This window comes from Thermus amyloliquefaciens (assembly GCF_000744885.1).
Taxonomy (GTDB): Bacteria; Deinococcota; Deinococci; order Deinococcales; family Thermaceae; genus Thermus; species Thermus amyloliquefaciens.
This window is the reverse complement of record NZ_JQMV01000003.1, coordinates 1,101,374-1,155,438: the sequence shown is the minus strand read 5'-3', so window position 1 is coordinate 1,155,438 and position 54,065 is coordinate 1,101,374. Positions and strand designations below refer to the sequence as shown.

Here is a 54,065-nt window from a genome sequence, read left to right as displayed (position 1 = left end):
CGTAGTGGCAAAGCCAGGTGAAGCGCTTGGTGTAGCTGTAGACGGTGAGGAAGAAGACCGCCACCGGAAGGAGGCGGGCGGTGAGGGGGTTGAGGGATAGCCCAGCGAGGGTCAAAAGGAGGAGGCCCACCAGGGCCAAAAAAAGGGTTTCCCAGGGCTTGACCAGCCCTTGGGGCAGGTGCCGGTTCTGGGTGCGGGGGTTTAGGGCGTCGATCCGCCAGTCTATGAGGCGGTTCAAGGCCATGGCCATGGTCCGGGCCCCCACCATGGCCAGGGTGACCAGGAAAAAGGTGGCCCATCCGGGCCAACCCCCCGCCGCCAGGAGCATCCCCCCGTAGGCGAAGGGGAGGGCGAAGAGGGTGTGTTCAAAGCGGATCAGGTCCAGGTAAAGCCGAAGCCGCCTCATCCTCGCCGCACCTCGAGGATCCGGTTCTGTTCGTCCACCAGGACCACGGTGGGCCGGAGGTTCCTGGCCTCCTCTTCCTCAAAGACCCCGTAGGCCACCAGGATCACCAGGTCCCCCGGGTGCACCAGGTGGGCCGCGGCCCCGTTGATCCCCACCACCCCCGAGCCCCTCTCCCCGGGAAGGGCGTAGGTGGTGAGCCGGGCGCCGTTGGTGATGTCGTAGATGTCCACTTGCTCGTAGGGCAGGATGCCGGCGGCATCCAGGAGGTCCTGGTCCACGGTCACCGAACCCACGTAGTGCAGGTCGGCCTGGGTTACCCTGGCCCTGTGGATCTTGGCGTGAAACATCACCCTTCTCACAAAAGCCAAGTCTATCCCTCCCCGGCCTCCTGGGGAAGCGACCCCTCCACGAAGAGGGTCTTGGCGTGGGTGTAGAGCACCTGGCCTGGGGCGGCCTTGCGCGGTCGCCAGACGTGTTTCTTGCGGGTGTAGTCCACGGGGACCTGGCTTTCCCCCCGGGCCTTGGAGTGGTAGGCGGCAAGCCTGGCGGCAAAGAGGAGGTCCTCCAGGGGCGGGCTCTTTCCCTCCGCCTTTAGGATCACGTGGCTTCCCGGCACCCCTTGGGCGTGGAACCAGAGGTCCTCGGAATGGGCGGTGCGGGTGAGGAGGTCGTTTTCCTTGGCGTTTCTGCCCACCAGGACCAGGAACCCGGAAGGGGAGGTGTAGCGGAGGCCCAGCCTGGGCCCCTTTTCCCCCTCGGGGCGCCGGGAGAGGGTGAGGAGCTCCCCAAGCTCAGCCCTCTCCACTCTCTGGATCTCCTCCTCCAGGGCTTGGAGCTGGTCCTGGAGTTTGGGGATCAGGGTGAGTGCCCGTTCTGCCAGCCCCTCGAGGCGGCGCGCCCTTTCGTATAACCTCTGGGCGTTCTCCTGGGGCGAGAGGGCGGGGTCCAAGGGGATTTCCACCGGCCTTCCCTCAAAATCCTCCAGCACTGCCTTTTCCGCTCCCCTGGGTACCTCCTTAAGCCGGGCCAGGAGGAGGTCGGCCTGCCTGCGCAGGCCTTCCGCTTCCCCTAGCCTTTCTATGGCCCGTTCCTGGTCCATAAGCCTGGCGCGGAGGGTCTTCTCCTCCCGTCTAAGGGCCTCCAGGAGGGGTTTTCTTAGGGCTTCTTTTTCCTCCTCCAGCCACTTGGCCCGAAGTTCCTGGGAGAGGGTCGTGCCCACGGAGGGGTTGGCCACCAGGTCCCGAACCGCTTCGTAAAGCCTCTTTAGGGCCTCCTCCCCCAGGGGGGTTTCCGGGGTCAGGCCGGCCCTTTTCGCCAACTCCCGCATGAGTTCCAGGCCTATCCCGTCCACATGGCGCACCACCTCCTTCAGGGGTTTCCCCAGGAGGATGCGGAGGTCTTCTGGGCTAAGGGTGCGGGGGTCCAGCTTCTCGTAAGGGGGTGGGGGCACGTAGGGAAGGCCTGGCCTCAGCTCCCGGTAGCGGTTCACCTCCCGGCCGATGGGCCGATCCACCCCCAGGATGAGGCCCTTTTCGTTCAGGAGGAGGAGGTTGGCGTTGCGTCCCGTGGCCTCGAGGACCAGGGTGGAGGGCGGGGTGTCCACAAACCCCTTCTCCCCGCCGAAGTGGAAAAACACCACCCGGTCCAGCTTGAGTTGCTCCGCCGCCAGCAAGGGGCCTTTGAGCCGGGCCTGGAGCTGGCGTTGGAAAGGGGTTTTGGCCTCCCCCAAGAGGGTCCCCTCCTCCAGGGCCAGGCTGGGGGAGGGGGGGCGGTAGCGGAGCACCAGGTTGGCGATGCGGCCCGTCTTTCCCTTCAGGAGCAGGGCCAGGCTTCCCTCCTCGGGGAAGGCCAGCCCCAGGTTGGCGGCGGGGAGCTCCCCCTTGAGCTCCCGCAAGAAGGCATGTATCAGGAGACCTTCCATTTTCTGAAGGCTACCAGAAAGGCGGTGTGCCCCACCTGCTGGAAGCGGGGATGGGCCACGGGAAGCCGTACCTCCCACTCCCTCCAGGCCACCTCCAGGACCCGTTCCAGCCTGAGGGGCAGGCCCTCGGCCCTTTGCACCAGCTCTAAAACCTGGGTGATGTTGGGAAGGTAGGCCACCAGGAAGCGGTCCGGCAAAAGGGCTTCCGTGGCCTTGGCCAGCACCTTCCAGGGTTCCATGAGGTCCAGGGCTACCCCGTGGAAGCTCTCCCTTTCCAGGGGGGCCTCCTCCAGGCTCCCCAGGTGGAAGCGCACGTTCTCCACCTGCCAGAAGGCCCGCACGTTGGCCTCCGCCTGGGCCAGGTGCTGGGGGCGCTTCTCGTAGCTTTCCACGAGCCCCATGGGCCCCACCGCCCGGGCCAGGAAGAGGGTGAGCCCCCCGGAGCCCGTGCCCGCCTCGAGGACCCGCATCCCCGGGGCCAGGTCCAGAAGGGTCACCATGGCGCTGGCGTCCTTGGGGTAGGTGGGGGTGGCGCTTCGCCGCATGTGAAGGAGGTACTCCTCCAGGGTGGGCCGGTGGACGGAGAGGGCCTCCCCCAGGTGGGTGTAGACCCTTCCCCCGGGGCCGGCCTGCAGGATGGCCTCGTGGGGCACGGTGCCCCGGTGGTGGTGGAAGACCCCCCCTTCCTTGAGGCGGATCAGGAAGGCGCGGCCTTTGGCGTCCTTAAGAAGGAAGAGCTCACCTTCCATCCCGACCACTTTAGCGGGCCAGGGCCAGATAGTCCAGGAGCCTCCCCAGGTCAAAGGGGTCCGGAACCCGGTAGGGGCCCACGAAGGCGGAGGGGGTTCCCCTTAGCCCCAGGCGGAGGGCCAAGGCCCGCTCCGCCTCCACCCGGGCGGCCACCTGGGGGTCCTTGAGGCAGGCGGCGAAGGCCTGCGGGTCCAGGGAAAGGGTGCGGGCCAGGCCCAGGTAGTCCCCAAGCCGGCCCTGCATCAAGAGGTCGTGGTAGGGCCAGAAGGCGCCTTGCGCCCCGGCGCACTCCGCGGCGATGGCGGCAGGGAGGGCCTGGGGGTGGATCTCCTTTAGGGGGAAGTGGCGGTAGCTGATCCGAAGCTCCCCCTTGAGGGCCCGGGGTTTCAGCTGGGGGAGCACCTCGCGGGCCAGGCGCTGGCAGAAGGGGCACTGGAAGTCCGAGAAGATGCGGAGCACAGGGCCCCTTTCCCCCAGCACCCAGCGGTCCTCGCCCAGGGCCGTTTCCTGGATTTCCCTGGGGCCTATCCGGGCCCGCAGGGGTTCCGTGAGCGCAAGGTCCAGGAGAAAGGCCTCTCCCAGGCTCAGGCTGACCCGTTGCCCTTTGAGGTTCCCGGCGTTCTTGGCCATCCACTCCTGAAGAGGGGCGGCGAAGGCCATGCCCGTGGCCCTCTCCGCCAACCGGCCCAGGAAGGCGGCGTCCAGGGGCCCGGTGTAGCCCACCGCCAGGAGGCGGCCATTTTTCTCCTCCACCTGGAGCTGGCTTCCCGGAGGGGGTAGGATGCCCTGGAGAAAGCCCCCCGCCGGCTTGCCGATCTGGGCCAAGCCCGCCCCCATGAGGAGGAGAAGGGCCCAGCTCCTCATACCTTGAAAAACCCCTCCACCGGGAGGACAAAGACCACCGCCCCCCCCACCTGCACCTCCACCGGCTGCGCCAGGAAGGGGTCAGGGGCCTCGGAGAGGGGGAAGCCCCTGGTGACCAGGCGGGTGCGGGTGCGGCATTTTTCCCGGATGAGCTCGAGGACCTCGGGGACCCTATCGTCCTCCACCCCGATCAGCAAGGTGGTGTTGCCCTCCCGCAAGAAGCCGCCGGTGGAGGCCAGCTTGGTGGACTGAAGGCCCCGCTCCAGAAGGGCCTTGGTGAGGCCTGGGGCGTCCGTATCCTGCACGATGGCCACGATGAGCTTCATTGGCCCTCATTGTACACTGGGGGGCTTGCAGGTGCCCCAAAAAAGCTTTGGCCATGCTTATTCCCTGCCTCTTCGTCACGGGCGAAGTCCGCATCTGGCGGCAAGCCCCACCTAGGCTTGCTGCAGGAGGCCGTGCCACTCCTGTAGGCTTCTGGCCTCGGGTGCCCTTTCCCGGGCCTTCAGGATGGCCTTTAGGCTCCACCAGGCACCCTCCAGGGTGGTGATGAAGGGAAGCCCCTTCTCCACGGCCCGCCTCAGCTCGGGATGGGGGGTGGGGCAGATGAGGAGGTCGTAGGCTTCCTGGGAGAGGGTGAAGCCGGCCTCCAGGTAGGCTTGGCGCACCTCCGCCAGCCTGGCCCGTTCCCCTTCGGGAAGCCCTTCCTCCAGGAAGCGGACCCTCCCGGAGAGGGGAAGCCTTTGGCCCGCCCCCAGTTGCGCCTTGTAGTAGGCCAGGTAAGGGTCCTGGTCCAGGCCCATGCTCTCCCCGGTGGAGCGCATCTCGGGGCCCAGGACCGGGATCACCCCCGGGAATTTGAGCCAGGGGATGACCACCTCCTTCACCGCATAGTAGGGAGGGACGGGGTCCAGGTCCCGCACCCCCAGTTCCCGCAGGCTTTTGCCCACGGCGATGAGGGCGGCCAGCTTGGCCAGGGGGATGCCGATGGCCTTGGAGACGAAGGGCACGGTGCGGCTGGCCCGGGGGTTGGCCTCGAGGATATACACCTCCTCCCCCAGGACCGCATACTGCACGTTGAGAAGCCCCTTTACCCCCAGGGCCAGGGCCAGCTTCCGGGTGTAGGCCCGCACCCTCTCCAAGGCGGTGGGGGAGAGGTGCACGGGGGGCAGCACCGTGGCGGAGTCCCCGGAGTGCACCCCGGCCCGCTCCACGTGCTCCATGATCCCGGCGATCAGCACCTCTTCCCCGTCGGAAAGGGCGTCCACATCCAGCTCCAGGGCCCCTTCCAGGTACCGGTCCAGGAGGATGGAGGGTTTGTCCTGCAAGGGCTCGTAGACCTCCTCCAGGTACCGCTTCAGTTCCCCCCGGCTCTTTAGCACCCGCATGGCCCGGCCCCCCAGCACGTAGCTGGGCCGGGCCAGGAGGGGGAAGCCCACCTCCTCGGCAAGCCTCAAGGCCTCCTCGGGGGTGGCCGCCACCCGGCCCTCGGGCTGAGGGATGCCCAGGTTCTGGCAAAGCCGGTTGAACTCTTGGCGGTCCTCCGCCTTGTGGATGGCGGCGAAGGGGGTGCCGAGAAGCCGTACCCCAGCCTCTTCCAGGCCCTTGGCCAGCTTCAGGGGGGTCTGGCCGCCCAGGGTGGCGATGACCCCGAGGGGCTTCTCGTGCTCCACCAGGTTCAGGACGTCCTCCAGGGTCAGGGGCTCAAAGTAGAGGCGGTCGGCGGTGTCGTAGTCGGTGGAAACCGTCTCGGGGTTGGAGTTCACCATGATGGTCTCGTACCCCGCCTCCTTGAGGGCCCAAACCGCATGCACCGTGGCGTAGTCAAACTCCACCCCCTGGCCGATCCTTATGGGCCCCGAGCCCAGGATCACCACCTTGGGCTTCTGGGTGGGCCAGACCTCGTCCTCCAGCTCGTAGGTGGAGTAGTGGTAAGGGGTGTAGGCCTCAAACTCCGCGGCGCAGGTGTCCACGGTCTTGTAGACGGGGGTTACCCCCAGGGCCTTCCGCTCCTGGCGGATTTCCTGCTCCCCCTTGCCCAGGAGCTCGCCCATGCGGGCGTCGGGGAGGCCCAGGCCCTTGTAGAAGCGCCACTCCTCCCGGTCCGCGGGAGGGTTGGCCTGGAGCCAGGCCTCGGCCTGCACGATTTCCTGGATCTGGTGGAGAAACCAGGGGTCAATGCGGGTGGCCTGGTGGAGGTCCTCTATGGGCATGCCCCGCCGCAGGAGTTCCATGACCGCATAGATGCGGTCGGGGTTCGGGTAGAGCTTTTTCTCCAGATCCCCCGTGCGCACCTGGGCCAGGGCCCTCACGTCCCGCTCCAGGCCCCTTAGGGCCTTCATGAGGGCCTCCTTGAAGGTGCGGCCGATGGCCATCACCTCCCCCACGGACCGCATCTGGGTGCCCAGCTCGTCCTTGAGTTCCCCCAGGGTGTTGGGGAGGTCCCTGAACTTCTCAAAGGCAAAGCGGGGGATCTTCACCACCACGTAGTCAATGGTGGGTTCAAAGGAGGCCGGGGTCTTGCGGGTGATGTCGTTGGGGAGCTCGTCCAAGCGGTAGCCCACCGCCAGAAGGGCCGCGATCTTGGCGATGGGGAAGCCCGTGGCCTTGGAGGCCAAGGCGCTGGAGCGGGAGACCCGGGGGTTCATCTCGATGACCACCTGGCGGCCCGTCTTGGGGTCCACGGCGAACTGGATGTTGGAGCCCCCGGTGTCCACCCCGATCTCCCGGATCACCGCCCTGGCGGCGTCCCGCATCCTTTGGTATTCCACATCGGAAAGGGTTTGGGCTGGCGCCACGGTGATGGAGTCCCCGGTGTGGACCCCCATGGGGTCCACGTTTTCGATGCTGGTGATGATGACCACGGTGTCCGCATGGTCCCGCATCACCTCCAGCTCAAACTCCTTCCAGCCCAAAACCGATTCCTCCACCAAGGCGGTGTGCACCGGGGAGAGGAGGAGCCCCCGGCCCAGGACCTCCTTGAGCTCCGCCTCGTTGCGGGCGATGCCGCCCCCGGTGCCTCCCAGGGTGAAGGAGGGGCGGACCACCACGGGGTAGCCCACCTCCCGGGCGAAGTGGAGGCCCTCCTCCACGCTGGACACCATCTCCCCTCGAGGCACCTCGAGGCCGATCTTCCGCATGGCCTTTTGGAACTCTTCCCGGTCCTCGCCCTTCCTTATGGCCTCCGCCTTGGCCCCGATGAGCTCCACCCCATAGCGGGCCAGGATGCCCTCCTCGTGGAGGGCCATGGAGAGGTTTAAGGCGGTTTGGCCTCCTAAGGTGGGCAGGAGGGCGTCGGGGCGCTCCTTGGCGATCACCCTTTCCAGGTACTCCAGGGTCAGGGGTTCCAGGTAGGTGCGCTCGGCCAGCTCGGGGTCGGTCATGATGGTGGCGGGGTTGGAGTTGACCAGGATGGCCTCGTACCCCGCCCCCCTTAGGGCCTTCACCGCCTGGGTGCCCGAGTAGTCAAACTCCGCGGCCTGGCCAATGGTGATGGGCCCGGAACCGATGATGAGGATTTTCTTCAGGTCTCTTCTCGGCGGCATCGCGTACCCAATGGGCGAGGATAACATATTTGCCCCGGGTTGTGGGAGGAGCCCCCCGCTTCTTATGCAGAACTCCCGGGATGTTTTGCATAACTTTGCGCAAGGCCCTCGAGGCCCCGCCTGATCCTGGTACAATCAGGGGTATGCGGAGGGTCAAACCCCAGGACCTGCCCGCCCTCTTGGACCAGGGGGTGAAGGTGGTGGACGTCCGCCCCGCGGATAAGCGTCGCACCCCCCTGCCCTTTGCGGCGGAGTGGGTGCCCTTGGAGAAGATCCAGTCGGGGGAGCACCGCCTGCCCAGGGTTCCCCTCCTCCTGGTGTGCGAGAAGGGGCTTATCAGCCAGGTGGCGGCCTTGTACCTGGAGGCGGAAGGGTATGAGGCCATGAGCCTCGAGGGGGGGCTTCAGGCCTTGACGGAGGGTACCTAGCTCCTTAGAATGGCGGATGCTGAGCGTGGTGAGCGTAGCTCAGCTGGTCAGAGCACCGGACTGTGGATCCGGGGGTCGTGGGTTCAAGTCCCATCGCTCACCCCAACACCACCACCCCGCAAGGGGTGGTATTTTAAGGGGGGGCCTCGCCCTCCTTGCGCGAGGATGGCGGAACCGGTAGACGCGCCGGACTTAGGATCCGGTGGGGTAACCCGTGCGGGTTCAAGTCCCGCTCCTCGCACCACCTGGGCGGGGCCCCCTTGTTAGTGAGGTGAGGCGTGGCGGAGATCCTGGAGCGTTCCGGTTACTTGGTGAAGGTCCGCGTGGAGGTGCCCGCGGAGGAGGTTAGGCGGCGCTACGAGGACCTGCTCAGGGACGTGGCCAAGCGGGTGAGGATCCCGGGTTTCCGCCCGGGCAAGGCGCCCCTGAAGGTGGTGGAGGCCCGCTTGGGCCGCGAGGAGCTTTTGGAGGACCTCAAGGAGCGGTTGGTGGAGACCACCTACCCTGAGGCCGTGCGGGAGCTGGGCCTTCTGCCGGTGGCCGCCCGGGTGGTGGAGCAGGAGCTCACCGAGGGGGAGGGCTTCCGCTACGTGGCCGAGGTGGAGAACTACCCGGAGGTGAAGCTCCCCGACTGGCGGGGCTTTGAACTCCAGGTGGCCGCCCCCGAGGTCACGGAGGAGATGGTGGATAAGGCCCTGGAGGAGCTCCGCCACCGCTACGCCGAACTCGTTCCCGTGGATCGGGAGGCCCAGGAAAAGGACCACGTTTTCGTGCGCACCGAGGAGGGGGCGGAGTTCCCCATTGACCTCTCCAAGGCCCTGCCCCATGTGCGGGAGGCCCTTTTGGGCAGGCGGGCCGGAGAGGTGGTCATGGTCCCGGTATTGAACGAGAAGGGGGAGAAGGTGCGGGAGGTGCGCACGGAGGTCCTGGAGGTGAAGACCCTCGAGCTCCCCGAGCTGGATGAGGAGTTCGCCAAGACCCTGGAGGCGGAAAGCCTGGAGGAGCTGAGGGCAAAGGTGCGCGAAAGCCTCAAGCGCCAGGCGGAGCGGGAGTACCAGGAGGCGCGGGAGCGGGCCTTCTTGGAGAAGTTGGCCGAGGGGCTGGAGGCGGAGATCCCCCCTTCCATGCTGGAGGCGGAGGAACGCCACCTCCTCGAGCACCTGGCGGAGGACCTGGCCGCCCAGGGGATCCCCCTCGAGGCCTACCTCAAGGCCCTGGAGGAGAAAGGGGAGTTGGCCAAGTTCTGGGAGGACCTGAGGCAGGAGGTCCTCAAGCGGGTGAGGCGCTCCTTGGCCAAGGAGCGTTTGGCGGAGGAGCTCAAGCCCGAGGTCACCGAGGAGGAATGGGAGGCTTACCTCCAGGCGGTGGCCCGGTCCTACGGGGTCTCCCTGCAGGAGCTGAGGCGGGAGTTTGGGGAAAGGGGTTTAGCCCGCCTGAGGGCGGCTTACCTTCAGGACAAGGCCGTCAAGGAGGCCTTGTCTAAGCTCTTGTAGGTGCGCCATGGTGGCCCAGGGGGGTTTTCCCCCTGGGCCTGCCGCTACAATGAGGACTGGTATGGTCATACCCTACGTCATAGAGCAGACCGCCCGCGGCGAGCGGGTCTACGACATCTACTCCCGGCTACTCAAGGATCGCATCATCTTCCTGGGAACCCCCATAGACTCCCAGGTGGCCAATACCATCGTGGCCCAGCTGCTTTTCCTGGATGCCCAGAACCCCAATCAGGAGATCCGCCTCTACATCAACTCCCCCGGGGGCGAGGTGGATGCCGGGCTGGCCATCTACGACACCATGCAGTTCGTAAGGGCCCCGGTCTCCACCATCGTCATCGGCATGGCGGCCAGCATGGCCGCGGTGATCCTGGCCGCCGGGGAGAAGGGCCGGCGTTACGCCCTGCCCCACTCCAAGGTCATGATCCATCAGCCCTGGGGCGGGGTGCGGGGTACGGCCAGCGACATCGCCATCCAGGCCCAGGAGATCTTGAAGGCCAAGAAGCTTTTGAACGAGATCCTGGCCAAGCACACCGGCCAGCCCCTGGAGAAGGTGGAGAAGGACACCGACCGGGACTACTACCTTTCCGCCCAGGAGGCCTTGGAGTACGGCCTGATCGACCAGGTGGTGACCCGTGAGGAAGCCTAGACCTCACTGCAGCTTTTGCGGTCTGCGCCCTCCGGAAACGGGGCGGCTTTTGGAAAGCCCCATCGCCGAGGTCTACATCTGCGAGGACTGCGTGGAGCGGGCCCAGGAACTCCTGCGCCAGGAGAAGCGGGGGCCCAAGGGGCCCACGCGCCTTCCCAGGCCCCAGGAGATCAAGGCCCATCTGGACCAGTACGTGGTGGGGCAGGAGGCGGCCAAGAGGGCCTTGAGCGTGGCCGTCTACAACCACTACAAGCGCCTCCTCCACCCGGAGGCGGAGATCGGCAAGGCCAACATCCTCCTCATCGGGCCCACGGGCACGGGCAAGACCCTACTGGCGGAAACCCTGGCCCGCTTCTTGGACGTGCCCTTCGCCATCGCCGACGCCACCACCCTGACCGAGGCGGGCTACGTGGGCGAGGACGTGGAGAACGTCATCCTCCGCCTCCTGCAGAACGCGGACTTTGACGTGGAGCGGGCGGAGATGGGCATCGTCTACATTGACGAGATCGACAAGATCGCCCGGAAGTCGGAAAACCCCTCCTTGACCCGGGATGTTTCCGGGGAAGGTGTGCAGCAGGCCCTTCTGAAGATCATTGAGGGGACCATCGCCAACGTGCCTCCCCAGGGGGGGCGCAAGCACCCGCACCAGGAGTTCATCCCGGTGAACACCAAGAACATCCTCTTCATCCTGGGCGGGGCCTTTGAGGGCCTGGAGAACATCGTCAAGGCCCGCACCGAGCGCACCACCATCGGCTTCACCCGCACCCAGAGCAAGGAGGAGCCCCTGGAGGTCATCCCCGAGGACCTGGTGAAGTTCGGCATGATCCCCGAGTTTGTGGGCCGGGCCCCCCTCATCGTCCAGCTCCACCCCCTCACGGAGGACGACCTGGTGCGCATCCTCACCGAGCCCAAAAACGCCTTGGTGAAACAGTACCAGGAGCTTTTGCGCATGGAGGGGATTGAGCTTCGCTTCACCCAGGCGGCCCTGAAGGAGATCGCCCGCAGGGCCCTGAAGCGGGGCACCGGGGCGCGGGGCCTGAGGGCCATCCTGGAGAAGACCATGGTGGACCTGATGTTTGAGGCCCCGGGAAGCGGGGTGAGGGAACTGGTCCTGGACCTTCCCCACCTAGACCAGCCCCTGAAGGCCCTCGAGGAGGCCAAGCTCCGCCAGGCTTCCTAAGGGCCCCGTCGTGGCGCAAGCCACGAGGGGGGCCCCTAGAAAGGCTTTGGGCATCGCCCTTCTTCCCGCCCGTTGCGGCAACCTCCATGCCTCGGCACCGAGGCCCTCATCCCCCGCCCAGGCGGGCCACCAGCTCCTCCTTCAGGGCAAAGAGCCTTTCCGTGAGGGAAACGTGGTAAATGTGGGGGTTCACCAGGCGGCGCACCCCGGGGTCCAGGCGCTCCACGTCCCTTCGCCGCCTTTCCTGGAGGACTTCCAGGGGTAGCGGCGGGAAGAGGCGCTTTCCCCGGTAGGCCTCCTCCAGGAGGGGCTCGAGGGTGAACTCCCCGGGGCGGAGGGTGCGGCGCTTGGTGGGGTCCGTGGGGTGGCGGAGAGAAAGGGGTTGGTTCTCCCGGACCTCCTCGTCAAAGGTGGCCAGGAGGTCGGCGGTGGCCAGGCCCCGATGGTCGTATACCCGGTAGACCCTCTTGTGCCCCGGGTTCAGCACCTTTTCCAAGGAGTCCGAGATCTTGATGGCCGGGGCCCAGGTGCCGTTTTCCCGGATGGCCACCAGCTTGTAGACCCCCCCTAGGGCCGGGGAGCCCCAGGAAACCACCATGCGGGTCCCCACCCCGTAGACCAGGCGCTTGAGGAGGCGGTCGGGGTCCACCCCGTACCGGGGGGCTTCCTCCTGGATCTGGCTCTTGATCTGCCAGATGACCAGCTCGTCCAGATCCCCGGAAAGGACGATGAGGGTTTCCGGGAAGCCCGCCTTGTCCAACTCCCTGGCCACCTGGATGGAAAGGTAGGCCAGGTCCCCGGAGTCGATGCGCACCCCCACCGGCTTGTGCCCCTTGCGCCGCAACCGCTCAAAGACCCGTAGGGCGTTGGGAAGGCCCGAGTCCAAGGTGTCCACGGTGTCCAAAAGGAGGATGGTGTCGTCGGGGAAGACCTCGGCGAAGGCCTGGAAGGCCTCCTCCTCGGAATGCCCCAGGGCCAAGAAGGCCTGGACCATGCTGTGGGCGTGGGTCCCGGAGGAGGGAAGCCCCAGGAGGTGGGAGAGGCTCACGGCGCTGCTGCGGTTGGCCCCCCCGATGAGGCTTGCCCGGGTGGCGGCCTCCCCACCCTTCGCGGGGGCGCGGCGGAGGCCGAACTCCAGCACCAGCGCCTCCCCCGCCGCTTCCCGCACCCGGCTGGCCTTGGTGGCGATGAGGGTCTCGTAGTTGATGCGGTTCAAAAGGGCGGTTTCCAGGAGCTGGGCCTGGAGGAGGGGGCCCTCCACGCTGATGAGGGGCACCTGGGGGTGGGCCACCCGCCCCTCGGGGAGGGCCCGGAGGGTGAGGCCCGAGAAGCCCCCCATCTCCCGCAGGTAGCGGAGGTAGTCCTCGCCGAAAAGGGGCTTGCCGCTTCGGCTTTTGAGGGCGCGGAGGGCGGCGATCTCCTCTTCGCCGAAGCGGGCCCCTTCCATCCAGGAGAGGAGGGGGTCCAGGCCGGCGAAAACGGTGTAGCCCGCCTGGTGGGCCCCATAGTCCGGGTTTTTGCGGTAGAAGGCCTCAAAGAGGGCCTCCCTCTCGTGGAGGCCGAGCCTAAAGTAAACCTGGCCCATGGTGAGCTGGTAAAGGTCGGTGTAGAGGATGCCGAAGGGGTCCATGGGCCTAGCATAGCCCCCCTCTTTTGGCTACACTAGCGGGATATGGTGGAGGTCCACACCTGTAGCCCCGGCTGCCGCCACCACCTGGGGGGGGCGGGTTGGGGGGAGGCCCCCTTGGTGCGGCTTGGGTACAACAAGGAGGCCAGGGCGGAAAAGTTCCCCTACCTGAAGGCCCTTATGCAAAGACCTTTGGTCTTTGACGGGGCCATGGGCACCGAGTTGCAAAAGAGGGAACTCTCCCCGGAGGATTACGGCGGGGAGGCGTATTTTGGTTGCCCTGAGGTGCTGAACCGCACCCGCCCGGAGGTGGTCCAGGAGATCCACCGGGCCTACCTCGAGGCCGGCGCCGAGGTCATCGAGACCAACACCTTCGGCTGCCTGCGCCACGTCCTGGCGGAGTACGGCCTGGAAGGGGAGGCGGAGGCGCTGGCCTACTTGGGGGCGAGGATCGCCCGGGAGGCGGCGGACCCCTACGGGGCCTTCGTGGCCGGGGCCTTGGGGCCGGGCACCAAGCTCATCTCCCTGGGCCAGATCTCCTGGGACGAGCTCTTCGCCGCCTACAAGGAGGCGGTGCGGGGGCTTCTCAAGGGCGGGGTGGACCTCATCCTCCTGGAGACCGCCCAGGACATCTTGCAGGTGCGCTGTGCCGTTTTGGCAGCCCGGGAGGCCATGGCGGAGGTGGGCCGGGAGGTGCCCTTGCAGGTGCAGGTGACCATGGAGGCCACGGGCACCATGCTGGTGGGCACGGACGAGGGGGCGGCCTTGGCCGCCCTGGAGAGCCTGCCCATCGACGTGGTGGGCATGAACTGCGCCACCGGCCCCGACCTCATGGACGCCAAGATCCGCTACTTCGCCGAGAACAGCACCCGCTTCGTGAGCTGCCTGCCCAATGCGGGCCTGCCTCGGAACGAGGGGGGGAGGGTGGTCTATGACCTCACCCCGGAGGAGCTCGCCCGCTGGCACCTGAAGTTCGTCACCGAGTACGGGGTGAACGCCGTGGGGGGGTGTTGCGGTACGGGGCCGGAGCACATCCGCAAGGTGGCGGAGGCCCTAAGGGGAAAGCCGGCCCCCCCGCGGCCTAGGGTTTTCCCACCCCAGGTGGCTTCCTTGTACCAGGCGGTTTCCCTGCGCCAGGAGGCGAGCCTTTTCCTTGTAGGGGAGCGCCTGAACGCCACCGGGAGCAAGCGCTTCCGGGAGATGCTCTTTGCCCGGGATTTGGAGGGGATCCTCTCCCTGGCCCGCGAGCAGGTGGAGGAGGGAGCCCACGCCCTGGACCTCTCCGTGGCCTGGACGGGGCGGGACGAGCTTGAAGACCTGGCTTGGCTCCTTCCCCACCTGGCCACCGCGGTCACCGTGCCCTTCATGGTGGACTCCACCTCCCCTGAGGCCATGGAACTTGCCCTTAAGCACCTCCCCGGCAGGCTCCTCCTGAACTCCGCCAACCTGGAGGACGGCCTGGAGAAGTTTGACCGGGTGGCCTCCTTGGCCAAGGCCCACGGGGCGGCCTTGGTGGTCCTCACCATTGACGAAAGGGGTATGGCCAAGACCCGGGAGGAGAAGGTCAGGGTGGCCCTGCGCATGTACGAGCGCCTCACCCTGCACCACGGCTTCCGCCCCGAGGACCTCCTCTTTGACCTCCTCACCTTCCCCATCACCCAAGGGGATGAGGAAAGCCGCCCCTTGGCCAAGGAGACCCTTTTGGCCATGGAGGAGCTACGGGAAAGGCTCCCGGGGGTGGGGTTCATCCTGGGGGTTTCCAACGTCTCCTTCGGGCTCAAACCCCGGGCCCGGCGGGTGCTCAACTCGGTGTTCCTGGACGAGGCCCGCAAGCGGGGTCTTACCGCCGCCATCGTGGATGCGGGCAAGATCCTGCCCATTTCCCAGATCCCCGAGGAGGCCTATGCCCTCGCCCTAGACCTCATCCACGACCGGAGAGGGGAGGGCTACGACCCCCTCTTCGCCTTCATGGCCTACTTTGAGACCCACCAGGGGGAGTTTGCCGCCAAGGAGGACGCCTTCTTGGCCCTGCCCCTTTTGGAGAGGCTGAAGCGCCGGGTGGTGGAGGGGAGGAAAGGGGGCTTGGAGGCGGATCTGGAGGAGGCCCTGAGGGCCGGTCACAAGCCCTTGGACCTCATCAACGGCCCCCTCCTTGCCGGCATGAAGGAGGTGGGGGAGCTCTTTGGGGCGGGAAAGATGCAACTGCCCTTCGTCCTTCAGGCCGCCGAGGTGATGAAGCGGGCCGTGGCCTTCCTGGAGCCCCACATGGAGCGGCGGGGCGAGGGCCGGGGGAAGATGGTTTTGGCCACGGTCAAGGGGGATGTCCACGACATCGGCAAGAACCTGGTGGACATCATCCTCACCAACAACGGCTACCAGGTGATCAACCTGGGCATCAAGGTGCCCATCGAGGAGATCCTGAAGGCGGTGGAGGCGCACCGGCCCCATGCGGTGGGCATGTCCGGCCTTCTGGTCAAGAGCACCGTGGTCATGAAGGAAAACCTGGAGTACATGCGGGATAGGGGGTATACCCTGCCCGTGATCCTTGGGGGGGCGGCCCTCACCCGGGCTTACGTGGAGGAGCTTAAGGCCATTTACCCCAACGTTTACTACGCCGAGGATGCCTTTGAGGGCCTTAGGCTCATGGAGGCCATCGTTGGCGGGGAGGCCTCCCCGGTCCCGAAGGGGGCGCAAAGGTCCCGGCCGGAGGCCCCCAGGGGGGTGGCCCGCTCCCAACCCGTGGGGGAAGCCCCCGCGGTCCCCCGCCCTCCCTTCTTCGGGGTGCGGGTGGAGGAGGGGTTGGACCTGGCCACCATCGCCCATTACGTGAACAAACTGGCCCTTTTCCGCGGCCAGTGGGGGTATAGCCGCAAGGGGATGAGCCGGGAGGCGTGGCAGGCCCTGGTGGAGCGGGAGGCGGAGCCCGTATTCCGCAGGCTTCTCAAGGAGGCCCTGGAGGAAGGGTGGCTCAGGCCCAAGGTGCTCTACGGCTTCTTCCCCGTGGCCCGGGAGGGGGAGGAGGTTTGGGTGTTCTCCCCCGAAACCGGGGAGGTTTTGGAGCGCTTCGCCTTCCCTCGGCAGAGGGGCGGGGGCCTGAGCCTGGTGGATTACTTCCGCCCCCGCTTTGCCCCTCCCTTGGGGGACGAGGAGGGGTGGCTTCCTGCCTACGAAGCGGGGGCCAGGGACGTCCTGGGGGTGCAGCTCGTTACCATGGGGGAGGAGCCTTCTAAGAAGGCCAAGGCGCTTTTTGAGGCCGGGGCCTACCAGGAGTACCTTTTCGTGCACGGGTTCAGCGTGGAGATGACCGAGGCCTTGGCGGAATACTGGCACAAGCGGATGCGGCAGATGTGGGGCATTGCCGGCAAGGACGCCACCGAGATCCGCAAGCTTTTCCAGCAGGGCTACCAGGGGGCCCGCTACTCCTTCGGCTACCCCGCCTGCCCCGACCTGGCCGACCAGGCCAAGCTGGACCGGCTCATGGACTTCTCCCGCATCGGGGTGCGCCTCACGGAGAACTTCCAGCTGGACCCGGAGCACAGCACCAGCGCCCTCGTGGTCCACCACCCGGAGGCCCGGTACTTCAGCGTGGACTAAGACCCCACGGGAAGGCCCCCACCGCCTTCGGGCGGAGCCTCAGGGCCGGGTGAGGAGGGTTCCGCAGTTGCCCACCACCACGAACCTTCCTCCGCCGTGGGCAATGCCCTCGGGTTCGTTGCCGAGAGGATGGGCCTCGTCCCAAGTGAGGCCGTCTTCGGAAAAGGCCACGAGCCCCTCTCCCGGGCTAGGATGCCCCACCAGGGCGAAGCGCCCATCGCCATGGGCCACGCTGGGGAGATGTTTGGGCAGGTGCCGGGTGTTGGCCTCCTCCCAGTCCCAGCCCTTCCGGGCCACCAGGACCGAGCCGTGGCCGCTGGCGAGGAAGCGCCCTCGGCCGAAGGCCAGACCCTTGAGCCAGGGGCGTCCCAGGGAGAGCACCTTTTCCCAGCGCAGGCCGTCTTTAGAGGCGTAGAGGCTTCCCCTTTCCCCCGCCGCCAAAAAGGTCCCCTGCCCATGGGCCACCCCCAGCAGGGTTTCCTCCTCGGGCAGGGGAAAGGCTTCCCAGGCCTTCCCGTCCCGGGAAAGGAGCAGGGCCTCTCCCACCGCCACGAAGCGGTCTTCGCCGTAGGCCACCCCAAAAAGCCTCTTTCGCACGGGGATTTCCCTTTGCCACCACTCCTTGCCATCGGCCGAGGAGAGGAGGATGCCCTCTCCCACCGCCACGTACCCCTTCCCGCCCCAGCCCACGCCGAGGAGCCAGGCGGGCGTCCGGGCCTCGAGGGTCCAGGCGGTGCCCTCTGGGGAGAAAAGGACGACCCCCATGGGCCCCTCGTGCCCCACGGCCACGAAGCCCTGGGGCCCAAAGGCCACGCTCCAAAGCTGTTGTCCGGTGCCGGGGTGGACGGGCTTCCAGGTAAAGCCCTCCTCGGAGGTGTAGAGGGCCAGGCCCCAGCCCACCGCCACGAAGCGGCTTCCGTTCCAGGCCACTCCCGTGAGGAAGGGGGCCCCCTCCAGGACCGCCTTGTGCCAGCGGATGCCGTCGGGGGAGGTCAGGACGGTGCCCTGTTCCCCCACCGCCACCCATAGCCGGCCGCTGTGGGCCACGCTGAAGAGGCCTTTCCATGTGCCCGAAACCTGGGGGTGCCAACTCTGCCCGTCTGGCGAGGTGAGGATGAGGCCGCCCCAGCCTACGGCCACCCAGAGGCCTTGGGCGAAGGCTACGGCGTTGAGGATGTCCGGGGCCGAGAGCGCCCTAAAGCGCTTCCCGTCTTGGGAAACCAGGATGACGTGGTCGCCCACCGCCACGAAGCGGCCTTGGGCATAGGCCACGTCCCAGAGGTTGCCATCCATCCCCAGGGGTACGGGTTCCCAGGCCGCGCCGTCCTCGGAGGTCAGCACCAGCCCTTCCATGCCCACGGCCACGTAGCGCCCCCTCCCATAGGCCACGCCCCAAAGACCCCTGGTGTCCCCCACCTTTGCCGCCTCCAGGGGACCCCCAGGGGCTCCCTGCAAAACCGTGGCCTTGCCCCCCACCACCACCTGCCGCCCATCCCCCAGGGCCGAGGCGGTGAGGGCCTCGAGGGTGGGTGTGGCCACCTGGCGCCAGGAGAGGCCGTCCGGGCTTTCCAGGAGGAGGCCGTGCCAGCCGGTGGCCACAAAGCGGTCCCCCTGCCAGGAAACGTGCAGCAAGGGGGTTGAGCGCACCGACCAGCCCGCGGCAAGCCCTCGCAAGGCCAAACCAGGGATCTGCGAGGCCTCCAACATGGCGCCTCCTTGTCCGGAGTCTAAGGGACGGAGGTTTTCGCAACAAGCCCCCACCTTCCGCCCGGGAAGGCGATCGGGGTTGCCGGTATACTTGGCCCCGTGCTGGGCCTTTACCACGCGGCCAGGGCCCTGGGGATGCGCCCGGCGCTGCTGGAGTCCCTGGGGCCGAGGACCCCCTTTGCCCGGCTCTCCCTCCTGGGGGTGCGCCCAGAGCACCGCCTCGAGGTCCTGGAGGGCCGCCTCTACCTGGACGGCCGGCGGGTGGGGGAGGCCTTGGACCTCTTCCGCCACCTGGAAAGGGGCCTGGGTAGGGGCTTTTTCCCGGCATGGATCGGCTTTTTCGCCTACGAGTTCGCCCGCCACCTGGGCCTGCCCACCCACGAGCCCCTGCCGGGCCTTCCGGAGGCCGCCTTTTACTACTACCCCGAGGGCTTCGCCCTCCTGGGGGGAGGGTTGGTGGCCACCCCTCCTTCCCCCTAAGGCCCTTCCCTATACCCCCCTCCCTTGCCCCACCACCCCCTGGTCTCCGACTTCCCCAAGGAGGCCTTCCTGAGGGGGGTTGGGGAGGTCCAGGAGAGGATCCGCGCGGGGGTGGTCTACCAGGTGAACCTCTCCCACCGCTTCCGCCTCCTGGGCCCCATGGACCCCTCCTCCTCTACGCCCGGCTCCGGGCCCTGAACCCTTCCCCCTTCATGGGGCTTCTGGAGGGGGAGGGCTGGGCGGTGGTCTCGGGAAGCCCGGAGCGGCTCTTCCAGAAAACGGGGCCCGGGTCCTGGCCGGCCCATCGCCGGGACCCGGCCCCGGGGGCGGACGGAGGCGGAGGACCTGGACCTGGAAAGGGATCTTTTGGCCTCCCCCAAGGAGCGGGCGGAGCACGCCATGCTGGTGGACCTCCTCCGCAACGACCTGGCCAGGGTGGCCCTTCCGGGGACCGTGCGGGTGCGGGAGCTTTTCACCGTGGAGCGCTACGCCCACGTGATGCACCTGGTCTCCGAGGTGGAGGGCCACACCCGGGCCTCCTTGGGGGAGGTGTTCCGGAGCCTCTTCCCCGGGGGCACCATCACCGGGGCCCCCAAGGGCACGGTGATGGCGGCCATCCGCGAGCTGGAGCCTGTGCCCCGGGGGGCCTACACCGGGAGCCTGGGGTACGTCTCGGGCCGAGGGGCGGACTTCAACATCCTCATCCGCTCCTTCCAGCGGGTGGGGGAGGAGGTGCTCTTTTCCGCGGGGGCGGGGATCGTCATCGCCTCCGACGCCGAGGCCGAGTACCAAGAGACCCTGCACAAGGCGGAAAGCCTCCTCCTGGCCCTGGAACGGGGCCGCCCGGGCCGGAGGCCGGAACCGCCCAAGGCCACCGCCGCCTGGAGCCCGCCCCCACCCCCTAGGCGGGTGCGGGCCCGGGTCCTCTTCCTGGAGAACCGGGACTCCTTCAGCTACAACCTGGTGGACTACCTGAGCGCCCTGGGGGCGGAGGTCTTGGTGGTGGACCAGGAGGAGGCGCCTAGCCTCCAGGGCTTCAGCCACCTGGTGGTGGGGCCTGGGCCCAAGGACCCCTTCACCGCGGGGCGGGTTCTGGAATGGACCCGAAGGGCCTTGGGGGAGGGCCTTCCCTTTCTGGGGGTTTGTTTGGGCCACCAAGCCCTGGGGGTGGCCTTGGGGGCGGAGCTCTACCGGGAGGCCCCCGTGCACGGGGAGGCGCATCCCATTTTCCACGGGGGGGAGGCCCTCTTTGCGGGCCTGCCCAACCCCCTCCCCTTTGCCCGTTACCACTCCTTGGCCCTGAGGGGCCTTCCCCAGGGGGTACGCCTCCTGGCCTGGACGGGGGATGGGGTCCCCATGGCCATCTGGGACGGCAGGCGGGCCTATGGCGTCCAGTTCCACCCGGAGAGTATCCTGTCCCCGTGGGGGATGGAGCTTTTGGCCAGGTTCCTGGAGGGGGCCTGAGGCGGGTCCTCCTGAAGGGGGAGCCCTTCAGCGAGCCCCTTCCGGAAGGGTTTTTGTACCACGGGCTGAGCGTCTTCACCACCTTGCGGGTGGAGGGCGGGGAGGCCCTGTGGCTGGAGGACCACCTCCACCGCCTGCGCCGGCACGCCTTGGCCTTGGGGCTTCCCTATCCGGGGGATGGGGTGTTCCTGAAGGACCTCGAGGCCCTTAAAAAGGAGCTTTCCCCCTTCCCCTGCCTTCGCCTCCGTTTCACCGTGGGGGAGGGGGTTTGGCTTTCCGAGGCCCGGCCCTATACCCCTCTTCCCTTGGCCGCCTACCAAGAGGGGGTGCGGGTTCTCCTGACCCCCTACCGGGTGCATCCGGACCTGTGCCGCTTCAAGACCGGGAACTACCTGCCCTACCGCCTGGCCCAGAGGGAGGCGGAGGGTCAGGGGGCCTTCGAGGGGCTTTTGCAGGATGGGGAGGGCTACGTGGTGGACGGAAGCCGCACCAGCCCCCTCCTCTACCGGGATGGGGTGCTCTTGCTGTTGGAGGGGGGCCTCGAGGGCATCACCCGCAGGAAGGTGGCCGAGGCCGCCCGGGAACTGGGCCTTCGGGTGCAGGAGGCGCGCCTTTACCCCTGGGAGCTCCCCCTGGCCGAGCCGCCACCCCTTCCCCCGAGGCTGGCCCTGCGCCGTGGCCGGGAGGGGGAAGGGGTTAGGGGAACCCTGCTCCTGGCGGGAAGCGGGGTGGGGCTTTTGCCCGTGGGGCCGCTTCCCGAGGCCTTGGCCCCCTTGGTGGAGCGCTTCCTTCCCGCCTGCTATACTGAATAGCGGTACCTCCAGCCCATCCCCATGGGCTGGTGCCCCTTTTTACGCGGAGGGAAGGGATGAAGAAGCCGGTTTACCTGACCCCGGAAGGCTTTAGGCGCCTTCAGGAGGAACTGCATCACCTGAAAACCACCAAGCGGCAGGAGATTTCCGCCGACTTTGAACAGGCCTTGGAGGAAGGGGACCTGAGGGAGAACGCGGGCTACGACGAGGCGCGCCGGGCCATGTGGCAGAACGAGGCCCGGATCGCCCAGCTGGAGGACCTCCTGGCCCGGGCGGTGGTGGTGGAGGGGAATGGCTCCTACGACCAGGTGGCCTTGGGCTGCCAGGTGGAGCTGGAAACCGAGTCCGGGGAAAGGCTCTCTTTGGCCATCGTGGGGAGCCACGAGGCCGACATTTTCAGCGGCAAGATCTCCGACGAGTCCCCCCTGGGCCAGGCGCTTTTGGGCAAGAAGGTGGGGGACGTGGTGGAGATCCGGGGCAAGAAGGGGGCCCAGGTCTACACCATCCTGGAGATCAAGCCCCTATAGCTTCGCGGTGAGCGCGGATGCGGTCTTCAGGGGGCCTAGGGCCTCCTCCGCGTGGTGTTTCAGGGCGAGGAGGAGCCTTTCCAAGGGAGCCTCTTCCAGATAGGGAAGGGCCTCGCTGCCCGGGAGGTGGAGGATGGCCCTGAGGGCTTCCACCCCCTTTTCCCCCAGGTAGACGCCCTTGTCCCCAAGGCGGCCCGCCTCCAGGTGTAAACCCGGCCCCAAAAGGTTGGGACCCAGGCCTCCCGCCTTCACCACCCGCCAGCCCGCCCACACCAGGGGCAGAAGGGGCCTGGGGTGTTTGGCGATGCCCCGCAGGCCCGAGATGAACACGGGGTAGATCCTGGGGGCGGCCTCGGGGGAGGCCAGGCGGTAGGAGAGTTCCGCCAGAAAAGAGGCCAGCAGGAAGCGCTGGGGTTCCTCGAGGCCGTGTAGCCTTCCGAGAAGCTCCGCCTGGGTGAGGGTGGGAAGGCCCTCCCCCTTGGCGTAAACCTGGAAGCGCACGTGGTGGAAGAGGGACAACCTCCCCGAGCGTCCCGAGGGCCGCACCCCCTTGCGGGCCACGGCCTCGAGGCTCCCTTGAGGGGTCAGGAAACGCAGGAGGAGATCCCCTTGGGGTAGGGCCTTACGCCCCACCACCACCCCTTCCTCCAGGCGGTAGCGCTCCACCTTTATCAGTGTATGCTTAAGGTATGGAACGGACCCTGCGGGATGCCTTGGAGTGGGTGGTCTTGGGGCTACTGGTGGTGGTAGGGGTGCTTCTCGCCCTATGGGTGGGCGGATGGGTGTTCTCCTTTCTGGGCCGGGTGCTCTTGGCGCTTTCCGGCTTGATCTGGGAACTTTTGAAGTTCGCTATCCCCTTGCTGATCCTGGCGGCCATCGGCTACGGGGTGGTGTACTTCCTGCAGAAGCGAACCGCCTAGGTGGGCCCTCCCTGGTGGCGCAAGCCACCCCGGGGTATCCGGGCCCAGCCCCTACCCAAGGGGCTGGGTTTTCCCTTGGCGCGCGGATACCCCTAAAATGGGTGCCCTCGGGGGTGGGGGCCTTAGGGGAGCTCCAGGCCAAGGGCTACGCCTACATCAAGGTGGGCTGACCCGCAAGAAGCCCGCATGGGTGCGTATAATGCCCCCATGCGGGTCCTTTTCATCGGCGACGTGATGGCCGAGCCCGGCCTAAGGGCGGTGAGCCTCCACCTGCCGGATATCCGGGATCAGTACGATCTGGTCATAGCCAACGGGGAGAACGCCGCCAAGGGCAAGGGGCTGGACCGCCGTTCCTACCGCATCCTGCGCGAGGCGGGGGTGGATTTGGTTTCCCTGGGCAACCACGCCTGGGACCACAAGGAGGTCTACGACCTTTTGGAGAGGGAACCGGTGGTCCGGGCCCTCAACTACCCCCCGGGTACCCCAGGGCGGGGCTGGTGGCGGCTAAGCGCAGGGGGGGAGAGCCTCCTTTTTGTGCAGGTGATGGGCCGCATCTTCATGGATCCCCTGGACGATCCCTTCCGCGCCCTGGATGCCCTTTTGGCCCAGGAAAGCGCGGATTACATCCTGGTGGAGGTGCACGCCGAGGCCACCAGCGAGAAGATGGCCCTGGCCCACTACCTGGATGGCCGGGTTACCGCCGTGCTGGGCACCCACACCCACGTGCCCACCCTGGACGCCATGCGCCTGCCCAAGGGAACCCTGTACCAAACCGATGTGGGCATGACCGGCACCTACGAGTCCATCATCGGGGGGGAGGTGGAGACCTTTTTGGCCCGCTTTCTCACGGGTAGGCCCCAGCCCTTTAGGGCGGCCCAGGGAAAGGCCCGCTTCCACGCCACGGAGCTGGTTCTGGAGGGGGGCAAGGGGGCTTCCATAGGCCCTTACGTGTGGGAGGAGCCTTGACGCGGGGAAAGGAGGACTCCTTTGAACTGTTGCGGGCGGAGGTGGACCTTTTGGGCCGCCTTCTGGGGGAGGCCATTCGGGCGGTCTCGGGGGAGCGGTTTTTCGCCCTGGTGGAGGAGGTGCGCCTCCTTGCCAAGGCCCGGCGGCAAGGGGACGAGGGGGCGAGCGCCCTCCTCCTAAAGCGGGTGGAGGGGCTTTCCCTGGAGGAGGCGGAGGCCCTGGTGCGGGCCTTTACCCATTACTTCCACCTGGTGAACCTGGCGGAGGAAAGGCACCGGGTGCGGGTAAACCGGCTCAGGGCCCAGGCGGAAACCCCGGAAAACCCCAGGCCCGAGGGCTTCCTGGCCCTAGCCCAGGCCCTGAAGGAAAGGGGGCTTTCCCTCGAGGCGGTGGAGGCCCACCTGAACCGCCTGGAGCTATGGCTCACCTTCACCGCCCATCCCACCGAGACCCGCCGGCGGACCCTAAGGTATCATCTGGAAAGGCTACAAGAGGAGCTGGAGGCCCAGGACCAGGCCCGTTTGGCGGCCAGGGTGGCCCTGCTTTACGCCACCGAGGAGGTGCGCAAGGCCAGGCCCGCGGTGGAGGACGAGATCAAGGGGGGGCTTTACTACCTGCCCACCACCCTCTGGCGGGCGGTGCCCAGGTTGGTGGAGGGCCTCGAGGCGGCCCTGGAGCAGGTGTATGGCCGACGGCCCCGCCTGAAGAGCCCGGTGCGCTTTAGGAGCTGGATCGGGGGCGACCGGGATGGCAACCCCTTCGTCACCCCAGAGGTGACCGCCTTCGCCGGCCGCTACGCCCGCCAGGTGGCCCGGGAACGGTTCTTACAGGAGCTGGAGAACCTGGTGCGGGACCTCTCGCTCTCCGAAACCAAGGTGCCGGCCCCCCGGGGGATCCGGGAGGGGGGAGAGGGGGTGGAACGCTTTCCCGGCGAACCCTACCGCCGCTTCTTTGCCCAGCTTTACGCCCGGCTGGAAAGGGAAGAGGTGAGCACCGAGGAGCTTTTGAGGGCCCTGCGGATGGCGGAGGAGGGGTTGGCCACGGTGGGCCTAGGGCAGGTGGCCCATTCCTTTTTCCGCCCCCTCGAGGTCCGCCTTCTCGCCTTCGGCCTGGAGCTTGCCCCCTTGGACCTGAGGGAGGAGTCCCAGAAGCTCCTGGAGGCTGTCCATGAGCTTCTGGCCGTGGGGGGTGTCCATCCTGGCTTCCTCTCCCTTTCCCCGGAGGAGAGGGAGGCGCTGCTCACCAGGGAGCTGGCCAGCGCCCGGCCCCTACTGCCCGTGGGGGAGGAGCCCAAAACCCAGGCCTTGCGGGTGGCCCTGGGGGCCCTTAGGGCCTGGCGGGACAAGGGGGCCCACGTGGTTTCCATGACCCACCATCCGGCGGACATCCTGGCGGTGTTCCTCCTGGCGCGGGAGGTGGGGCTTTACCGCCCCGGGCGCGCCCTGCCCTTTGACGTGGTGCCCCTCTTTGAGACCCTGGAGGATCTACGCCGGGCCCCGGAGGTGGTCCGCCGCCTCCTGAACAACCCCGTGTTCGCGGCCCATGCCCGGGAGCGGGGCGGCGTGGAGGTCATGATCGGCTACTCCGATTCCAACAAGGATGCGGGCTTTTTGGCCGCCAACCTGGCCCTGTATGAGGTCCAGGAGGCCTTGGCCCAGGTGGGGGAGGAGGTGGGCCTGCCCATTTTCTTCTTCCACGGGCGGGGCACCTCCACCGCCCGGGGGGGTGGGCCCGCGGGCCGGGCCATCGCCAGCCTCCCTCCCCGGAGCGTGGGCCACCGCATCCGGCTCACGGAGCAAGGGGAGGCCCTGGCGGACCGGTACAGCCATCCCGAGCTGGCCGTGCGCCACCTGGAGCAGCTTCTCTTCCACTTCGCCCAGGCGGCCTTAGGGGAGGGGGTGGAACCCAAACCCGAGTGGCGGGAGGCCCTCTGGCGGGCGGGGGAGGAGAGCGTGCGCCGCTACCGGGCCCTTTTGGCCCAGGAGGGCTTCTTTCCCTTCTTTGAAGCCCTCACCCCCATCCGGGAGATCGGGGAACTCCCCATCGCCAGCCGCCCCGTCTACCGGCACGGCCGGGTGCGGGAGATCCGGGACCTCCGGGCCATCCCCTGGGTGATGGCCTGGACCCAGGTGCGCCTTCTCCTCCCCGGGTGGTATGGGCTCAGCGCCCTGGAGATCCTGCCCCTGGACCTCCTAAGGCGCATGTACCGGGACTGGCCTTTCTTTGCCACCACTTTGGAAAGCGCTGCCATGGCCTTGGCCAAGGCGGACGTGAGGGTGGCGGCCTTGTACCTGCGCCTGGTGCCGGAAAGGCTCCATCCTCTTTTCCACGGCATCGCCCAGGAGTACCAGAGGACGGTGGCGCTTCTGGAGAGCATCTTCCAGGCCCCCCTCCTCCACAACCAACGGACCTTGGAGCGGCAGATCGCCCTGCGCAACCCCTACGTGGACCCCATCAACTTTGTCCAGGTGGAGCTCCTCCGCCGCTACCGCGCCCCTGGGGGCCGGGAGGACGAGGCCTTGAAGAAGGCCCTTCTCCTCTCCCTCCTGGGGGTGGCGGCGGGCCTCCGAAACGCGGGGTAAGATGGTGGCCGATGGAGCTCGGCCAGCATCCTGACCAGCGGGTGGGGGTCTTCGTGGACACCCAGAACCTCTACCACTCTGCCCGGGACTACTACGAGCGCAACGTGAACTTTGAGAGCCTCCTCCGCTTTGCCGTGGGGGGGAGGCGCCTGGTGCGGGCCACCGCCTATGTGGTGGAGAAGGAGGGGGACACCTCCGCCTGGCCCTTCATTTACAAGCTTTCCACCATCGGTTACCGCGTGCGGCGCATGTACCTCACGGTGAAGGAGCTGGGCGAGGGAGGGAGGCCCATTTACGAGGGCAACTGGGACATGGGCATCGCCGCGGACATGGTGCGGCTCATGCCCTACCTGGACGTGGTGGTCCTGGGAAGCGGGGATGGGGATTTTGTGGAGATCCTCGAGGTTCTCATGGAGCGGGGCATCCGGGTGGAGGTGATCGCCTTCCGGGAGACCACGGCCCAGAAGCTGATTGACGCCGTGGACCGCTTCGTGCACCTTCCGGAGATCCCTGGGGCCTTCATGGAGCCCAAAAACCCCGAGCGATGAACCTGGAGGCTTTTGACTACCACCTCCCCCCGGAGCTCATCGCCCAGGAGGGGGTGGAGCCCCGGGATTGGGCCCGGATGCTGGTGGTCCACCGGGAGGGGCCTTTTGCGGTGGCGCACCGCCAGGTGCGGGACTTGCCTGAGTACCTCCTGCCGGGGGATGTCCTGGTCTTCAACGAGAGCAAGGTGATCCCCGCCCGCCTCCTGGCCCGAAGGCCCACGGGGGGCAGGGTGGAGGTGCTCTTGGTGCGGGAGCGGGCCCCGGGGCTTTGGGAGGCCCTGGTGGGGCCGGCCCGGAAGGCTAAGCCCGGCACCCGGCTCCGCTTCCTTTCCCCTCGGGACCTGCAGGAGGTTCCGGGCCTGGAGGCGGAGGTGGTGGGGATGGAGGGGGAGGGGGTGCGGCTCCTTCGCTTCCAGGGGGACCTCTTGGCCCACCTGGAGGAGGTGGGAGAGGTGCCCCTGCCCCCCTACATCAGGGCCAAAATCCCTCCGGAACGCTACCAGACCGTGTACGCCAACCGCCCGGGTTCCGTGGCCGCCCCTACCGCTGGCCTCCACTTCACCCCGGAGCTCCTCCTTCGCCTAAGGGGGATGGGGGTGGAGCTTCGCTTCCTCACCCTGCACGTGGGCCCTGGCACCTTCCGTCCGGTGAAGGGGGACCCGGAAAAGCACGAGATGCACCCCGAGCCCTACGAGATCCCCGAGGAAACCGCGGAAGCCATCAACCGCGCCAAGGAGGAGGGCCGGCGGGTGGTGGCGGTGGGCACCACCGTGGTCCGGGCCTTGGAAAGCGCCTACCGGGAGGGGGAGGGGGTGGTGCCGGGGGCGGGGGAGACCCGGCTATTCATCCGCCCGCCCTACACCTTCCGGGCGATTGACGCCCTATTCACCAACTTCCACCTGCCCCGCTCCACCCTCCTCATGCTGGTGGCGGCCTTTTTGGGCTACGAAAAGACCATGGAGGCCTACCGGCTTGCGGTGGCGGAGCGGTACCGCTTCTACTCCTTAGGGGATGCCATGCTCATCCTCTAGGGAGCTCCTCAAAGACGTTGGTCCAGACGTTCAGCACCTGCCCGCCGCCCGAGGTCTCGCCGGTGGGGATGGTCTTCACCACCTCGAGGCGGGCCATGTCCAACTTGTAAAGGTTCCCGTCGGCGTTGGACAGGTAGCCGTAGCGGCCATCCGGGGTAAAGGCCACGTGCCCCATGCGCCCCTTGCCCACCACCAGGTCTTTCACGGTGCGCAGGCCCACCAGGTCAAGGATGGTGATCACGTTGTTGCCGTAGTTGGTTACCACGGCCCGGCGTCCGTCGGGGGTGTTGTAGGTATGCCCCACCCCGGTGCTGGCGCAGGTGAGCCGATGGACGAGCCGCTTGGTAACGGTGGAGAAGATGGCCACCTCCCGGCCCTTGAGGTTGTTGCCCGGCCCCCGGTTCAGGGCCAGGAAGAAGCGGCCGTCCTGGGTAAAGTTCCCGTGGTGGGCTTCCACGGCCTCTTCCCCTATGAGGGGCATGTCCATGCGGTGGGTGATGGGCCTCCCCGGGCGGGTCAGGTCGTATACGGCGATGCCAGGGCGTACCTTGTCGTTGCCCTCGTGCACCAACCAAAGCTCCTTCCCGTTGGGGCTCACCACTGGGTAGTGGGGAACGCTGGGGGCGGGGTGGGTTTCCACCTCCCAGGTCTGGGTGTCCACCACCACCAGCCGGTCGTCCACCCGGTCCATGGAGAAGAAGTACCGCCCGTCCAGGCTCCAGGCGTTGTGCATGGAGGTCACCCCCTTGGGCGCGTTGTTTACGGGAATCTCAATGACCTTGTGCAGGCTGTCGTCCTCCACCCGGAGGAAGGCCAAACGTAGCTTCCCCTCGGTGAGGCCCCAGTGGTCCACGCCCACCAGGGTGCCTTGGGGGTTCACCAGACCGTGCTTGGGGCGGTTGCCCGTTTCCAGGACCTTGGCCACTTGGCGCCTTTCCAGGTCCAGGACCACCACGCGGGTCTCCCCCTCCCCAGCCCCAGAGACGTAGACCTTGCGGGCATCCGGGGTCATGCTCCCCAAGGTGGCGCCCTTGGCCGTGGGGAGGGTGGCCACCACCTCGTCGGAGCGGGTGTCCACCAAGAAGGCCTTGGCGTTGGCGTTCAGGTAGACCACGTAAGGGGACCACACCGGTGCCGGGGCGGACTGGCTCGCCGCGCGGGAGACCACGCCGTAGGCCAAAAGGGCCGCACCTTGCTTAAGAAGCGTTCTCCGGTCTGTTTTCATATGCCCTCCCTGTTTGAACCCCCAGTCTATACCGTTGAACATAAAGTGCACAGGGGTATATGGATAAGTTTCTTGTTATGTAAGCGCCCCTGTGTGCCTCAGGGTGCCTTAGGCTAAAGGCTTCGTCCGCGACCGACATGCTGGGAAAAAGGGCAATTCCCAAAGCCTTTCTGGGTGGTCTGTCTTGGCCCATGCCCCAATGGGGGGGCTAGGGGAGGGCGGGCCTGCGGCTGGCCCGGAGGAGGTCCAGGGCTAGCGCCTCGATCCTTTCCCGCAGGAAAAGGGGCTTGAGCCACGCATCCGGGATGGCCTTCTTGCCGTGGTAGGCGCCCGCCAGCTGGCCATAGACCGCGCCCACGGTGTCCGCGTCCCCGCCCAGGTTCACCGCCCGGAGCATGCCCTCCTGGAAGGAGGAGGTGGTGGCGAAGGCGTAAAGGGCGGCCTCGAGGGTCGCCGGGGCGTACCCTGACCCCTCCTTGGGCTCATGCCAGAAGCTTCCCTCCACCACCCGGCGCACCGCGGGGTGGAGCTCCCAGGAAAGGAGGGGTTTCATCTCCAGGAGCTCCTCCTTGGGGACCCCCTCCAGGGCCCCCTTCAGGAGCCAGGCCAGGACCGCCGTGGCCTCCAGGGCCTCCCTGGCCCCGTGGGTGGTGCGGGCCGAGAGGTGGGCCAGGTCTAGGAGTCCGGGGCTTTGGCGGTAGGCCAGGACCAAGGGGGCTAGGCGCATGAGGGGGCCGTTGCCTGCCCCCTCCTCGTCCCCACAGAAGGGGTCCCTTGTGCGGGCGAAGCGCTCCAGGGCGCGCCGGGTAGCGTTCCCGATGCCCAAGGGGTAGCCCTTGGCGCTCAAGTAGCCCTCCCGGTACCAACGCAGGTAGCGTTCCATCTGGTCCTGGGGATCAAATCCCCTTTCCAGGAGGCTTTCCGCCAGGCAAAGGGCCATGCTGGTGTCGTCGGTCCAGGCCCCCGGGGGGAGGTGGTGGGGTCCGCCCCCTTCCATGCCTGCCACCAGGGGAAAGCTCCCTTTGGGCCGGAACTCCACCTGGGCCCCCAGGGCGTCCCCCACGGCCAGGCCCAGCATGGCCCCTAGGTAGCGGTCCTGGAGTCCCTGCAACTCCTCCACCCAGGCCTGGGCTTCCCTGGGGCCCAGGAGGGTGGGGCGGCGGGCGGGGGCGAACCAGGCGAGGAGGGAGGGAAGGTCCTCGAGGCCCGGGCCTTCCCCCAGGAGGAGCTTATGGTCCCCATCGGCCAGCCACACCATGCCCAAGAGGTTCCCTTCCGCCCAGGTTCCTGGGGGGAGGGGGTGGCCCAGGTACACCGCGTCCACCTCCTCCCCGTCCGCGGGGTTGATCAGGCCGGGGATGAGGCCGTAGTTCACCGGGGCGGGCTCCTCCTCCCCCACCAGCTGGAGCCCCTCCTCCTTCCAGGCGTAGCGGAGGGGGCTTCCCTTGCTCCATTCCACCACCATGCGTAGGCGCATCGTCCTAAAGAAGCAAGCGGGCCACCGAAAGGTAGATGAGGAGGCCCGAGATGTCCGAAAGGGTGGCCACCAAGGGGTTGGAAACCAGGGCCGGGTCCACCCCGAGGCGCCTGAGCACCACCGGGAGCATGGCGCCCACCATGTTGGCAAAGAACACCAGGAGGAAGAGGGCCAAGCCCACCACTGGGGCCAGGAACGCATTGCCGTCTAGGAAAACCTTACCCAGCAGTAAAAGGGCCAGGGTGAGGCCCAATAGGACCCCCACCGTCCCCTCCTTGAGGAGGACCCGCCGCCAGTCCTTCAGGTCCAGGTCCCGGGTGGCCAGGGCGCGGATGATGAGGGTGGCGGACTGGTTCCCGGTGTTGCCCCCGGTGCCCAAGAGTACGGGCACGTAGAAGGCCAAGGCGGTGGCGGCGTGGAGAAGGTCTTCAAACCCCTGCAGGATGGAGCTGGTGATCATGCCGGTCAGGATGAGGATCACCAGCCAGCGCACCCGCGCCAGCCATAGGGCGATGGGGGAGGCTTGGCTGTAGACCAGGTCCGGTACGTCCACCGCGGCCAGCCGGTGGATGTCCTCGGTGGCCTCCTCTTCCAAGACGTCCAGCACGTCGTCCACCGTGACGATGCCCACCAGGCGGCCCTCCTCGTCCACCACGGGCAGGACGGTGAAGTCGTAGTCGGCCATGAGGCGGGCCACCTCTTCCTGGTCCGTGTCCGTGCGCACGTGGACCACCTTGGGGTTCATGATCTCCGCCACCTTGGTCTTGGGGTCGGAGACGATCAGGTCCCGCAGGGACAAAACCCCTTTGAGGCGCTCTTTTTCGTCCACCACGTAGATGTAGTAGATGGTTTCCGCATCGGGGGCCGCCCGGCGCAGGAAGCGGATGACCTCCTCCACGGTCATGTCCTCCCGCACCGCCACGTACTCGGGGGTCATGAGGCCCCCCGCCTCGTCCTCCTCGTACCGGGTGAGCTCCTCCACCTCGGCCCGGGTTTCGGGGTCCAGGGCCTCCTTCAGGCGGCGGAACAACACCGGGTCCTCCTCCTCCACCGCCTGGAGGGCGTCGGCCAGGTCGTCCAGGGAGAGCTCCTCCAGGAGTTCCTGCACCCGCCAGGGGGGGAGGGTTTTGAGGTACTCCGCCTGCGCCTCCGCGGGGAGGTTGGCGAAAACCTCCGCCGCCCGGTCCTTGGGGAGGAGGGTGAGGACCACGTAGCGGTGTTCCCCCTCGAGGTCATCCCACACGGCCAGGAGGTCCTGGGGATGGGTTTCCTCCAGGAGCCCCTTCAGCTTCAGGGTGTCGCCTTCTTGCAGGGCTTGGCGTAGGGGAGAAAGGGTGGTCTCCACAGGCGGCCTCCTTTCCCGCTGAAGGCCGCCTGGGGCGGCCTTCAGGGCCTAGGACTCGAGGGCAAAGCCCCTAACATACCTTTCTTAGCCTAGGGGTCCCGGTCCGGCCCGTCAACCGTGCCCACTAGAAATGTGGGAAAAATTGAGGTTGACACGCTCAAGGGGTGTGCCCTATCCTAAGGCCCGGCCTGGTGGCCGGGAGGCGCATGTTTGCCAAGCTAGCGGGGAGACTGCAGGAGGCCATTGACCGCCTAAGGGGCCGGGGCCGCATCACCGAGGAGGACCTGAGGGCCACCCTCAGGGAGATCCGTCGGGCCCTTATGGAGGCCGACGTGAACCTGGAGGTGGCCAAGGCCTTTGTGGAAAGCGTCCGGGAAAAGGCCCTGGGCCAGAAGGTCCTGGAGAGCCTGACCCCGGCGGAGGTGGTCCTGGCCACGGTCTACGAGGCCCTGAAGGAGGCCCTGGGGGGCGAGCCCCGTTTCCCCACCCTGAAGGACCAGAACCTCTGGTTCCTGGTGGGCCTGCAAGGCTCCGGCAAGACCACCACCGCGGCCAAGCTGGCCCTCTTCTACAAGGGCAAGGGGCGGAGGCCCCTCCTGGTGGCCGCCGATACCCAGCGCCCTGCTGCCCGGGAGCAACTCCGCCTCCTGGGGGAGAAGGTGGGGGTGCCCGTCCTGGAGGTGATGGACGGGGAAAGCCCCGAGTCCATCCGCCGCCGGGTGGGGGAGAAGGCCAGGGTGGAGGCGCGGGACCTCATCCTGGTGGACACCGCGGGACGCCTGCAGATCGACGAGCCCCTCATGGCCGAGCTGGCCCGCCTCAAGGAGGCCATGAACCCCGACCAGGTGCTTCTGGTCCTGGACGCCATGACGGGCCAGGAGGCCCTGGGGGTGGCCAAGGCCTTTGACGAGAGGGTGGGGGTCACGGGCCTCATCCTCACCAAGCTGGACGGGGATGCCCGGGGCGGGGCGGCGCTTTCCGCCCGGCACGTGACGGGGAAGCCCATCTACTTCGCCGGGGTTTCCGAGCGCCCCGAGGGCCTGGAGCCTTTCTATCCGGACCGCTTGGCGAGCCGGATCCTGGGCATGGGGGACGTGGCCACCTTGGCGGAAAGGGTGAGGGCGGCGGGCCTCGAGGCGGAGGCCCCCAAGCCCGCCAAGGAGCTCACCCTGGAGGACTTCCTCAAGCAGATGCAAAACCTGAAGCGCCTGGGTTCCTTCTCGGAGCTCCTGGCCATGCTGCCTGGGGTGGGCAAGGCCTTGCCGGCAGGGGTTCAGGTGGACGACAAGGCCCTGAAGCGCCTTGAGGCCATTGTCCTTTCCATGACCCCCGAGGAACGGAAAGACCCCCGGATCCTAAACGCCTCGCGGCGCAAGCGCATCGCCAAAGGAAGCGGCACCAGCGTGCAGGAGATCAACCGCTTCATCAAGGCCTTTGAGGAAACCAAGGCCCTAATGAAGTCCCTGGAGAAGAACAAGGGCCGGGGACTCATGGGAATGTTCAGGAGGTAAGGAAGAATGGTCAAGATCCGGCTTTCTCGCTTTGGCTCCAAGCACAACCCCCATTACCGCATCGTGGTGACCGACAGCCGTAGGAAGCGCGATGGGGCGTACATTGAAAAGATCGGTTACTACGACCCCCGCAAGACCACCCCGGAGTGGCTCAAGGTGGACGTGGAACGGGCCAGGTACTGGCTCTCCGTGGGGGCCCAGCCCACGGACACCGCCCGGAGGCTTCTCCGGGAGGCGGGGGTTTTCCGGAAGGAAGGCTAAGGCCTAGGCCGTGCGGACGGCGCCGGTGCGCTTTGTCGCCCGGCGCCTTTGCCTTAGCATGGAGCCATGAAGGACCTGGTGGAGTACCTGGCCAAGAGCGTGGTGGACCAGCCGGAGCGGGTTCGGGTGCAGGAGAGGCGCACCCGCGAGGGGCCGGTGTACGTGGTGGAGGTGGCCCCTGAGGACAAGGGCCGGCTTATCGGCAAGCAGGGCCGGGTGATCGAGTCCATCCGTACCCTGGTGCGGGCCTACGCCAAGCGCAAGGTGGGGGTGGAGGTGCGCTAAAGGTGGCATAATGGGAGGGGATGCGCCTGGTGGAGATCGGCCGGTTTGGTGCCCCTTATGCCCTACGGGGGGGTCTGAAGTTCCGCGGTGAGCCCGTGGTGGCTCACCTGGAACGCGTGTACGTGGAGGGGCATGGCTGGCGGGCCCTGGAGGATTTCTACCAGGTGGGGGATGAGCTGGTGGTCCACCTGGTGGGGGTTTCCAGCCGGGAGCTGGCCGAGCCCTTGGTGGGCCTCCGGGTGTACGCTGAGGTGGAGGAGCTTCCGCCCCTCGAGGAGGGCCAGTACTACTACTTTGCCCTCATCGGCCTTCCCGTTTACGTGGGGGGCGTGAAGGTGGGGGAGGTGGTGGACATCCTGGACGCGGGGGCTCAGGATGTCCTGGTGATCCGCGGGACCGGGGAAAGGCTTCGCGACCAAAGGGAGCGGCTGGTTCCCTTGCAGGCCCCTTACGTGCGGGTGGGGGTGGAGGGCATCCACGTGGAGCCCATCCCCGGCCTCTTTGACTGAATGCGCTACAGCATCCTTACCCTTTTCCCCGGGCTCATACGCCCGTGGCTTTCGGAATCCCTCCTGAAAAAGGCCCAGGAGCGGGGCCTTCTCCAGGTGGAGGTGGTGGACCTCAGGGCCTTTGGTTTGGGGCGGCACCGCACCGTGGACGACACCCCTTATGGCGGCGGGGCGGGGATGGTGATCCGCCCCGACGTGGCGGTGGCGGCCTTGGAAACGGTCCTCCCCGCGGACGAGGTGATCCTCCTCTCCCCGGCGGGGGAGCCCTTTACCCAAAGGGTGGCGGAGGAACTGGCCCAGAAAGAGCACCTGGTGCTCCTTTCCGGGCGTTACGAGGGGTTTGACGCCCGGGTGGAGGCCTTTGTGACCCGCACCCTGAGCATCGGGGACTTTGTGCTCATGGGGGGGGAGGTGGCGGCCTTGGCGGTGCTGGAGGCCACCGCCCGGCTCATCCCTGGGGTGATCGGGGATCCGGAAAGCCACCGGAGGGATTCCTTCGTCCGCGGGCTTCTGGACCACCCCCACTACACCCGACCGCCGGTGTTCCGGGGGCTTGGGGTGCCCGAGGTGCTCCTTTCGGGAAACCACCCGGAGGTGGATCGCTGGCGCAGGCGGGAAGCCTTGCGGAAGACCCTTGCCGTGAGGCCGGAGCTGGTGCGGGAGGCAAGGCTTGGGCCCCTCGAGGTCCTCTGGCTTGCGGAAATGGACCGGGAGGGCTAGACTAGAGGCTGTTGCCCATGAACCCCTAGGGGTTCCTCTGGGGAGGGAGGAGAACATGAACCGTGGAGCGCTGCTTAAAGTGGTGGAGGCCAAGTATACCCGCACCGACCTTCCCGAGTTCCGGCCCGGCGATACCGTGCGGGTGGCCTACCGGGTGAAGGAGGGCAACCGCACCCGGGTGCAGAACTTTGAGGGCATCGTCATCAAGGTTAAGCGGAACGGTTACAACAGCAGCTTCACCGTGCGCAAGGTGAGCTATGGGGTAGGGGTGGAGCGCATCTTCCCCCTGCACTCCCCCCTTATTGAGCGGATAGAGATCGTCCAGCGGGGCCGGGCCCGGCGGGCCAAGCTTTACTTCATCCGTGGGCTTCCCGAAAGGGAGATCCGCCGCAAGCTCCGCGCCGACCGCAAGCGCATCGGCCAGGACCAGGAGATGGCCAAGGCCGCCAAGGAGACCGCCATGGCCGAGGCCGCCGAACCTGCCCAAGGGGAGTCCAGCGCCGAGTAGCCCTTACCCAGCGCCGGGGGGCGGGCCAATCCGCCCCTCGGTTTCGCTTAGGAACCCCAGGGCCCTAGCCCTTTCCAGGGCCTCCACCCGGTTTCGGGCGAGCAACTTACCGTAGAGGCTTTCCAAATGGTCTTTCACCGTATCCGGGGAAAGGCCAAGGGCCTTGGCCATCTCCTTCACGGAAAGCCCCCGGGCCAGAAGGCGGAGCACCTCCTCCTCCCTGGGGGTCAGGGTGGGGAGGTCAGGGGGCGTGAGGCCTTCTTCCCCCCGGGCCACGCGCAGGAGGCGCCTTTTCAGCTCGGGGGCCGAGAGCTCCTTGGAAAAGTAGGCGTTGGCCCCGGCGAGGTGGGCTTCCCGCACCAAGGCGGGCTCCTGGTAGGTGGTGAGGAGGGCGATGAGGCCTTGGTAACCCGCTTGGCGGAGCCTTCTCGTGCAGGCCAACCCGTCCAATACCGGCATCCTTAGGTCCAGGAGCACGGCTTCCGGTTGCAGGGCCAGGGTCTTGTCCAGGGCTTCTTGCCCGTCCTGGGCCTCGGCCACCACCACCAGGCCTTCCCCCTCGAGGCCCGCCCTAAGCCCCAGGCGGAAGAGGGGGTGGTCGTCGGCAATCAGGATGCGGAGGCCAGGTTCTGGGTTTCCCATCCCTCCCCTTAGCATAGGCCCACCGCGGACGGGCCTAACCAACGCCTATACTGGGGCCATGCCCTTGACCCTGAACGACCTGGCGACCCTTTCTGGCCGGGCTTCAGAGGCCCTGCTTCGCGAGGAGGTGGAGGAAACGGGCCTGGCCCCCGAGGTGATCCTGGATAAGCTTCGCGAGCGCCTGGGCGTCATGCGGGATTCCATCCGGAGGGGCCTAGCCTCGGATGCCCCCAGCGTGGCGGGGATGGTGGGTAAGAACGCCAAGACCCTGTGGGAGGCTCCCAATCCCTTGCGGGACCCCCTCCTGAAGCGGGTTCAGGCCTACGCCATGGCGGTCAATGAGGAGAACGCCCGCATGGGCCGGATCGTGGCCGCCCCCACCGCGGGCAGCGCCGGGACCCTGCCGGGGGCCCTTTTGGGGGTGGCGGACCATCTGGGTATCCCCGATGAGGCCCTCCTCATGCCCATGGTCCTGGCCGCCGGGGTGGCCAAGATCATCAGCCGCCAGATCTACATCGCCGGGGCCAGCGGGGGGTGCCAAGCGGAGATCGGTTCTTCCGCGGCCATGGCGGCGGCCGCCGTGACCGAACTGCTCGGGGGGAGCCCGGAGGCCTGCGCCCATGCGGCCGCCTTGGCCCTGCAGAACACCCTGGGCCTGGTGTGCGATCCCGTGGGAGGGTTCGTGGAGGTGCCTTGCGTGATGCGCAACGGCTTTTACGCCGTTCATGCGGTGAGCGCCGCCTCCATGGCCCTGGCGGGGATCAGGAGCGTGATCCCTCCCGATGAGGTGATCCTGGCCATGGCGGGTATCGGCCGCCTCCTGCCCTTGGAGCTAAAGGAAACGGGCCTGGGGGGCTTGGCGGACACCCCCACGGGGCGCCGGCTTGCCGCCCAGGCCCTGGGGCGGGTTTCCGAGGATTGAGGCAAGGAGGCCAAGGGGGGAGGCCCCAGGGAGGGGGTCCTACTCCTCCCCTTTGGCCACCGGAACCCCCACCAGGTTGCCCCACTCCGTCCAGGAGCCGTCGTAGTTCTTCACGCGGGGGTAACCCAGAAGGTACTTGAGGACAAACCAGGAGTGGCTGGAGCGCTCGGCGATCCGGCAGTAGACCACCACGTCCTTGTCCGGGGTGACCCCCAGGGGGAGGTACAGGGCCTTGAGCTCCTCGGCGCTCTTAAAGGTGCCGTCGGGGTTCACCGCCTTGGCCCAGGGGATGTTCTTGGCCCCCGGGATGTGGCCGGCCCTTAGGGCCCCCTCCTGGGGGTAGCCGGGCATGTGGGTGAGCTCCCCCCGGTACTCCTCGGGGCTGCGCACGTCCACCAGGGCCCCCTTGCCCTCCTTGACCTTGAGGATGTGTTTCAGCACCTCGTCCCGGTAGGCGCGGATGGACTCGTCCCGGTACGGTACCCGGTAGGTGCTCCTGGGGTAGGAGGGCACCTCGGTGGTGAGGGGGCGTCCCTCCTCCACCCACTTCTGCCGCCCCCCGTTCATGAGGCGCACATCCTGGTGGCCGTTGTACTTGAAGAACCAGAAGGCGTAGGCGGCCCACCAGTTGTTCTTATCCCCGTAGAGGACCACGGTGGTGTCGTTGGCGATGCCAAGCCTTTCCATGAGGCTGGCAAAACCCTCTTCATCCACGAAATCCCGCACCACGGGGTCCCAAAAGTCCCTTTGCCAGTCCACCTTTTGGGCCCCGGGGATGTGGCCGGTGTCATAGAGGAGGATGTCCTCGTCCACCTCGAGGATCCGCACCTGGGGATCCTCGAGGTGCTCCTGAACCCAGTCTGTGCTCACCAGTACCTCAGGATGGGCGTACCCCATACCTCTCCTCCCGAGGCCAACATACCCATGAGCGCAAAAGAGTAAAGGAACCTGGCCCACATTTGGCAACAAGGCCTGGGCTTGCCTAGTAAATCGCCTTGTACCCCCCCTGAGGGGGAAGCAGGGTGAGCAGGATGCGCAGGCCGTAGGCAAGGAACTCCATAAAGGCCCGCCACATGGCCGTATGCGGTTTCCGCTCCTGCAAATAACCCCTCCGCAAACGCGTCTTCATCCCCCCAAACACCCCCTCCACCACCCCTCGCCTCCGATACACCTCCCCGTCCCACCTCGCCGCTACCTCCCGCCGCACCTCATCCCGCACCTCTCCCCCTCCCCGCAGCCGGATCAGGGGCCACACCCCAAGCCCTCGCACCACCTCCCACACCTCCCTCCCGTCAAAGCCCGCGTCCCCCAAAAGCACCCCGCCCCCCAGCCCAAACCGCAGGAGCACCCCCGCCCCAAGCCTCGGGTCAGGGGCATACGCCCGCCCCACCCCGCCCCCCCAAGGGACCAAAAGCTTCTGCCCCCTCCTCCACCGCACCAGGGCCAAAAGCCGGCTGTGCCCCCGCATCCGCCGCTCCTCCTGCCCCCTGCGCCAGCGCAGCACCGTGTCTTTGCTACGGTAGGCCAGCCCCGTGCTGTCCATCAAGAAAAGGGGGGTTCCCCTTCCTCTTGGGGAAGCCGGGCTTCCACTTCCTGTACCAGCCGTTCCAGCAGCGCCTGCAGCACCTCTTCGTTCAGGTGTTTCTGTGCATAGGCGGCCAGGGCCTGGTGGGAGGGGAAGGGGCCCTCTAGGAGGTCCTGGAGATGGGCCTCTGTGGCTCGGTAGGTGAGGCCGTAGAAGGCGCGGAAGAGGAGGAGGGCCAGGTACAGGGCATGGGTGTAGCGCCAGGGTCTGCCGCGGTGGCCTTTGGGGGTGGGTGGGGCCACCTCTTGGGCCAGGTACAGGCAGAGCTCCAGGACTTCCTTGGGCCTCGGTTCCCTTCGGACGAAGCCGCGCTTGCCCATCTCGGGAAATGCATAACTCAAGAGGGCTTGCAAGGCAAGCCCACAAGGCCTTGCTGAGGGGGCAGGCGTCTGGTATAAAGGTACCTGCGGGGAGTAGCCGCCCCCGAAGGGGGCCAGCCGGTCGTCAGTACGGGAACCTTCCCCGGTCGGCTGGGGCGCCTAAGGGCGCATGGCGAGACCACCTGTACGGGTGGCCTCGGTTTTTGCTACTCTGCCCGCGGAGGTGGAGCATGGAGATGTTGGCGATTTTGCTCATGGTGCTGGTGTTCGTGGCCAGCGTGGCGATCCAAGGGGGGTTGCAGGCCACCTTTGCCCGTTTTAGCCGGGTGGCCAACAGCCGGGGCCTCACGGGGGCCCAGGTGGCCCGGGCCATCCTGGATGCTCACGGCCTCACCCAGGTGCGGGTGGAGCCCGTGCCCGGGGCCCTCACGGACCACTACGACCCCCACGCCAAGGCGGTGCGGCTTTCCGAGGCCAACTACGCCTCCCCGAGCCTGGCGGCCTTGGCCGTGGCGGCCCACGAGGTGGGGCATGCGGTGCAGGATGCCCAAGGGTATGCTTGGCTTCGGGTAAGGGCCAGCCTGCTTCCCGCCGCCAGCCTGGGTTCTAACTTTGGGCCCTTACTGGTGGTTTTGGGCTTGGGCATGGGGGCCCTGGGTTTGGCCAAGCTGGGCCTTTACCTCTACCTGGCGGTGGCCCTCTTCCAGTTCATCACCCTGCCCGTGGAGTTTGACGCCTCTCGCAGGGCCCTGGAGTTTCTGAGGCGCATGGGTTTCCTTTCCCCTCAGGAGATGGCCCCTGCCCGCCAGGTGCTGACCTGGGCCGCCCTCACCTATGTGGCCGCCTTGGCCAGCTCCTTGGCCAGCATCCTCTACTACGCCAGCCTCCTCATGGGCCGGAGGGAGGAGTAGATGCCTCTCCTTCTTTGCCCCAACTGCCAGGTGGGGATGCGGGAGGTGGAAAGGCGGGGGGTGGTCCTGGATGTCTGTCCCCAGTGCGGGGGCGTCTGGCTGGATAGGGGGGAGCTGGAGAAGCTCTTGGCGGAGGCCAAGGAGGCCAATCGGGCCCACGAGGAGAAGTGGGGAACCTACCCCCACGGGGAGGGGAAGCCCTACCGCAAGAAGAAGGGCTTCCTGGAGATTTTTGACCTCTTTGATTAGGCCCTGAGGCAAACCCCCCCGGGGGGTTCTACCCCGGGGGGGTGGGATTTTCCTACTCCGCCTTCTTCAGGCGCAGATACCAGCGCTTGTACTCCGTGTACTCGCCCTTCTTGGCCTCGTCGGCCTTCAGCTCCTCCAAGGTGGCCGGGGGCTTGACGATGCCCGGGTGGCCGGGTTGCCAGTCGGCGGGGGTGTTCAGGCCCGTGCGGTCGGTGAACTGGAGGGCGCGGATGAAGCGGAGGATCCCGTGGTTAGCGGTGGTCTCCAGAGCCTCCGATGGTTCCCCGTTCCAGCCGGGAGCGGAGCTTGGCCAGATTGCCTTGGGCCACCTCCTCCAGGCTCGCCCCCAGGTCGGTGGCCAGCTGGGCCACATACCAAAGCAAGTCCCCTAGCTCAGCCAAAAGGTCCTGCCGTGAGGCCGGGTCCAGGGTTCCCCCGTGGTCCCTAAGCACCTTCTTCACCTTGTTGGCCAGTTCCCCTGCTTCGCCCACCAGGCCTAAGGTGGGGTACAGGATCCGGTAGGCCTCCGGGTAAAGGGCGGTCTTCTTGGCCTCCTGCTGGTACTCATTCAGGGTCATGGACCACCTCCTTGCGGATGGAGTAGACCCGGCTTACGCCTCCTTGGGCGGTGATCCCGTAGAGGGCGTGGCAGGCCTCCATGGTGCGCTTTTGATGGGTGACCAGGATGAACTGCTTACCGGAGTTGAGGAAGCGGGTGAAGCGGATGAGGTTGGCCTCGTCCAGGGCGGCGTCCACCTCGTCCAGCACGGCCAAGGGTAAGCCGCCTTGGAGTTCGCCCAGGGAGAAGAGGAAGGCCAGGGCCCCCAGGGTCTTTTCCCCCAGGGAGAGGAGGCGGAGGTCTTGGGTGCGCTTTCCCGCCGGGACCACCACCAGCCTCAGTCCTGGCCCCTCCCGCTTCACCTCGGCCCGGGCGCCCAGGAGGGTCAGGGCGTATTTCTGGAAGGCGCTTTGGAAAACCTGGTAGCTTTCCTTCAGCCTTTCCCCGTAGGCTTTTTCCACCGCCTTGGCCTCGGCCTCGAGGCGGAGGAGGGCCTCCGTGGCCTCTTGCACCTCCTTTTCCTGGGCCTCGAGGCGGGCCTCCAGCTGCGCCAGCTCCCGTTCCGCCAGGGCGTTTACCGGCCCCAAGGCCGCCCGCTCCCGCTCCACCTGGGCCAACCTGGCCTGGAGGGCCCTGGGGGTGCCGGGCACCCGGTTCAGGGGGGGAAGGGAGGCCCTTTCCTGGCCCAGTTCCTCCAGCAGGGCTTCCCGGCGGGCCAGGAGCAGGCGGAGGTTTTCCCGCTCGCTGGCGAGGGCGTTGGCCCGGGTAAGGGCCCGGGTCTGCTGGTCCTGGAGCCTCTCCCTTTCCCTGCGAACGGCTTTAAGCCGCTCCTCCAGCTCCTGGGCCCTGGCCAAAAGGGGCTCGGTGCGGACCAGCTTGTCCTCGAGCTCCTCCATCCTGGCCTGAAGGCGGCGCACTTCCTCCTGGGATGCCTCCCAAGCCTGCCGGGCCTGGAAGAGAAGGCGCCAGCGCTCGTGGGCCTCCGCCTGGGCCAGGGCTTCCTCAAGCCTCTTGCCTTCCTCCGCCAGGGCGTGGAGCCGGGCCTCCTCCCAGGTTTCCTGCGGGGGGGTGGGGGCTCGGGAGCTGGGGGCAGGGGGGAGCGGAGACGGCCCTGCAGGGCCCCCACCTGGGCCCGCACCTCCTCCAGGAGGCGGTAGGGGGGCAAGGAGGCCAGGGCCTGTTCCAGGGAGGCCATCTCCGCCTTAAGCTGGTGCTCTTCCTCTTCCAGATCCTCCAGGCGCCGCCTCAAAAGAAGGGTCTCCCCGCCTCCCTTTAGGCGTCCGCCGGTTAGGGCCCCCAGGCGCTCCAGGACCTCGCCCTCGCGGGTGACCAGCCTTTCCCGGCCTCCCGCCTTTCGGTAGGCCAGGGCCGAGTCCAGATCCGCGAAGACCAGGGTATCCCCCAGGAGGGCCAGAAGGACCCTTTCCTCCGCCAGGCCTGGATGCCGGAGCCGGGCCAGGCGGAAGGCTGGCCCCAAAAGGCCAGGCGCCGGAGGGGGGAGGGGAGGGGGTGGGGGGGACAGGAGGGTGAGGGGCAGGAAGGTGGCCCGGCCCCCTTCCCGTTTCAGGAGGGCGATGGCGGCCTTGGCCGCCTCCTCGTCCTGGGTGAGCACCCATTGGAGCCGGGGGCCCAGGGCCACCTCCAGGGCCACCTCCAGCCCCGGTTCGGGCCGCACCAGGTCCGCCACCACCCCCAGCACCCCGGGGAGTTTCCGCACCCTTCGGGGCCCCTCGTGCAGGTCGCTGCCCGTTTCCAGAAGGCGCCTGAGCCGCTCGGCCTCCCTTAGGGCCCCCTGGGCTTGGGCGCGCAGGTCGGCGAGGCGGGTCTCCAGGCGCCTTCGTTCGGCCATCTGGGCCTGAAGGCCCTCCATTTCCTCCTGCTTGCGGGCCAGTTCCTCCGCCAAGCGCTGGCGTTCCGCCAGGGCCTCCTGGTAGGCCCTCAGGCGCTCCTCGTAGCGGGCGGCCTCGGCCGCATGGCGGCGGAGGGCCTCCTCGTGGCGTTTTTTGGCGGCGAGAAGGCGGGCTTCCTCCTCCTTCAACGCCTTCAGCTTTGCGCGCAGCTCCTGAAGGGGCCTTGGAGGAGGGGGAACCGGGGGCCGGGGTCGGGGGCGGGGGGCGGTCCAGGGCCTGCTGTAACCGGGTGAGCTCCTTAAGCTCCCGGGCAAACCCCTCCCGTTCCTTTAGGTGGAGGCGCACCGCCTCCAGCTCCTGGCGCAGGGTTTCCTCTTCCTCCGCCAGGGCCAGGCGCTTTGCCTCCAGGGCCTCCCGCTCCCGCCGCAGGGCCTCCTCCTCCTGGGCCAGGGCGCGAAGCCGCATTTCTGCCCGCTCCATTTCGGCCCGGGCTTCCTCCATGCGGGCCTCCAGGAGGCTCACCCTAAGGGTGAGGGCCTCGAGGTCCAGGGCCCGGGCCCGGTTTGCCCGCTCCGCCTCCCTCCTAAGCCCTTCCCACTGGGCCTTGAGCTCCTTTAGCTCCTGCTCGCGGCTTTCCAGGAGGCGGCTTGCCTCTTGCAGCTCCCTCTCGGCTACCCGGGCCGCTTCCGCCACCGGCCTCAGTCCGGCGGCCTCCTCCAGGTGAGCCAGCAGGACCTCTGCGGGGGCCTCCAGAAGGGCGGCCACCTCCCCTTGGCCCACGATGGCGTATCCCCCACGGCCCAGGCCCGTGCCCGCAAGGTGGAGGGCCAGGGCCTTGGCGCTTAGGGGGCGGCCGTTCACCCGGAAAAGGGAGCGCTCCCCCTCGATGCGCCGTTCCACGGTGAGCCTTTCCCGGCCCCGGGAAAGCTCCAGGCGCACCTCCGCCATGGCCTGGGGGGGGCGTCCCTCCCCCCCGTGGAAGAGGAAGGCGCCAAGCTCCTGCCCGCGCAGCTCCTGAGCCCGGGCCCCGGTCACGAAGCGCAGGGCCTCCACCAGGTTGCTCTTGCCCGAGCCGTTGGGCCCGATGATGCCGGTGATGGGGTCGGGAAAGTCCAAGGCGGTGCGCTCCGCAAAGGACTTGAACCCCTGTAGGACCAAGCGGTCAATGCGCCAGGCTTCTTGTTCCCTCATGGCAGGCGATAGGGTTGGCTTAGGTCCAAATGGGCCAGCCCCGGCTTCGGTTCCCCCTCCACCAGGAAGCGCACCTCCTCGGCCTGCGGAAAGGTGGCCAGGAGGGTGTAGGCCAGGCTGTAGAGGCGGAGGGCTTCCTGGCTAGCGTCTAGACCCCGGACGAAATCCGCGGGAAGGTCCACCACGAGGCGCCCGGCCATCCGGTAGAGGGCCCGGGGTCTGGGGGCACCCAGGGCCTCGGCCCAGGTGGCCAGAACCTTGCTCTCCGGCGTATCCCCCGGGCCTAGCTCCAGGGTGCGGGTTTCCTTCAGGAGGCCTTGAGGGGGGTTGGGAAGGTAAAGGATCGCGGGCAGGCTGCTTGCGGCCTGGGCCTCCTCCGAGGGCAAGGGCAGGGCGGAGGAGGCCTGGGGACCTGAGCTTTGCCAGTAGACCATCGCCCCCAGGACGAAGAAGGCCAGGCCAAGGAGGTTCCAGAAGGTCAAAAGTCGGCGCATGGCTACTCCAAGTAGGTGCGGATGGCCTGGGCGATGGCCTCCGCCACCTGGTTGCGGGCCTCAGGGGTCTTTAGCCGCTCCACCCCCACCTCCAGGAGCACCCCTGCCCCGGGGATATCCGTGAGGGCGTAGGGGCCCTCGGCCCGGGCCAGCACGATGCCCAGGGCGGAGAAGGCCTTTTCCAGGGCCTCGGCTAGGCGTCCTGGGTCCCCGGCGTAGACCTTCAACAAGGCGGCTTGCTCCGCCGGGGCCGTGGCCAGGAGGGCCGCGGCGTTTTGGGCGAGGGGGGAGGTGCGGGCCTTGGGCAGGTAGAGGTTGACCGCGCTCCCCTGGGTCGCGTGCAGGGAGACCATCACCGAGGCGGTCTGCGCCTGGGCCAGGCGGGCCTCGAGGGGCACGTACTGGTCCCCTTGCCGAGTGAGCCTGGCGTTGGCCACGCGGGAGGCCACCCTCTTGGCCAGGTCCAGGGTGAGGTCCTTTTCCGCGAGCCCCCCCGCGGAAATGCCTGGGTCCTGCCCCCCGTGCCCCGGGTCCAGGAGCACCGTGGGCCTAGGTTTGGCCGGGGAACCCCACTCCAGGACCACCTGGCCCCCGCCAGGGTAGTAAAGCTGGGCGGGCGGGCTTTCCAGGGCCAGGCGAAGCCCTTGGGCCTCCTGGCTGAGGCCCGCCCCTTCCCCCTGGGCCAGGAGGAAGAGGACGCTGTTGCCCTCCACCAGGGCGTTCACCTCCCGGGAGAAGCGCAGGACCACCCGGTCTGGCCCCCGCGCCATGCCGAGAAGACGGGCCCAGGGAAGGCGGAGGAGGATGCCCTCCTGGGCCCGGTACTCCAGGCCCAAGGCCTCGCTCAGGGGCCTCAAGGGGACGAGGACCTCCGGCCCCCGCTTCCAGGCGGCTTGCCGGGCCGCGGCCTGGGCCTCGTTTTCCACCAGGGGGAAGGCCTTGTAGCGGCTTCCCAGGCCCAGGGCCACCTGGCCTTCCCCTTGCCAAAGGGCAAGCCCCAGGCCCCGGGCGAGAAGGCCCACCTCCCCATAGGCCACGCCCCGCCCCCCCGGGTAAAGGGCCTGCCCCACCTCTCCCCCCACCAAAAGGGGCCTTGGGGCCTGGGCCAGGGCGAAAAGGAGAAGGAAGGCCAAGGCAAACCTCATAGCTCCTCCAGGGCGCGGCGCACCGCCCGCTTCTTGTCGTCTTCCTTCCTCTGATAGGCCTTTTTCCCCCGGGCTAAGCCCAGAAGCACCTTGGCGTAGCCCCGTTCGTTGAAGTAGATCCTTAAGGGTACCAGGGTGAGGCCCTTCTGCTCCACCTTGCCCCTAAGCCGGTTCAGCTCGTGGCGGTGGAGGAGAAGCTTGCGTTTCCTGCGGGGGTCCACATTGGTGTAGGAGCCTTTTTCGTAGGGGGCAATATAGAGATTTTCTAGAAAGAGCTCGCCGTTTTCAAACTTGGCGAAGCTCCCCGTGAAGTCCACCTTGCCGGCCCGCAAGGACTTGACCTCGGTGCCCTTAAGGACGAGCCCCGCCTCGTAGGTTTCCAGGATCTCGTAGTCGTGCCGTGCCCGGCGGTTCTCCAGCACGAAGGCATCTTACCAGAGGCGGTAAGCCTCGGGCCGCCGGTGGCGGAGGAGGGGGTAGCGGGCGCGGTACCCCCTCCAGCCTGGCGCACCCGAGGAGCCAGGGCCCGAAGAAGCTCCGAGAGGCTTTCCCGTTTGGCGATATGCCCTAGGGCCAGCCGCACCCTAACGCCTTCCCAGCCCCTTCCAGGCGGAGGGCAGAAGCAAAGCCGCCACCACCGCCTTCACCAGGTCCCCAGGGATGAAGGGGAAAAGCCCCATGGCCAGAAGGGCGCCCGTTCCGGCGAACTTGCCCGCCCCCATGAGCCAAGCGGCGAGCCAGGGAAGCCCCACCAGGTAGAGCAGGGCGTTTCCCGCAAGCATGGCCAGAAGGGTTCCCAGGAAGTTCCGGTCCAGGCCGAACCGTTCCACCAAAAACCCCACCAGGCCTGCGGCCAAGGGGAAGGCCAGAAGAAAGCCCCCGGTGGGGCCCAGGATCTTGGCCAGGCCGCCCGTTCCCCCAGCGAAGACGGGTAGCCCCATGGCCCCTTCCGCCAGGTAGGCCAAGAGGGCCAAGAACCCCAGGCGGCTTCCCAAGGCGGCGCCCACCAGGAGGACCGCCAGGGTCTGTCCCGTGATGGGCACGGGGGTGAAGGGCAGGGGGAGGCTGATTCTGGCGGCCAAGGCCACCAGGAGGCTACCCCCCAGGACCAGGGCCAGGTCCCGGGCCAGGGTGCGGTGGGGCCAGAGGGTTTTGACCAGGGGTGGATAGGGAAGGGCCTCGGTTTTCATCGCGTTTACCTCCTGGACCACACAGGTGGTCGTCAACAAGACTATGGGGTGGGGGTTGACGAGTCAAGGGGGAGGGTTCGCTTAAGCCAAGAGCCATCTATCACTTATGATCTTGCCGGTATACTGAAGCCATAGCTCTTAACCCCTGCCGCAAGGGGGGCAAGGAGCCATGCTGGGAGGTAAGCTATGAAGGTAGGCATCAACGGGTTTGGCAGAATCGGCCGCCAGGTTTTTCGCATTCTCCATGGGCGGGGCGTGGAGGTGGCCCTCATCAACGACCTCACCGACAACAAGACCCTGGCCCATCTTTTGAAGTACGATTCCGTCTACCGCCGCTTCCCCGGGGAGGTGGGGTACGACGACGAGAACATTTACGTGGACGGCAAGGCCATCCGGGCCACGGCCATCAAGGACCCCAAGGAGATCCCCTGGGGGCGCTTGGGCGTGGACGTGGTGGTGGAGTCCACGGGGGTGTTCACCGATGCCGAGAAGGCCAAGGCCCACCTCGAGGCGGGGGCCAAGAAGGTCATCATCACCGCCCCGGCCAAGGGGGAGGACATCACCATCGTCATGGGGGTGAACCACGAGCAGTACGACCCCCAGAGGCACCACATCCTCTCCAACGCCTCCTGCACCACCAACTCCCTGGCCCCGGTGATGAAGGTGCTGGAGGAGGCCTTTGGCGTGGAGAAGGCCCTCATGACCACCGTTCACTCCTACACCAACGACCAGCGGGTCCTGGACCTGCCCCACAAGGACCTGCGCCGGGCGCGGGCGGCGGCCATCAACATCATCCCCACCACCACCGGGGCCGCCAAGGCCACCGCCTTGGTGCTTCCCTCCCTCAAGGGGCGTTTTGACGGGACCGCCCTAAGGGTGCCCACGGCCACGGGAAGCATCTCGGACATCACCGCCCTGCTCCGGCGGGAAGTGACCGCCGAGGAGGTGAACGCTGCCCTCAAGGCGGCCGCCCAGGGGCCCCTGAAGGGCATCCTGGCCTACACCGAGGACGAGATCGTGCTCCAGGACATCGTCATGGACCCCCACTCCTCCATCGTGGACGGCAAGCTCACCAAGGCCCTGGGCAACCTGGTGAAGGTCTTCGCCTGGTACGACAACGAGTGGGGCTACGCCAACCGGGTGGCCGACCTGGTGGAGATGGTGCTCAAGAAGGGGGTTTAGATGCGTACCCTGAAGGACCTCGAGGCCCGGGGCAAGCGGGTTTTGGTCCGGGTGGACTACAACGTGCCCCTGAAGGACGGGGCGGTGGAGGACGAGACCCGCATCGTGGAGAGCCTCCCCACCCTGCGCCACCTCCTGGCCCAGGGGGCTTCCTTGGTCCTCCTCTCCCACCTGGGGCGGCCCAAGGGGCCGGATCCGAAGTACTCCTTGGCCCCGGTGGCGGAGGCCTTGGGGCGGCACCTTCCCGGGGTGCGCTTCGTTCCCTTCCCCCCGGGCTCGGAGGAGGCCTATGCCGCGGTCCAGGGGCTTGGGGCAGGCCAGGTGGCCGTGTTGGAAAACGTCCGCTTTGAGCCGGGCGAGGAAAAAAACGACCCGGACCTCGCCGCCCGCTACGCCCGGCTAGGGGAGGCCTTCGTCCTGGACGCCTTCGGGAGCGCCCACCGCGCCCACGCCAGCGTGGTGGGGGTGGCCAGGCTCCTCCCCTCCTTCGCGGGCTTGCTGATGGAGAAGGAGGTGAGGGCGCTTTCCCGCCTTCTTCACGCCCCGGAGAAGCCCTATGCCGTGGTCATCGGTGGGGCCAAGGTTTCGGACAAGATCGGGGTGATGGAGAACCTCTTGCCCCGCATCGACCGCCTTTTGATCGGGGGGGCCATGGCCTTTACCTTCCTCAAGGCCCTGGGGGGCGAGGTGGGGAGGAGCCTGGTGGAGGAGGACCGCCTGGATCTGGCAAAAGACCTCCTTCGGCGGGCGGAGTCCTTAGGGGTGAAGGTCCACCTGCCCGTGGACGTGGTGGCGGCGGAGCGGATTGAGCCCGGGGTGGAGAATAGGGTCTTCCCCGCGGACGCCATCCCCGTGCCCTACATGGGGTTGGACATCGGGCCCAGGACCCAGGAGGCCTTCGCCGAGGCCCTAAAGGGCTCCAGGACGGTCTTTTGGAACGGGCCCATGGGGGTCTTTGAGGTGCCCCCCTTTGACGAGGGCACCCTGGCGGTGGGGCGTGCGGTGGCGGCCTTGGAGGGGGCCTTCACCGTGGTGGGCGGGGGCAATTCCGTGGCGGCGGTGAACCGCCTGGGCCTCAAGGAGCGCTTTAGCCACGTGTCCACCGGGGGTGGGGCGAGCCTGGAGTACCTGGAGAAGGGCACCCTCCCCGGCCTCGAGGTCTTGGAATAAGGAGGTCCCTTCCGGCCCCGCCCTCACGGGCGGGGTTTTCCTAGTAGGATGGCGGCATGCGCAGGGTTTTGGTGGCAGGAAACTGGAAGATGCACAAGGTGCCCTCGGAGGCCCGGGTCTGGTTTGCCGAGCTGAAAAGGCTCCTTCCCCCTCTGCAGGCCGAGGTGGCGGTCTTGCCCGCCTTTCCCATGCTCCCCGCGGCCAAGGAGGTGTTTTCGGGGAGCCAGGTGGCCTACGGGGCCCAGGACGTTTCCCCCCATCGGGAAGGGGCCTACACGGGGGAGGTCTCCGCCCGGATGCTCAAGGACCTGGGCTGCCGTTACGCCATCGTGGGGCACTCGGAAAGGCGGCGCTACCACCGCGAGACGGACGCCCTGGTGGCGGAGAAGGCCAAGAGGCTTCTGGAGGAGGGCATCACCCCCATCCTCTGCGTGGGGGAGCCCTTGGAGGTGCGGGAAAGGGGGGAGGCGGTGCCCTACACCCTGGCGCAGCTTAGGGGGAGCCTCGAGGGGGTGGAGCCCGAGGGCCCCGAGCGCCTGGTCATCGCCTACGAGCCCGTCTGGGCCATCGGCACAGGGAAAAACGCCACCCCTGAGGACGCCGAGGCCATGCACCAGGCCATCCGCCAGGCCCTGGCGGAGCGCTATGGGGAGGCCTTCGCCGGGCGGGTGAGGATCCTCTACGGGGGGAGCGTGAACCCCAGGAACTTCGCCGACCTCCTCTCCATGCCCAACGTGGACGGGGGGCTGGTGGGCGGGGCCAGCCTGGAGCTGGAAAGCTTTTTAAGCCTCCTTAGGATCGCCGGTTGAGGCGAGGGGGGCTTTGGGCTACCCTTTACCTATGCGGCTTCATCCCCGCACCCAGGCGGCCCGGGAAAGCATCTTCCCCAAGATGAGCGGGCTTGCGGCCAGGCTCCAGGCGGTGAACCTGGGCCAGGGGTTTCCCTCCAACCCCCCGCCCCCCTTCCTCCTGGAGGCGGTGGCCAGGGCCCTGGGTCGCCATGACCAGTACGCTCCCCCCGCGGGGCTTCCTGCCCTCCGGGAGGCCCTGGCGGAGGAGTTTGGGGTGGAGCCCGACAACGTGGTGGTCACCTCCGGGGCCACGGAGGCCATCCACGTGCTGGTGCAAAGCCTGGTGGGCCCGGGGGACGAGCTGGTGGTCCTGGAGCCCTTCTTTGACGTGTACCTGCCCGATGCCTTCCTGGCGGGGGCCGAGGCCCGGTTGGTGCGGCTTGAGCTTGGGGAGCAGGGCTTCCGCCTGGACCCCTTGGCCCTGGAGGGGGCCATCACCCCCCGCACCCGGGCCCTCCTCCTCAACGCCCCCATGAACCCCACGGGCCTGGTCTTCCGGGAGGAGGAGTTGAGGGGGATAGCGGACCTCGCCCGGAGGCACGACCTCTTCCTGATCTCCGACGAGGTCTACGACGAGCTCTACTTTGGGGAAAGGCCGCCCCGCTTAAGGGCCTTCGCCCCCGAGCGCACCTTCACCGTGGGAAGCGCGGGGAAGCGCCTCGAGGCCACGGGCTACCGCGTGGGCTGGATCGTGGGGCCCAAGGAATACATGCCCATCCTGGCGGGGATGCGCCAGTGGACGAGCTTCTCCGCCCCAAGCCCCCTGCAGGCGGGGGTGGCGGAGGCCCTGAGGGTGGCCCGGCGGGAGGGCTTCTACGAGGCCTTGCGGGAGAGCTACCGGAAACGGCGGGACCTGCTCCTCTTTGGGCTCAGGAGTCTGGGCCTGCGGGCCTACGAGCCCCAGGGCACCTACTTCCTCATGGCGGAGCTTCCGGGATGGGACGCCTTCCGGTTGCTGGAGGCGGCCCGGGTGGCCCTGATCCCGGCCTCGGCCTTCTACCGGGAGGACCCGCCTTTTTACCTCTTCCGCTTTGCCTTCTGCAAAAGCGAAGAAGAGCTCTCCCTGGCCCTGGAGCGCCTGGCCCCTGTGGTAAACTCCCCAGCGTGAAGCCCAAAGTGGTCCAGTACCTGGACAAGGGGGAGTTTCCCCTAAGCGAGGGGGAAGCCCTCGCCCTTTACCGGGCCATGCGCCGGGCCCGGTTTTTTGACGAGAAGGCCCTGACCCTCCAGCGCCAGGGGCGGCTAGGGGTCTACGCCCCCTTCATGGGGCAGGAGGCGGCCCAGGTGGGGGTCGCCCTGGCCTTGGGGGAGAAGGATTTCGTGGTGCCCAGCTACCGGGAGTCCGCCATGCTCCTTACCCGGGGGCTTCCCATCCACACCCTGCTCCTCTACTGGCGGGCCCATCCCGCGGGCTGGGGCTTCCCCGAGGGGGTGCGGGCGGTGAACCCCTACATCCCCATCGCCACCCAGATCCCCCAGGCGGTGGGCCTGGCCCTGGCCGGGCGTTACCGGGGGGAGGACTGGGTGGTGGCCACCTCCATCGGGGACGGCGGGACCAGCGAGGGGGACTTCCACGAGGGGCTCAACTTCGCCGCGGTCTTTGACGCTCCCGTGGTCTTCCTGGTGCAGAACAACCAGTACGCCATCAGCGTGCCCAGGGCCAAGCAGATGCGGGTGGATTACATCGCCCGGCGGGCCGAGGGCTACGGCATGCCCGGGGTGGTGGTGGACGGCAACGACGCCCTGGCCGTCTACCTGGAGGCCAAAAAGGCGGTGGAGAGGGCGCGGAAGGGGGAGGGCCCCACCCTCCTCGAGGCCCTCACCTACCGCCTGGCCCCCCACACCACCTCCGACGACCCCAGCCGCTACCGCACCCGGGAGGAGGAGGAGGCCTGGCGGGCCAAGGACCCGCTCCTGCGCCTGCGTAAGGCCCTGGAGGCGCGGGGGCTTTGGGACGAGGAGCGGGAAAGGGGGCTCCTTGCCGAGCTGGAGGCGGAGTTCGCCCGGGAGCTCGCCCTGGCGGACAGCGCCCGCGAGCCCCGGCCCGAGGAGATCGTGGAGCACGTCTATGCGGCGATGGGCCCCGACCAAAGGCGGGCCTGGGAAGCCCTGCGGCAGGGGAAACACGTGGAGGAGGTATGGTAACCGAAAAGGCCCGCGTGCTGAACCTGGTCCAGGCCATCAACGAGGCCCTGGACCTGGCCCTGGCTCGGGATGAGCGGGTGTTGGTCTTCGGGGAGGACGTGGGGCGGCTTGGGGGGGTTTTTCGGGTCACGGAGGGCCTCCAGGCCAAATACGGGGAGAGGCGGGTCTTTGATACCCCCTTGGCGGAAAGCGGCATCCTGGGCCTGGCCATCGGCCTGGCCATGGGGGGGATGCGGCCCGTGGCCGAGATCCAGTTCGCGGGCTTCCTTTACCCCGCCCTGGACCAGATCCTCTCCCACCTGGGCCGCTGGCGCCACCGTTCCCGGGGGCGGGTGGGCCTGCCGGTGGTGGTGCGGGCCCCCTACGGCGGGGGCGTGCACACCCCCGAGCAGCACGCGGACTCCCCCGAGGCCCTCCTCTGCCACACCCCTGGGGTGAAGGTGGTGATCCCCTCCAGCCCCGAAAGGGCCAAGGGGCTTCTCCTTTCCGCCATCGAGGACGAGGACCCGGTCTTCTTCCTGGAGGCCATCAAGCTCTACCGGGGCTCCCGGGCCGAGGTGCCGGAAGGGTATTACACCCTGCCCCTGGGCCGGGCCCGGGTGGTGCGGGAGGGGGGCGCGGCCACCCTCATCGGCTACGGGGGCATGGTGGAGGTGATGCTGGAGGCGGCGGAGGTGGCGGCCAAGGAGGGGGTGGAGGTCATGGTGGTGGACCTGGAGACCCTGGTCCCCTTGGACGAGGAGACCCTCCTTTGGGCGGTGCGGGAGACGGGAAGGGCGGTGGTGGTCTACGAGGCCATGCGCACCGGGGGCTTTGGGGCCGAGATCGCCGCCCGGATCGCCGAGGGGGCCATAGACCACCTCCAGGCCCCGGTGGTGCGGGTGGCGGGGTACGACGCCCCCTACCCCCCCTTCAGCGCCATAGAGCACCACTACCGCCCCAGTGCCCGCCGGGTCCTCGCCGCCTTGCGCCGGGTCCTGACCCATTGAGCCGCGGCCCGTGCCCGGCGGGCCTCGAGGCGGGAAGGGCTCGGTGTAGAGTGAGAGGCATGGAGAGGCCCATCTCCGAGCGGCTTTTTTCCGAAGCCCAAAGGCATATCCCCGGCGGGGTTTCCAGCCCCGTGCGGGCCTTTAAGGCGGTGGGGGGCACCCCTCCCTTCCTGGTGCGGGGGGAGGGGGCCTACGTGTGGGATGCCGACGGGAACCGCTACCTGGACTACGTCCTGAGCTGGGGCCCCCTCATCCTGGGCCACGCCCACCCCGAGGTGGTGCAGAGGGTCCAGGAGGTGGCCGCCCAGGGCCTCACCTTCGGGGCCCCTCACCCTTTGGAGGTGGAGCTGGCCAAGGCGGTGAAGCGGGCCTACCCTGGGCTAGAGCTGGTGCGCTTTGTCAGCTCGGGGACCGAGGCCACCATGAGCGCCCTGCGCCTGGCCCGGGGGTACACGGGCAGGAAGTACATCGTCAAGTTCCGCGGCAACTACCACGGGCATGCGGACGGCCTCCTGGTGGAGGCGGGAAGCGGGGCCCTCACCCTGGGGGTGCCCTCCAGCGCCGGGGTGCCCCAGGAGTACGCCCAGCTCACCCTGGTCCTGGAGTACAACGACCCCGAGGGGCTTAGGGCCCTCCTGAGGGCGCGGGGGGAGGAGGTGGCGGCCATCATCTTTGAGCCGGTGGTGGGCAACGCCGGGGTCCTCTTGCCCACCCAGGACTTCCTGAAGGCGCTGCACGAGGCCAAGGATTATGGCGTCCTCCTCATCGCCGACGAGGTGATGACGGGCTTCCGCCTGGCCTTTGGCGGGGCCACGGAGCGGCTTGGCCTGGAGCCTGACCTCATCACCCTGGGCAAGGTCCTGGGGGGAGGGCTTCCCGCCGCCGCCTACGGGGGAAGGCGGGAGATCATGGAGAAGGTGGCCCCCTTGGGCCCCGTGTACCAGGCGGGGACCCTTTCGGGGAATCCTTTGGCCATGGCCTCGGGCCTGGCCACCCTGGAGATCCTGGAGAGGAACCCCGGCCACTACGCCCGCCTGGAGGAGGTGGGGGCAAGGCTGGAGGCGGGGCTACGGGAAGTCCTCTCCCGAAAGGGCATCCCCCATGCGGTGAACCGCATGGGCTCCATGCTCACCGTCTTCTTCACGGAGGGGCCGGTGCGCACCTTCGCCGAGGCGAAGCGCACCGACACCGAGCTCTTCAAGCGCTTCTTCCACGGCCTTTTGCACCGGGGCGTGTACTGGCCGCCCTCCAACTTTGAGGCGGCCTTCCTCTCCGTGGCCCACGGGGAGGAGGAGGTGGCCCTGACCCTCGAGGCCCTGGAAAAGGCCCTCTAGCCCA

Annotated in this window: 54 protein-coding genes, 2 tRNA genes and 2 pseudogenes (2 of these 58 running past the window's edge); 34 read left to right on the top strand and 24 right to left on the bottom strand. The window is 67.7% G+C overall.

From position 1 onward, the window contains the following. The 7 genes from mqnP to carB all read right to left on the bottom strand — a co-directional run. A protein-coding gene (gene mqnP, locus BS74_RS06195) for a menaquinone biosynthesis prenyltransferase MqnP (protein WP_038057033.1) crosses the window boundary here: on the bottom strand, positions 1-406 show its beginning. Its footprint begins 446 nt before the window's first position; only the first 406 of its 852 coding nucleotides appear in the window; the start codon lies at positions 404-406; the stop codon falls past the left edge of the window. Beyond that, on the bottom strand, positions 403-753 hold the full coding sequence (gene panD / locus BS74_RS06190) for an aspartate 1-decarboxylase (RefSeq protein WP_038057029.1): 351 nt from the start codon (positions 751-753) through the stop codon (positions 403-405). Before panD ends, mqnP begins: the two co-directional genes overlap by 4 nt. Positions 754-776: 23 nt before the next feature. Beyond that, a complete protein-coding gene (locus BS74_RS06185) occupies positions 777-2,327 on the bottom strand; it encodes an Rqc2 family fibronectin-binding protein (protein ID WP_038057027.1) in 1,551 nt (516 codons plus the stop codon). Continuing rightward, complete coding sequence (locus BS74_RS06180; RefSeq protein ID WP_038057025.1) at positions 2,312-3,076, bottom strand: tRNA (adenine-N1)-methyltransferase; 765 nt, start codon at positions 3,074-3,076, stop codon at positions 2,312-2,314. The genes BS74_RS06185 and BS74_RS06180 overlap by 16 nt, the downstream gene beginning before the upstream one ends. A 10-nt stretch (positions 3,077-3,086) precedes the next feature. Further along, positions 3,087-3,941 (bottom strand): DsbA family protein, encoded by an 855-nt coding sequence (locus BS74_RS06175; RefSeq protein ID WP_038057024.1) that lies wholly within the window; start codon positions 3,939-3,941, stop codon positions 3,087-3,089. Further along, positions 3,938-4,267, bottom strand: coding sequence for a cyclic-di-AMP receptor (locus tag BS74_RS06170; protein ID WP_038057023.1), 330 nt, complete (start codon positions 4,265-4,267; stop codon positions 3,938-3,940). The genes BS74_RS06175 and BS74_RS06170 overlap by 4 nt, the downstream gene beginning before the upstream one ends. A gap of 111 nt (positions 4,268-4,378) precedes the next feature. Continuing rightward, positions 4,379-7,486: a carbamoyl-phosphate synthase large subunit gene (gene carB / locus BS74_RS06165; protein ID WP_038057021.1), complete on the bottom strand. Its 3,108-nt coding sequence runs from the start codon at positions 7,484-7,486 to the stop codon at positions 4,379-4,381. A 143-nt stretch (positions 7,487-7,629) separates the two neighbouring features. Between carB and BS74_RS06160 the strand changes: the two genes are divergently transcribed. The 6 genes from BS74_RS06160 (at position 7,630) to clpX (ending at position 11,233) form a co-directional block, all read left to right on the top strand. Next, the gene (locus tag BS74_RS06160; RefSeq protein ID WP_038057018.1) at positions 7,630-7,914 is read left to right on the top strand and encodes a rhodanese-like domain-containing protein; all 285 of its coding nucleotides are present in this window, start codon (positions 7,630-7,632) and stop codon (positions 7,912-7,914) included. 28 nt (positions 7,915-7,942) lie between these two features. Next, positions 7,943-8,019: transfer RNA gene (locus BS74_RS06155), tRNA-His, on the top strand. 54 nt (positions 8,020-8,073) lie between these two features. Beyond that, positions 8,074-8,158: transfer RNA gene (locus BS74_RS06150), tRNA-Leu, on the top strand. A gap of 34 nt (positions 8,159-8,192) precedes the next feature. Further along, the gene (gene tig / locus BS74_RS06145) at positions 8,193-9,407 is read left to right on the top strand and encodes a trigger factor (protein WP_038057016.1); all 1,215 of its coding nucleotides are present in this window, start codon (positions 8,193-8,195) and stop codon (positions 9,405-9,407) included. 61 nt (positions 9,408-9,468) lie between these two features. Further along, complete coding sequence (clpP, locus tag BS74_RS06140; protein WP_038057014.1) at positions 9,469-10,053, top strand: ATP-dependent Clp endopeptidase proteolytic subunit ClpP; 585 nt, start codon at positions 9,469-9,471, stop codon at positions 10,051-10,053. Continuing rightward, positions 10,040-11,233, top strand: coding sequence for an ATP-dependent Clp protease ATP-binding subunit ClpX (gene clpX, locus BS74_RS06135; RefSeq protein ID WP_038057011.1), 1,194 nt, complete (start codon positions 10,040-10,042; stop codon positions 11,231-11,233). The genes clpP and clpX overlap by 14 nt, the downstream gene beginning before the upstream one ends. Before the next feature lie 106 nt (positions 11,234-11,339). On the opposite strand, the gene BS74_RS06130 is transcribed toward clpX, so the two are convergent. After that, positions 11,340-12,863 (bottom strand): nicotinate phosphoribosyltransferase, encoded by a 1,524-nt coding sequence (locus BS74_RS06130; protein WP_038057009.1) that lies wholly within the window; start codon positions 12,861-12,863, stop codon positions 11,340-11,342. 42 nt (positions 12,864-12,905) lie between these two features. On the opposite strand from BS74_RS06130, the gene metH reads away from it, so the two are divergent. Beyond that, positions 12,906-16,454 (top strand): methionine synthase, encoded by a 3,549-nt coding sequence (gene metH, locus BS74_RS06125; protein ID WP_038057007.1) that lies wholly within the window; start codon positions 12,906-12,908, stop codon positions 16,452-16,454. A gap of 39 nt (positions 16,455-16,493) precedes the next feature. Here metH and BS74_RS12985 read toward each other — a convergent pair whose 3' ends face one another. Then, positions 16,494-18,161: a WD40/YVTN/BNR-like repeat-containing protein gene (locus BS74_RS12985; RefSeq protein WP_038057003.1), complete on the bottom strand. Its 1,668-nt coding sequence runs from the start codon at positions 18,159-18,161 to the stop codon at positions 16,494-16,496. A gap of 99 nt (positions 18,162-18,260) precedes the next feature. On the opposite strand from BS74_RS12985, the gene BS74_RS13220 reads away from it, so the two are divergent. From BS74_RS13220 to greA, 5 genes are all read left to right on the top strand, one after another. Continuing rightward, on the top strand, positions 18,261-18,641 hold the full coding sequence (locus tag BS74_RS13220; RefSeq protein ID WP_425427245.1) for a hypothetical protein: 381 nt from the start codon (positions 18,261-18,263) through the stop codon (positions 18,639-18,641). A gap of 24 nt (positions 18,642-18,665) precedes the next feature. After that, positions 18,666-18,839: a hypothetical protein gene (locus tag BS74_RS13215; protein ID WP_425427244.1), complete on the top strand. Its 174-nt coding sequence runs from the start codon at positions 18,666-18,668 to the stop codon at positions 18,837-18,839. Between the two features lie 105 nt (positions 18,840-18,944). Further along, positions 18,945-20,105, top strand: coding sequence for a chorismate-binding protein (locus BS74_RS13210; RefSeq protein WP_425427254.1), 1,161 nt, complete (start codon positions 18,945-18,947; stop codon positions 20,103-20,105). Next, on the top strand, positions 20,102-20,917 hold the full coding sequence (locus tag BS74_RS06110; RefSeq protein ID WP_038058943.1) for an aminotransferase class IV: 816 nt from the start codon (positions 20,102-20,104) through the stop codon (positions 20,915-20,917). Before BS74_RS13210 ends, BS74_RS06110 begins: the two co-directional genes overlap by 4 nt. A 56-nt stretch (positions 20,918-20,973) precedes the next feature. Beyond that, complete coding sequence (gene greA, locus BS74_RS06105) at positions 20,974-21,444, top strand: transcription elongation factor GreA (protein WP_015717289.1); 471 nt, start codon at positions 20,974-20,976, stop codon at positions 21,442-21,444. Here the strand turns inward: greA and recO are convergent. Then, positions 21,439-22,110, bottom strand: coding sequence for a DNA repair protein RecO (recO, locus tag BS74_RS06100; RefSeq protein ID WP_038057000.1), 672 nt, complete (start codon positions 22,108-22,110; stop codon positions 21,439-21,441). The two genes, greA and recO, sit on opposite strands and share 6 nt — an antisense overlap. Positions 22,111-22,133: 23 nt before the next feature. On the opposite strand from recO, the gene BS74_RS06095 reads away from it, so the two are divergent. The 5 genes from BS74_RS06095 (at position 22,134) to queA (ending at position 27,491) form a co-directional block, all read left to right on the top strand. After that, positions 22,134-22,364 carry a hypothetical protein gene (locus tag BS74_RS06095; RefSeq protein ID WP_038056991.1) on the top strand — a complete coding sequence of 77 codons (231 nt, stop codon included), beginning with the start codon at positions 22,134-22,136 and terminating at the stop codon, positions 22,362-22,364. A gap of 207 nt (positions 22,365-22,571) precedes the next feature. After that, positions 22,572-23,330, top strand: a complete 759-nt coding sequence (locus BS74_RS06090; protein WP_038056989.1) for a TIGR00282 family metallophosphoesterase — start codon at positions 22,572-22,574, stop codon at positions 23,328-23,330. Next, the gene (locus BS74_RS06085; protein ID WP_038058941.1) at positions 23,327-25,912 is read left to right on the top strand and encodes a phosphoenolpyruvate carboxylase; all 2,586 of its coding nucleotides are present in this window, start codon (positions 23,327-23,329) and stop codon (positions 25,910-25,912) included. Before BS74_RS06090 ends, BS74_RS06085 begins: the two co-directional genes overlap by 4 nt. An 11-nt stretch (positions 25,913-25,923) precedes the next feature. Further along, positions 25,924-26,460, top strand: coding sequence for a LabA-like NYN domain-containing protein (locus tag BS74_RS06080; RefSeq protein ID WP_038056987.1), 537 nt, complete (start codon positions 25,924-25,926; stop codon positions 26,458-26,460). Continuing rightward, positions 26,457-27,491 (top strand): tRNA preQ1(34) S-adenosylmethionine ribosyltransferase-isomerase QueA, encoded by a 1,035-nt coding sequence (gene queA / locus BS74_RS06075; RefSeq protein ID WP_038056986.1) that lies wholly within the window; start codon positions 26,457-26,459, stop codon positions 27,489-27,491. Before BS74_RS06080 ends, queA begins: the two co-directional genes overlap by 4 nt. Here the strand turns inward: queA and BS74_RS06070 are convergent. The 3 genes from BS74_RS06070 to mgtE form a co-directional block, all read right to left on the bottom strand. Further along, entirely contained in the window at positions 27,481-28,716 is a 1,236-nt protein-coding gene (locus BS74_RS06070; protein ID WP_038056985.1) for a YncE family protein, read from the bottom strand. The two genes, queA and BS74_RS06070, sit on opposite strands and share 11 nt — an antisense overlap. 208 nt (positions 28,717-28,924) lie before the next feature. Then, positions 28,925-30,193 (bottom strand): ADP-ribosylglycohydrolase family protein, encoded by a 1,269-nt coding sequence (locus tag BS74_RS06065; protein ID WP_038056983.1) that lies wholly within the window; start codon positions 30,191-30,193, stop codon positions 28,925-28,927. A 4-nt stretch (positions 30,194-30,197) separates the two neighbouring features. Then, the gene (mgtE, locus tag BS74_RS06060; protein WP_038056981.1) at positions 30,198-31,538 is read right to left on the bottom strand and encodes a magnesium transporter; all 1,341 of its coding nucleotides are present in this window, start codon (positions 31,536-31,538) and stop codon (positions 30,198-30,200) included. Positions 31,539-31,744: 206 nt separating this feature from the next. Here mgtE and ffh point away from each other — a divergent pair, with 206 nt between their 5' ends. The 6 genes from ffh to rplS all read left to right on the top strand — a co-directional run bounded on the left by ffh (position 31,745) and on the right by rplS (position 35,332). Beyond that, positions 31,745-33,049, top strand: a complete 1,305-nt coding sequence (gene ffh, locus BS74_RS06055) for a signal recognition particle protein (protein ID WP_038058939.1) — start codon at positions 31,745-31,747, stop codon at positions 33,047-33,049. Between the two features lie 6 nt (positions 33,050-33,055). Next, complete coding sequence (rpsP, locus tag BS74_RS06050; protein ID WP_038056977.1) at positions 33,056-33,310, top strand: 30S ribosomal protein S16; 255 nt, start codon at positions 33,056-33,058, stop codon at positions 33,308-33,310. Between the two features lie 66 nt (positions 33,311-33,376). Further along, positions 33,377-33,595, top strand: a complete 219-nt coding sequence (locus tag BS74_RS06045) for a KH domain-containing protein (protein ID WP_038056973.1) — start codon at positions 33,377-33,379, stop codon at positions 33,593-33,595. A gap of 20 nt (positions 33,596-33,615) precedes the next feature. After that, positions 33,616-34,104, top strand: coding sequence for a ribosome maturation factor RimM (gene rimM, locus BS74_RS06040; RefSeq protein WP_038056970.1), 489 nt, complete (start codon positions 33,616-33,618; stop codon positions 34,102-34,104). Then, positions 34,105-34,824: a tRNA (guanosine(37)-N1)-methyltransferase TrmD gene (trmD, locus tag BS74_RS06035; RefSeq protein WP_038056967.1), complete on the top strand. Its 720-nt coding sequence runs from the start codon at positions 34,105-34,107 to the stop codon at positions 34,822-34,824. A gap of 55 nt (positions 34,825-34,879) precedes the next feature. After that, positions 34,880-35,332 (top strand): 50S ribosomal protein L19, encoded by a 453-nt coding sequence (gene rplS, locus BS74_RS06030; protein WP_038056964.1) that lies wholly within the window; start codon positions 34,880-34,882, stop codon positions 35,330-35,332. A gap of 3 nt (positions 35,333-35,335) precedes the next feature. On the opposite strand, the gene BS74_RS06025 is transcribed toward rplS, so the two are convergent. Beyond that, a complete protein-coding gene (locus BS74_RS06025; protein WP_081914565.1) occupies positions 35,336-35,989 on the bottom strand; it encodes a response regulator transcription factor in 654 nt (217 codons plus the stop codon). 43 nt (positions 35,990-36,032) lie between these two features. Between BS74_RS06025 and sdaAA the strand changes: the two genes are divergently transcribed. Next, complete coding sequence (gene sdaAA / locus BS74_RS06020; protein ID WP_038056961.1) at positions 36,033-36,896, top strand: L-serine ammonia-lyase, iron-sulfur-dependent, subunit alpha; 864 nt, start codon at positions 36,033-36,035, stop codon at positions 36,894-36,896. Between the two features lie 39 nt (positions 36,897-36,935). Here sdaAA and BS74_RS06015 read toward each other — a convergent pair whose 3' ends face one another. From BS74_RS06015 to BS74_RS12435, 3 genes and pseudogenes are all read right to left on the bottom strand, one after another. Next, a complete protein-coding gene (locus BS74_RS06015) occupies positions 36,936-37,793 on the bottom strand; it encodes a sulfurtransferase (RefSeq protein ID WP_038056958.1) in 858 nt (285 codons plus the stop codon). Positions 37,794-37,878: 85 nt separating this feature from the next. Beyond that, a pseudogene (locus tag BS74_RS12440) lies at positions 37,879-38,460 on the bottom strand (transposase); the annotation flags it as partial. Next, complete coding sequence (locus tag BS74_RS12435) at positions 38,439-38,801, bottom strand: hypothetical protein (RefSeq protein WP_051946690.1); 363 nt, start codon at positions 38,799-38,801, stop codon at positions 38,439-38,441. The pseudogene BS74_RS12440 and the gene BS74_RS12435, both read right to left, overlap by 22 nt. Positions 38,802-39,031: 230 nt before the next feature. Between BS74_RS12435 and BS74_RS06000 the strand changes: the two genes are divergently transcribed. Beyond that, positions 39,032-39,712: a zinc metallopeptidase gene (locus BS74_RS06000; protein WP_038056956.1), complete on the top strand. Its 681-nt coding sequence runs from the start codon at positions 39,032-39,034 to the stop codon at positions 39,710-39,712. Further along, positions 39,713-39,961: a TFIIB-type zinc ribbon-containing protein gene (locus BS74_RS05995; protein ID WP_038056955.1), complete on the top strand. Its 249-nt coding sequence runs from the start codon at positions 39,713-39,715 to the stop codon at positions 39,959-39,961. A 52-nt stretch (positions 39,962-40,013) separates the two neighbouring features. On the opposite strand, the gene BS74_RS11680 is transcribed toward BS74_RS05995, so the two are convergent. The 7 genes and pseudogenes from BS74_RS11680 to BS74_RS05965 all read right to left on the bottom strand — a co-directional run bounded on the left by BS74_RS11680 (position 40,014) and on the right by BS74_RS05965 (position 46,390). Next, positions 40,014-40,193: a thioredoxin domain-containing protein gene (locus tag BS74_RS11680; protein WP_281173181.1), complete on the bottom strand. Its 180-nt coding sequence runs from the start codon at positions 40,191-40,193 to the stop codon at positions 40,014-40,016. 19 nt (positions 40,194-40,212) lie between these two features. Then, positions 40,213-40,539, bottom strand: coding sequence for a nucleoside triphosphate pyrophosphohydrolase family protein (locus tag BS74_RS05990; protein ID WP_038056953.1), 327 nt, complete (start codon positions 40,537-40,539; stop codon positions 40,213-40,215). Next, positions 40,526-43,561: pseudogene (locus BS74_RS13205) on the bottom strand (AAA family ATPase). The gene BS74_RS05990 and the pseudogene BS74_RS13205 overlap by 14 nt, the downstream one beginning before the upstream one ends. Further along, complete coding sequence (locus BS74_RS05980; RefSeq protein ID WP_038056951.1) at positions 43,558-44,055, bottom strand: GerMN domain-containing protein; 498 nt, start codon at positions 44,053-44,055, stop codon at positions 43,558-43,560. Before BS74_RS05980 ends, BS74_RS13205 begins: the two are co-directional and overlap by 4 nt. A gap of 2 nt (positions 44,056-44,057) precedes the next feature. Next, the gene (locus BS74_RS05975; RefSeq protein WP_038056949.1) at positions 44,058-45,200 is read right to left on the bottom strand and encodes an N-acetylmuramoyl-L-alanine amidase family protein; all 1,143 of its coding nucleotides are present in this window, start codon (positions 45,198-45,200) and stop codon (positions 44,058-44,060) included. Next, complete coding sequence (gene smpB / locus BS74_RS05970; protein WP_038056947.1) at positions 45,197-45,622, bottom strand: SsrA-binding protein SmpB; 426 nt, start codon at positions 45,620-45,622, stop codon at positions 45,197-45,199. Before smpB ends, BS74_RS05975 begins: the two co-directional genes overlap by 4 nt. Positions 45,623-45,784: 162 nt before the next feature. Next, on the bottom strand, positions 45,785-46,390 hold the full coding sequence (locus BS74_RS05965) for a biotin transporter BioY (protein ID WP_038056944.1): 606 nt from the start codon (positions 46,388-46,390) through the stop codon (positions 45,785-45,787). Between the two features lie 186 nt (positions 46,391-46,576). Here BS74_RS05965 and gap point away from each other — a divergent pair, with 186 nt between their 5' ends. The 8 genes in view from gap to mnmE are tightly spaced (at most 59 nt apart) and all read left to right on the top strand, a layout consistent with a single transcriptional unit that may run on beyond the window. Next, a complete protein-coding gene (gap, locus tag BS74_RS05960; RefSeq protein WP_038056942.1) occupies positions 46,577-47,572 on the top strand; it encodes a type I glyceraldehyde-3-phosphate dehydrogenase in 996 nt (331 codons plus the stop codon). Continuing rightward, positions 47,573-48,742 carry a phosphoglycerate kinase gene (locus BS74_RS05955; RefSeq protein WP_038056939.1) on the top strand — a complete coding sequence of 390 codons (1,170 nt, stop codon included), beginning with the start codon at positions 47,573-47,575 and terminating at the stop codon, positions 48,740-48,742. It begins immediately after the preceding gene. A gap of 56 nt (positions 48,743-48,798) precedes the next feature. Then, positions 48,799-49,551 carry a triose-phosphate isomerase gene (gene tpiA, locus BS74_RS05950; RefSeq protein ID WP_038056938.1) on the top strand — a complete coding sequence of 251 codons (753 nt, stop codon included), beginning with the start codon at positions 48,799-48,801 and terminating at the stop codon, positions 49,549-49,551. A 31-nt stretch (positions 49,552-49,582) separates the two neighbouring features. Further along, on the top strand, positions 49,583-50,701 hold the full coding sequence (locus tag BS74_RS05945; RefSeq protein ID WP_038056936.1) for a pyridoxal phosphate-dependent aminotransferase: 1,119 nt from the start codon (positions 49,583-49,585) through the stop codon (positions 50,699-50,701). After that, positions 50,698-51,738: a pyruvate dehydrogenase (acetyl-transferring) E1 component subunit alpha gene (pdhA, locus tag BS74_RS05940; RefSeq protein ID WP_038056930.1), complete on the top strand. Its 1,041-nt coding sequence runs from the start codon at positions 50,698-50,700 to the stop codon at positions 51,736-51,738. The genes BS74_RS05945 and pdhA overlap by 4 nt, the downstream gene beginning before the upstream one ends. Next, a complete protein-coding gene (locus BS74_RS05935; protein WP_038056927.1) occupies positions 51,732-52,727 on the top strand; it encodes an alpha-ketoacid dehydrogenase subunit beta in 996 nt (331 codons plus the stop codon). Before pdhA ends, BS74_RS05935 begins: the two co-directional genes overlap by 7 nt. A gap of 59 nt (positions 52,728-52,786) precedes the next feature. Further along, complete coding sequence (gene hemL, locus BS74_RS05930; protein ID WP_038056924.1) at positions 52,787-54,061, top strand: glutamate-1-semialdehyde 2,1-aminomutase; 1,275 nt, start codon at positions 52,787-52,789, stop codon at positions 54,059-54,061. 3 nt (positions 54,062-54,064) lie between these two features. Continuing rightward, on the top strand, position 54,065 holds a 1-nt sliver of the coding sequence (gene mnmE / locus BS74_RS05925) for a tRNA uridine-5-carboxymethylaminomethyl(34) synthesis GTPase MnmE (RefSeq protein WP_038056919.1). It continues 1,298 nt past the right edge of the window; just 1 of its 1,299 coding nucleotides falls inside the window; only part of the start codon is in view: it crosses the right edge, with 1 base visible at position 54,065; its stop codon lies beyond the right edge, outside the window.

Excerpts from the sequence above, each read along its gene's own strand:
- ffh (WP_038058939.1), top strand. The coding sequence starts at position 31,745 with ATGTTTGCCAAGCTAGCGGGGAGACTGCAGGAGGCCATTGACCGCCTA.
- BS74_RS05995 (WP_038056955.1), top strand. The coding sequence starts at position 39,713 with ATGCCTCTCCTTCTTTGCCCCAACTGCCAGGTGGGGATGCGGGAGGTG.
- panD (WP_038057029.1), bottom strand. The coding sequence starts at position 753 with ATGTTTCACGCCAAGATCCACAGGGCCAGGGTAACCCAGGCCGACCTG.
- BS74_RS05990 (WP_038056953.1), bottom strand. The coding sequence starts at position 40,539 with ATGACCCTGAATGAGTACCAGCAGGAGGCCAAGAAGACCGCCCTTTAC.
- BS74_RS06000 (WP_038056956.1), top strand. The coding sequence starts at position 39,032 with ATGGAGATGTTGGCGATTTTGCTCATGGTGCTGGTGTTCGTGGCCAGC.
- BS74_RS05965 (WP_038056944.1), bottom strand. The coding sequence starts at position 46,390 with ATGAAAACCGAGGCCCTTCCCTATCCACCCCTGGTCAAAACCCTCTGG.
- BS74_RS06045 (WP_038056973.1), top strand. The coding sequence starts at position 33,377 with ATGAAGGACCTGGTGGAGTACCTGGCCAAGAGCGTGGTGGACCAGCCG.
- BS74_RS05945 (WP_038056936.1), top strand. The coding sequence starts at position 49,583 with ATGCGGCTTCATCCCCGCACCCAGGCGGCCCGGGAAAGCATCTTCCCC.
- BS74_RS05975 (WP_038056949.1), bottom strand. The coding sequence starts at position 45,200 with ATGAGGTTTGCCTTGGCCTTCCTTCTCCTTTTCGCCCTGGCCCAGGCC.
- clpP (WP_038057014.1), top strand. The coding sequence starts at position 9,469 with ATGGTCATACCCTACGTCATAGAGCAGACCGCCCGCGGCGAGCGGGTC.
- greA (WP_015717289.1), top strand. The coding sequence starts at position 20,974 with ATGAAGAAGCCGGTTTACCTGACCCCGGAAGGCTTTAGGCGCCTTCAG.
- metH (WP_038057007.1), top strand. The coding sequence starts at position 12,906 with ATGGTGGAGGTCCACACCTGTAGCCCCGGCTGCCGCCACCACCTGGGG.
- carB (WP_038057021.1), bottom strand. The coding sequence starts at position 7,486 with ATGCCGCCGAGAAGAGACCTGAAGAAAATCCTCATCATCGGTTCCGGG.
- BS74_RS06185 (WP_038057027.1), bottom strand. The coding sequence starts at position 2,327 with ATGGAAGGTCTCCTGATACATGCCTTCTTGCGGGAGCTCAAGGGGGAG.
- BS74_RS06170 (WP_038057023.1), bottom strand. The coding sequence starts at position 4,267 with ATGAAGCTCATCGTGGCCATCGTGCAGGATACGGACGCCCCAGGCCTC.
- BS74_RS06090 (WP_038056989.1), top strand. The coding sequence starts at position 22,572 with ATGCGGGTCCTTTTCATCGGCGACGTGATGGCCGAGCCCGGCCTAAGG.
- trmD (WP_038056967.1), top strand. The coding sequence starts at position 34,105 with ATGCGCTACAGCATCCTTACCCTTTTCCCCGGGCTCATACGCCCGTGG.
- sdaAA (WP_038056961.1), top strand. The coding sequence starts at position 36,033 with ATGCCCTTGACCCTGAACGACCTGGCGACCCTTTCTGGCCGGGCTTCA.
- BS74_RS06080 (WP_038056987.1), top strand. The coding sequence starts at position 25,924 with ATGGAGCTCGGCCAGCATCCTGACCAGCGGGTGGGGGTCTTCGTGGAC.
- BS74_RS06160 (WP_038057018.1), top strand. The coding sequence starts at position 7,630 with ATGCGGAGGGTCAAACCCCAGGACCTGCCCGCCCTCTTGGACCAGGGG.
- BS74_RS05955 (WP_038056939.1), top strand. The coding sequence starts at position 47,573 with ATGCGTACCCTGAAGGACCTCGAGGCCCGGGGCAAGCGGGTTTTGGTC.
- BS74_RS06130 (WP_038057009.1), bottom strand. The coding sequence starts at position 12,863 with ATGGACCCCTTCGGCATCCTCTACACCGACCTTTACCAGCTCACCATG.
- tpiA (WP_038056938.1), top strand. The coding sequence starts at position 48,799 with ATGCGCAGGGTTTTGGTGGCAGGAAACTGGAAGATGCACAAGGTGCCC.
- gap (WP_038056942.1), top strand. The coding sequence starts at position 46,577 with ATGAAGGTAGGCATCAACGGGTTTGGCAGAATCGGCCGCCAGGTTTTT.
- rpsP (WP_038056977.1), top strand. The coding sequence starts at position 33,056 with ATGGTCAAGATCCGGCTTTCTCGCTTTGGCTCCAAGCACAACCCCCAT.
- BS74_RS06070 (WP_038056985.1), bottom strand. The coding sequence starts at position 28,716 with ATGAAAACAGACCGGAGAACGCTTCTTAAGCAAGGTGCGGCCCTTTTG.
- hemL (WP_038056924.1), top strand. The coding sequence starts at position 52,787 with ATGGAGAGGCCCATCTCCGAGCGGCTTTTTTCCGAAGCCCAAAGGCAT.
- BS74_RS06025 (WP_081914565.1), bottom strand. The coding sequence starts at position 35,989 with ATGCTAAGGGGAGGGATGGGAAACCCAGAACCTGGCCTCCGCATCCTG.
- BS74_RS06180 (WP_038057025.1), bottom strand. The coding sequence starts at position 3,076 with ATGGAAGGTGAGCTCTTCCTTCTTAAGGACGCCAAAGGCCGCGCCTTC.
- BS74_RS05935 (WP_038056927.1), top strand. The coding sequence starts at position 51,732 with ATGGTAACCGAAAAGGCCCGCGTGCTGAACCTGGTCCAGGCCATCAAC.
- rplS (WP_038056964.1), top strand. The coding sequence starts at position 34,880 with ATGAACCGTGGAGCGCTGCTTAAAGTGGTGGAGGCCAAGTATACCCGC.
- BS74_RS06065 (WP_038056983.1), bottom strand. The coding sequence starts at position 30,193 with ATGCGCCTACGCATGGTGGTGGAATGGAGCAAGGGAAGCCCCCTCCGC.
- rimM (WP_038056970.1), top strand. The coding sequence starts at position 33,616 with ATGCGCCTGGTGGAGATCGGCCGGTTTGGTGCCCCTTATGCCCTACGG.
- BS74_RS12985 (WP_038057003.1), bottom strand. The coding sequence starts at position 18,161 with ATGTTGGAGGCCTCGCAGATCCCTGGTTTGGCCTTGCGAGGGCTTGCC.
- BS74_RS06095 (WP_038056991.1), top strand. The coding sequence starts at position 22,134 with ATGGAACGGACCCTGCGGGATGCCTTGGAGTGGGTGGTCTTGGGGCTA.
- BS74_RS06175 (WP_038057024.1), bottom strand. The coding sequence starts at position 3,941 with ATGAGGAGCTGGGCCCTTCTCCTCCTCATGGGGGCGGGCTTGGCCCAG.
- BS74_RS12435 (WP_051946690.1), bottom strand. The coding sequence starts at position 38,801 with ATGGGCAAGCGCGGCTTCGTCCGAAGGGAACCGAGGCCCAAGGAAGTC.
- BS74_RS06015 (WP_038056958.1), bottom strand. The coding sequence starts at position 37,793 with ATGGGGTACGCCCATCCTGAGGTACTGGTGAGCACAGACTGGGTTCAG.
- queA (WP_038056986.1), top strand. The coding sequence starts at position 26,457 with ATGAACCTGGAGGCTTTTGACTACCACCTCCCCCCGGAGCTCATCGCC.
- BS74_RS05980 (WP_038056951.1), bottom strand. The coding sequence starts at position 44,055 with ATGCGCCGACTTTTGACCTTCTGGAACCTCCTTGGCCTGGCCTTCTTC.